This window comes from Candidatus Hydrogenedentota bacterium (assembly GCA_019637335.1).
Classification (GTDB): Bacteria; Hydrogenedentota; Hydrogenedentia; order Hydrogenedentales; family JAEUWI01; genus JAEUWI01.
In genome coordinates, this window is sequence record JAHBVV010000001.1 from 865,073 (window position 1) to 922,743 (window position 57,671).

Annotated in this window: 45 protein-coding genes and 1 tRNA gene (1 of these 46 cut by a window edge); 25 read left to right on the forward strand and 21 right to left on the reverse strand. The window is 63.6% G+C overall.

What is annotated here, in order from left to right; all coding sequences use genetic code 11:
• Positions 1-901: 901 nt before the first annotated feature.
• Both KF886_03185 and KF886_03190 read right to left on the reverse strand, forming a co-directional pair.
• Positions 902-1,129 (reverse strand): addiction module protein, encoded by a 228-nt coding sequence (locus tag KF886_03185; GenBank protein ID MBX3176340.1) that lies wholly within the window; start codon positions 1,127-1,129, stop codon positions 902-904.
• A gap of 227 nt (positions 1,130-1,356) precedes the next feature.
• Positions 1,357-6,006 (reverse strand): 2-oxoacid:acceptor oxidoreductase family protein, encoded by a 4,650-nt coding sequence (locus tag KF886_03190; protein ID MBX3176341.1) that lies wholly within the window; start codon positions 6,004-6,006, stop codon positions 1,357-1,359.
• A gap of 309 nt (positions 6,007-6,315) precedes the next feature.
• On the opposite strand from KF886_03190, the gene KF886_03195 reads away from it, so the two are divergent.
• Positions 6,316-7,989, forward strand: a complete 1,674-nt coding sequence (locus tag KF886_03195) for a PKD domain-containing protein (protein MBX3176342.1) — start codon at positions 6,316-6,318, stop codon at positions 7,987-7,989.
• Here KF886_03195 and KF886_03200 read toward each other — a convergent pair.
• The 4 genes from KF886_03200 to KF886_03215 all read right to left on the reverse strand — a co-directional run bounded on the left by KF886_03200 (position 7,986) and on the right by KF886_03215 (position 11,573).
• Positions 7,986-8,444, reverse strand: coding sequence for a hypothetical protein (locus KF886_03200; GenBank protein ID MBX3176343.1), 459 nt, complete (start codon positions 8,442-8,444; stop codon positions 7,986-7,988). The genes KF886_03195 and KF886_03200 overlap by 4 nt on opposite strands.
• Positions 8,445-8,699: 255 nt before the next feature.
• Positions 8,700-9,089: a Dabb family protein gene (locus KF886_03205; protein ID MBX3176344.1), complete on the reverse strand. Its 390-nt coding sequence runs from the start codon at positions 9,087-9,089 to the stop codon at positions 8,700-8,702.
• A gap of 1 nt (position 9,090) precedes the next feature.
• Positions 9,091-10,245 (reverse strand): exo-alpha-sialidase, encoded by a 1,155-nt coding sequence (locus tag KF886_03210; protein ID MBX3176345.1) that lies wholly within the window; start codon positions 10,243-10,245, stop codon positions 9,091-9,093.
• Between the two features lie 416 nt (positions 10,246-10,661).
• Complete coding sequence (locus tag KF886_03215; protein MBX3176346.1) at positions 10,662-11,573, reverse strand: LysR family transcriptional regulator; 912 nt, start codon at positions 11,571-11,573, stop codon at positions 10,662-10,664.
• 290 nt (positions 11,574-11,863) lie between these two features.
• Between KF886_03215 and aceB the strand changes: the two genes are divergently transcribed.
• From aceB to KF886_03255, 8 genes are all read left to right on the forward strand, one after another.
• The gene (aceB, locus tag KF886_03220) at positions 11,864-13,465 is read left to right on the forward strand and encodes a malate synthase A (protein ID MBX3176347.1); all 1,602 of its coding nucleotides are present in this window, start codon (positions 11,864-11,866) and stop codon (positions 13,463-13,465) included.
• A 39-nt stretch (positions 13,466-13,504) separates the two neighbouring features.
• Positions 13,505-14,818 (forward strand): isocitrate lyase, encoded by a 1,314-nt coding sequence (gene aceA, locus KF886_03225; GenBank protein MBX3176348.1) that lies wholly within the window; start codon positions 13,505-13,507, stop codon positions 14,816-14,818.
• 332 nt (positions 14,819-15,150) lie between these two features.
• The gene (locus KF886_03230; protein ID MBX3176349.1) at positions 15,151-15,768 is read left to right on the forward strand and encodes a hypothetical protein; all 618 of its coding nucleotides are present in this window, start codon (positions 15,151-15,153) and stop codon (positions 15,766-15,768) included.
• Between the two features lie 266 nt (positions 15,769-16,034).
• Positions 16,035-17,096 carry a M42 family metallopeptidase gene (locus KF886_03235; protein ID MBX3176350.1) on the forward strand — a complete coding sequence of 354 codons (1,062 nt, stop codon included), beginning with the start codon at positions 16,035-16,037 and terminating at the stop codon, positions 17,094-17,096.
• 863 nt (positions 17,097-17,959) lie between these two features.
• A complete protein-coding gene (locus KF886_03240; GenBank protein ID MBX3176351.1) occupies positions 17,960-19,132 on the forward strand; it encodes a hypothetical protein in 1,173 nt (390 codons plus the stop codon).
• 533 nt (positions 19,133-19,665) lie between these two features.
• Entirely contained in the window at positions 19,666-20,616 is a 951-nt protein-coding gene (locus KF886_03245) for a hypothetical protein (protein MBX3176352.1), read from the forward strand.
• Positions 20,617-21,311: 695 nt separating this feature from the next.
• On the forward strand, positions 21,312-24,161 hold the full coding sequence (locus KF886_03250) for a hypothetical protein (protein MBX3176353.1): 2,850 nt from the start codon (positions 21,312-21,314) through the stop codon (positions 24,159-24,161).
• 264 nt (positions 24,162-24,425) lie between these two features.
• Complete coding sequence (locus KF886_03255; protein ID MBX3176354.1) at positions 24,426-24,977, forward strand: hypothetical protein; 552 nt, start codon at positions 24,426-24,428, stop codon at positions 24,975-24,977.
• Between the two features lie 786 nt (positions 24,978-25,763).
• On the opposite strand, the gene KF886_03260 is transcribed toward KF886_03255, so the two are convergent.
• The 7 genes from KF886_03260 to KF886_03290 form a co-directional block, all read right to left on the reverse strand.
• Positions 25,764-25,922, reverse strand: coding sequence for a hypothetical protein (locus tag KF886_03260; protein MBX3176355.1), 159 nt, complete (start codon positions 25,920-25,922; stop codon positions 25,764-25,766).
• A complete protein-coding gene (locus tag KF886_03265) occupies positions 25,915-27,063 on the reverse strand; it encodes an IS4 family transposase (GenBank protein ID MBX3176356.1) in 1,149 nt (382 codons plus the stop codon). The genes KF886_03260 and KF886_03265 overlap by 8 nt, the downstream gene beginning before the upstream one ends.
• Positions 27,064-27,436: 373 nt before the next feature.
• Complete coding sequence (locus KF886_03270) at positions 27,437-28,099, reverse strand: hypothetical protein (GenBank protein ID MBX3176357.1); 663 nt, start codon at positions 28,097-28,099, stop codon at positions 27,437-27,439.
• Positions 28,096-28,938 (reverse strand): tetratricopeptide repeat protein, encoded by an 843-nt coding sequence (locus tag KF886_03275; GenBank protein ID MBX3176358.1) that lies wholly within the window; start codon positions 28,936-28,938, stop codon positions 28,096-28,098. Before KF886_03275 ends, KF886_03270 begins: the two co-directional genes overlap by 4 nt.
• Positions 28,939-28,950: 12 nt before the next feature.
• Positions 28,951-30,045, reverse strand: a complete 1,095-nt coding sequence (aroB, locus tag KF886_03280) for a 3-dehydroquinate synthase (GenBank protein MBX3176359.1) — start codon at positions 30,043-30,045, stop codon at positions 28,951-28,953.
• 472 nt (positions 30,046-30,517) lie between these two features.
• Complete coding sequence (locus KF886_03285) at positions 30,518-31,552, reverse strand: Gfo/Idh/MocA family oxidoreductase (GenBank protein ID MBX3176360.1); 1,035 nt, start codon at positions 31,550-31,552, stop codon at positions 30,518-30,520.
• Between the two features lie 143 nt (positions 31,553-31,695).
• Complete coding sequence (locus tag KF886_03290; GenBank protein MBX3176361.1) at positions 31,696-33,744, reverse strand: sulfatase; 2,049 nt, start codon at positions 33,742-33,744, stop codon at positions 31,696-31,698.
• Between the two features lie 768 nt (positions 33,745-34,512).
• On the opposite strand from KF886_03290, the gene KF886_03295 reads away from it, so the two are divergent.
• The 10 genes from KF886_03295 to KF886_03340 all read left to right on the forward strand — a co-directional run bounded on the left by KF886_03295 (position 34,513) and on the right by KF886_03340 (position 42,314).
• A tRNA-Pro gene (locus KF886_03295) sits at positions 34,513-34,590 on the forward strand.
• Between the two features lie 611 nt (positions 34,591-35,201).
• Positions 35,202-35,741, forward strand: coding sequence for a Na+/H+ antiporter subunit E (locus KF886_03300; GenBank protein MBX3176362.1), 540 nt, complete (start codon positions 35,202-35,204; stop codon positions 35,739-35,741).
• Complete coding sequence (locus KF886_03305; GenBank protein ID MBX3176363.1) at positions 35,741-36,013, forward strand: multiple resistance and pH regulation protein F; 273 nt, start codon at positions 35,741-35,743, stop codon at positions 36,011-36,013. The genes KF886_03300 and KF886_03305 overlap by 1 nt, the downstream gene beginning before the upstream one ends.
• Positions 36,014-36,084: 71 nt before the next feature.
• Positions 36,085-36,312 (forward strand): monovalent cation/H(+) antiporter subunit G, encoded by a 228-nt coding sequence (locus KF886_03310; protein MBX3176364.1) that lies wholly within the window; start codon positions 36,085-36,087, stop codon positions 36,310-36,312.
• A 26-nt stretch (positions 36,313-36,338) separates the two neighbouring features.
• On the forward strand, positions 36,339-36,581 hold the full coding sequence (locus tag KF886_03315; protein ID MBX3176365.1) for a DUF4040 domain-containing protein: 243 nt from the start codon (positions 36,339-36,341) through the stop codon (positions 36,579-36,581).
• Positions 36,582-36,584: 3 nt separating this feature from the next.
• Positions 36,585-37,304 carry a sodium:proton antiporter gene (locus tag KF886_03320; protein ID MBX3176366.1) on the forward strand — a complete coding sequence of 240 codons (720 nt, stop codon included), beginning with the start codon at positions 36,585-36,587 and terminating at the stop codon, positions 37,302-37,304.
• Positions 37,301-37,627 carry a cation:proton antiporter subunit C gene (locus KF886_03325; GenBank protein ID MBX3176367.1) on the forward strand — a complete coding sequence of 109 codons (327 nt, stop codon included), beginning with the start codon at positions 37,301-37,303 and terminating at the stop codon, positions 37,625-37,627. The genes KF886_03320 and KF886_03325 overlap by 4 nt, the downstream gene beginning before the upstream one ends.
• Positions 37,624-39,072, forward strand: a complete 1,449-nt coding sequence (locus KF886_03330; protein ID MBX3176368.1) for an oxidoreductase — start codon at positions 37,624-37,626, stop codon at positions 39,070-39,072. The genes KF886_03325 and KF886_03330 overlap by 4 nt, the downstream gene beginning before the upstream one ends.
• Before the next feature lie 27 nt (positions 39,073-39,099).
• Entirely contained in the window at positions 39,100-40,581 is a 1,482-nt protein-coding gene (locus KF886_03335) for a monovalent cation/H+ antiporter subunit D family protein (protein ID MBX3176369.1), read from the forward strand.
• The gene (locus tag KF886_03340) at positions 40,578-42,314 is read left to right on the forward strand and encodes an NADH dehydrogenase (protein ID MBX3176370.1); all 1,737 of its coding nucleotides are present in this window, start codon (positions 40,578-40,580) and stop codon (positions 42,312-42,314) included. Before KF886_03335 ends, KF886_03340 begins: the two co-directional genes overlap by 4 nt.
• A gap of 110 nt (positions 42,315-42,424) precedes the next feature.
• Here the strand turns inward: KF886_03340 and KF886_03345 are convergent, their stop codons facing one another.
• The 3 genes from KF886_03345 to KF886_03355 all read right to left on the reverse strand — a co-directional run bounded on the left by KF886_03345 (position 42,425) and on the right by KF886_03355 (position 47,285).
• Positions 42,425-43,594, reverse strand: coding sequence for a Gfo/Idh/MocA family oxidoreductase (locus KF886_03345; protein MBX3176371.1), 1,170 nt, complete (start codon positions 43,592-43,594; stop codon positions 42,425-42,427).
• Positions 43,595-43,643: 49 nt separating this feature from the next.
• Entirely contained in the window at positions 43,644-44,858 is a 1,215-nt protein-coding gene (locus KF886_03350; protein ID MBX3176372.1) for a hypothetical protein, read from the reverse strand.
• A gap of 138 nt (positions 44,859-44,996) precedes the next feature.
• Positions 44,997-47,285: a hypothetical protein gene (locus tag KF886_03355; GenBank protein ID MBX3176373.1), complete on the reverse strand. Its 2,289-nt coding sequence runs from the start codon at positions 47,283-47,285 to the stop codon at positions 44,997-44,999.
• A gap of 205 nt (positions 47,286-47,490) precedes the next feature.
• On the opposite strand from KF886_03355, the gene KF886_03360 reads away from it, so the two are divergent.
• The 3 genes from KF886_03360 to KF886_03370 all read left to right on the forward strand — a co-directional run bounded on the left by KF886_03360 (position 47,491) and on the right by KF886_03370 (position 50,336).
• A complete protein-coding gene (locus KF886_03360; GenBank protein MBX3176374.1) occupies positions 47,491-48,450 on the forward strand; it encodes a cell envelope integrity protein TolA in 960 nt (319 codons plus the stop codon).
• 40 nt (positions 48,451-48,490) lie between these two features.
• Entirely contained in the window at positions 48,491-48,826 is a 336-nt protein-coding gene (locus KF886_03365) for a hypothetical protein (protein MBX3176375.1), read from the forward strand.
• An 886-nt stretch (positions 48,827-49,712) separates the two neighbouring features.
• On the forward strand, positions 49,713-50,336 hold the full coding sequence (locus tag KF886_03370; protein ID MBX3176376.1) for a MotA/TolQ/ExbB proton channel family protein: 624 nt from the start codon (positions 49,713-49,715) through the stop codon (positions 50,334-50,336).
• A gap of 342 nt (positions 50,337-50,678) precedes the next feature.
• Here KF886_03370 and KF886_03375 read toward each other — a convergent pair whose 3' ends face one another.
• Both KF886_03375 and KF886_03380 read right to left on the reverse strand, forming a co-directional pair.
• Positions 50,679-51,689 (reverse strand): hypothetical protein, encoded by a 1,011-nt coding sequence (locus tag KF886_03375; protein MBX3176377.1) that lies wholly within the window; start codon positions 51,687-51,689, stop codon positions 50,679-50,681.
• Positions 51,690-51,757: 68 nt separating this feature from the next.
• Positions 51,758-52,411: a hypothetical protein gene (locus tag KF886_03380; GenBank protein ID MBX3176378.1), complete on the reverse strand. Its 654-nt coding sequence runs from the start codon at positions 52,409-52,411 to the stop codon at positions 51,758-51,760.
• Positions 52,412-52,491: 80 nt separating this feature from the next.
• Here KF886_03380 and KF886_03385 point away from each other — a divergent pair, with 80 nt between their 5' ends.
• A complete protein-coding gene (locus tag KF886_03385; GenBank protein ID MBX3176379.1) occupies positions 52,492-53,046 on the forward strand; it encodes a hypothetical protein in 555 nt (184 codons plus the stop codon).
• A gap of 7 nt (positions 53,047-53,053) precedes the next feature.
• Here the strand turns inward: KF886_03385 and KF886_03390 are convergent, their stop codons facing one another.
• Entirely contained in the window at positions 53,054-54,697 is a 1,644-nt protein-coding gene (locus tag KF886_03390) for an FHA domain-containing protein (GenBank protein MBX3176380.1), read from the reverse strand.
• 264 nt (positions 54,698-54,961) lie between these two features.
• On the opposite strand from KF886_03390, the gene rsmA reads away from it, so the two are divergent.
• A complete protein-coding gene (gene rsmA, locus KF886_03395; GenBank protein ID MBX3176381.1) occupies positions 54,962-55,837 on the forward strand; it encodes a ribosomal RNA small subunit methyltransferase A in 876 nt (291 codons plus the stop codon).
• 21 nt (positions 55,838-55,858) lie between these two features.
• On the forward strand, positions 55,859-56,920 hold the full coding sequence (locus KF886_03400) for a PAS domain-containing protein (protein ID MBX3176382.1): 1,062 nt from the start codon (positions 55,859-55,861) through the stop codon (positions 56,918-56,920).
• A gap of 23 nt (positions 56,921-56,943) precedes the next feature.
• Here the strand turns inward: KF886_03400 and KF886_03405 are convergent, their stop codons facing one another.
• Positions 56,944-57,441, reverse strand: a complete 498-nt coding sequence (locus KF886_03405; protein MBX3176383.1) for a hypothetical protein — start codon at positions 57,439-57,441, stop codon at positions 56,944-56,946.
• Between the two features lie 20 nt (positions 57,442-57,461).
• Positions 57,462-57,671 carry the 3' end of a hypothetical protein gene (locus tag KF886_03410; GenBank protein MBX3176384.1) on the reverse strand. Its footprint extends 354 nt past the window's final position, so the window shows 210 of its 564 coding nt (coding positions 355-564); its start codon lies beyond the right edge, outside the window — the gene reads right to left on this strand; its stop codon occupies positions 57,462-57,464.

A 57,671-nucleotide genomic window follows, 5' to 3' on the forward strand; every position in this document is an offset into this window, starting at 1 on the left:
CCTCCTGTGGCGTGTCTTCGAGCTGCGCCCCGGCTGTAAAGAAGGACGGGCGTCTCACCTATATCACACAGGTCAAAGGCCTCTCGGGCCGGGCCGCCTTTCGCGAGGGTGCGCACTTTTACGGCCGGTGGTTGCGAGATGCTCCAGTCGGGACATACCGCCGCGTCAGCGGCCTCCTCCGCATTTTTTTTGGGCGCCGTTCTGACATTACCGCGCCCGGATTATTTGGAAGTAAGAATAGTCCCGATTTTTGCAGTTCGCCGGAAACCCACTATGATACGGGCTTTCAGCCCTGGCCGAAATCGTCGTCATTCTTCCTGGGCCTGCGGCCCAGGCTGGTATGATCGGCGCCTTCGGCGCTGAAGAAACGATTTTCAGGGTCGAAGGTCAGTTTCCGAGCAGACCGGGCCCGCAGCCCCGGTAAAGGGAGCCTATAGGCATTGACGGCGAAAGGCCCGCTCCATAGCGCCGGCAATTCATCGGCAATATCAATTGCCGCACCCCGCCATATCGGTAACTCTCCGGGATGTGTTGCTCCGTAGGCATCGCGCCGTGATGGATGCGGCTGACACCAACGAAGTCTCCAGACAACGGCACGTTGACGAAAACATGGCGTGGAGGCTTCAGGGGCGATTACGCGGATCCCGGCGGTTGTCGAATATGGCGTGAACCACGATCCGCTCAAGCTCGACTTCGAAGTAAATTGAGAATGGAAAGCGCTCGACCACACACCGCCTCAGATTACCCTGAACGAGCGGATAGATTTCCGGGGCTTTCCGAATCCGGTCAAGCGAAATCTCAACGCAGTCCAGGAATTCCAATCCCAAGCCCGCTCGCTGCAATTCGTACCAGGCGACGGCAAGCTCCAACTCGCCACCGGCTCGCGCCGTGTACCGAAGGTTCACTTGTATTGCTCGCGGATCGTCTGGTGAACCTGCTTCCAGTCGTGTAGATCGGCCTCTCCCGTCCGATGCGCGTGCAATCGGCGCTCCAGTTCACTTCGATGCCACTCCGGCATCGGAAGAGCGTGGTTGTCGGCAGCGATTGAATCCCAGACGTCCTCGACGAGCAGCAACTTATCGGCGAGATCAAGCTTTCCTATTTCATTTTTCAGTTGTTCGATGGTCATATGGTGAATACCCTCAATTTTAGTCGTTGGGCTGCCCACCATTAGAGCATTCACCCGGCCGCCTGTCAATCGGGCCCAAGGCGTCGCAAGGTAGTGGGTTCAAGATATGCCGATCGGGCATGCCGACGCGATGGATTGCCTACATTGATCTTCGCGCGGCCCGAAGAGAAACACCCGCGCATCTTCCCGATGCGCGGGTGATTGTTAGCGGATTCGCCGTGTGGACGCTATTTCGCGGCGGCTTCTTCTTCGAGCACGGCCATGCCCCGTGTCCAGACGTCGTCGCGGGTGATTTTACCCGCGTCCAGGCGCTTGATGATTTCGCGCTGGGCGATGTAGTCCTTGTTCTCCTGGCCGGCCTTGCTCTGGAGCATGCGCCAGGCCTTGCGGCGCTCGACGTTGAAGAGCACCATCTGGCGGGACAGCTTCATGGGGATGCGCTTGCCGTTGTTGCCTTCGACAATCACGTAGGATCCGAAATCGGGCACATAGCTCCGCGAAGCCGGATCGAGGTAGCGGCGGTTGACCACGTCGTTCTGCTCGATGCAGAGCAGGAGGTTGTCCAGCAGGATCATGCCCTGAATTTCCTCGCCGGTGGCCTTTTTGATGTGCTGGCGGAAGCGCGCCTCGGTGGCCGCCCAGTGGGCCACGGTGTAGTTGTACTTTTCCTTCGTTCCCTTGATGGTGACTTCCATCCAGTCGCGGTCGGGGTTGCGGTTGCCCTTGATGCTGAGGGCGTCGGCGTAGGTTTCGCCCAGGGCCGGGTTGAAGGTGAATTCCGGCAGGCCGCGCGAGTCGCGCACGGACTTCGCCTGCTGGGTGGCCATGTCGTCCGCCACGCCGTGCTCCGGCTGGCAGGTGGTGTAGCAGTGGAAGAAAGCCGTGCCGCGGTAGGTGAGGCCGTCGAGCAGGCTCTTGTAGAACTTGGGCTCGTCGGCCATGGATACCTGGCCCACATACGGGGAGCCGTGGCCGGCGGTGAAGGACTCGGCGATGTTCTTCATTTCCACGAGCTTGCCCTGCGAGGCCTTGCCGAACTGATTCATATCGAAGCCGCCGGTCATGGGGGAGGCGTCGGAGTTCTGGCCGCCGGTGTTGGAGTACACCTGCGTGTCGAGCATGAGGCACTTCACGTTGGGCCGGTTCTGCACGATCACCTTCGAGACGTTCTGGTACCCGATGTCGCCCATGCCGCCGTCGCCACCGACGCACCAGACCTTCGGCAGTTCGGCCACCTCCTGGTCCGTCATGATGGCGTCGGTGAAGTGCGTGAAATTGAAGTAGTCCTGCTCGGAGGTTTTCTCGCCGGCCAGCAGTTGATCCGCGAGGCGCTCCGGCACGATCGAGAAGCGCGCGTTTTCGATCATGAAGCTCTCGCCCATCAGCCAGCTGATGGTGGCGCCGTCCTGGAAGAGGGAATTCATCCAGGGGTACGGATGCGGGTTGTTCGGCGGGGTCGAGCCGTACACGGTGTTGCAGCCCGTGTGCGCGCCCATCGCCATGACCGACATGCCATTGGAGAGCCGCCCGTCGAGGGCCTGGAGGCTGTCGTGGTTGAAGGCGGTCTGACGGAGCACGGCGACAACGGCCTCAACGGCCTGCGCATCGCTGATCGCGCCATGCGCTTCCAGGCGCGCCAGCGTGTCCTCGTCGGTTTCGCCGCCGAGGCCCATCAGGACGTGCGCCACGGAGCGCTTGAACGTTTCGTGCGCCTCGGGATCGTCCTTCTTCCAGGCCGCCAGCAGGGCGACGCCGTTCTTCTCCAGTTCATCGGCCTTTTTGCGCAGGCGGCGGGCCTTGTTGTGGTAGAGCGGCCGCATGTAGGCTTCGGTGATAGACGCCAGCGCGTGCAGGACCGATTTCTCGCCGCACCCCGCGCAGGCGCCGTCGCCGGAAACCAGCGCTTCGTAGTTTTTCCGCACCATCAGGTGGTTGCGGAGGGCGGCCTGGCGGGACTGTTCGGGTGTCTCCGCGTCGTACAGGCCCAGGTACTTGTTCGGCGTCTCGGGCAGCAGGTCGAAGAAGTTCTGTGCGGACGTGATGCCCGAGTTCACTTCCTCGTTGTCCGGCACCATCACGAGCGCGTTGTGGTCGCCGCATTCGGTGACGCACTCGCCGCAGCCCTTGCAGAGGTCAGACACGAAGATCGAGAAGACGCCGCCCGCGCCGGCTTCCTTCTTCTCGCGGCTGGCGAACACCGCGTTTACCTTCGAATAGGCCACCGGCACCTTATTCAGCACGGTTTCCAGCTCGGTGCGCGCCTGCCCGGTTGCGTAGCCCTGCAGATCCACTTCGTCCATGATCAACTCGACATAACTCGGCGCGGTGTCGCTCTTGGACTGCTCCAGCATCTTCGCGCGCACCGTCTTGTCGAGATCGGGCACGGCCGCCAGCAGCTTCTCGCGGCCCGCCGGTTCGGACACATAATTCGTAATCGCCGTTCGCAGTATCGTCTCCAGATCCTGCGCCGTATTCGGCAGCGCGGTATCGGGGCAGGCCGCGATGCACTCCATGCACTGCGTGCAGTTCTCGGGGATCCACTTCGGCGTTTCCCGCCGGGATCCGTACTTCGACGAGGTAGCGCCGGTGCCCGCCGCCATAATGCCCACCGCCGCGAGCGGCGAGGCCGGCTGATCGTAGCCCAGCCCGGCGCGGAATTCGTCATCGAAAGTCTTGAGCTTGTACATCGGCACGCGCTCGGGCTGCGCCTCGGGCGTTCCGCAGCCGCAACGCGCGCCACAGCCGCCCACCGCTTCCAGGGCCACGCCACGCATCGAGGAAGCGTCCATCGCGGCCACATCGCCGTAGTGCACCTGCTGAAGGCGCAAGCCGCCCTGGATCATGACCTGCATGTTCGACTGGACGACGGCTTCGCCGAAGCGCCCAAATTTCTTCTGGTACTGCGCGAGCACGAGTTCCTGGAAAAGCTCCTCGGAGATGCCGAACTGGCTCAACAGCGGGGACACCTTGAAGAAGGCGCCCAGGAAGGCGTTGCCCTGCATGCGGAGCTGGAGGTCGTGCCGGTCCGTCGCTTCCTTGGCGATATCGAAGCCGGGGAGAATGTAGACCTTGATGCGCTTGTCGATGATCTCCTGCCGGTACTTCTTCGGGATGCGCGTCCAGGCCTTTTCCGGGGTCTCATCCGATTCCCACACCAGCGTGCCGCCCTCGGCGATGCCGTCGATGGGGTTGATGTGGGTAAAGGCGCGCGGGTCGCAGCACAGCACCACGTTCACGTGGCGCAGGTCGCAGTTTACGCGGACGCGCTCCGGTGCGGCCACGAGGAAGTACGAGGTGGGCGAGCCCTTCTTTTCCGACCCGTATTTCGGGTTGGCGCTGATGTGGATTACCTCGCCGGGCTGTCCCAGTTCGTCCTTCACGCCGTCGCGATCGGCGACGTGCGTGCCGATTTCACCGACGATCTCGGCGAGGTTCTTGCCCGTGGTGATCATGCCCCAGCCGCCAATCGAGTGGAGGCGCACCGCGACGGCGTTCTCCGGGAGCAGCGAGGGGGTTTCGGCGGAGCGGACGTTGTAGGGGTGGTCGATGCCGAGGGTGAAGAAGGAGGCGCCATCGGCCAGGCGCTTGCCGTCCTGCCGGTTCACGAGCCCCTGGGTGTATTCGTAGGCGCCGATGATATCCTCGGGCCGAAAATCGCGGGAGCCAAGCCCGTAGATGCCGGTGGCGATGTGCGGCATTTCGGAGGGCGCGATTGCGGGAATGCCGGCGTAGGCCAGCCCGTCGTAGTTCTGGAGGGCCTTGCTGAGGGCGGTGCGGATGTCGCGCGCCATGGGGTTGTCGCCCGCGAGCGGCTCGTCCGTGCGCTCCAGAATGATGACCTGCTTCTTGCCCTTCAGGGCCTCGACAATCGCCGCCTCGGGGAAGGGCCGGATCACGTTCAGGTGGATGGAGCCGACCTTGGCGTCACGCGTGGCGCGCAGGTAGTCGCAGGCGGCCTCGATATTCTCCGCCGCCGAACCCAGGGACACATAGACCGTGTCCGCGTCGTCCGTCTTGTATTTCGAGACGAGGCCATAGTGCCGCCCGGTAAGCTTCCCGAATTCGGCGTAGGCGTCTTCCAGGAAGCCGAGGATCGGCTCGATGAAGTTGTTCCGGCGCGCCGCCACGCCGTTCATGTAGTGTTCCTGATTCTGCACGGGGCCGATCATCGCCGGGTGCTGCAGGTCGATCACCTTGGGCACGCGCAGGCGTTTCGGCCCGAAGAGCACGCGCTGCGCCTCGGTCGGGCAGTTGATCAGATCATCCGGGGACCCCAGGAACTCGCGAATCAGGTCGGACTCGTGCTTGAGGAAGGTGCGCTCCAGGTGGGAGGTCAGGAAACCGTCCTGAATGTTAATGCCCGGCGTGAGAGACAGCTCGGTGACCTTGCGTATGATCAGGGCCTGATCCGCCGCCTGCTGGGCGTCCTTGCCGAACAGCATGATCCAGCCCGTGTCGAGGGCCGCGTAGATGTCGTCGTGGCCGCAGTGCACGTTGAGCGCGTGCTTGGTCAGGGCGCGGGCGGCCACCTGCACCACCATGGTCGAGAGTTTGCCGGGGGCGTGGTAGTACTGCTCCAGCGCGTAGACAATGCCCTGCCCGCTGGTGAAGTTCACCGTGCGGCGGCCGGTCACCGAGTAGGCGATGGCGCCGCCCTGGGCCGCGTGCTCGCCCTCGCATTCGATGGCGATCTTCTGGCGCCCGAAGACGTTCAGCTTGCCTTCCGCATACGACTGCTGGTAGAGCTCGCCCATTTCCGTGGAGGCGGTGATCGGGTAGAAGATGCCGCCGTCGGTCACCCGGGTTTCGGTATGGTAGGAAACGAGCTGGTTCCCGTTGGTCGTAATGCGTATGCCGGGATACTTCGGTGTCGACATGAAGTTGGTGCCTTTCTCTCAATGCCCGTTCCGGTGTGGAAACGAACTCATGCGGAATACAGCGTCGAGGGCGCGATGGCCGCCACTGCCCGGGTGAGGCTCCGCGGTAGGGCCGCCTCGGGAGACGGTCCGGGTGCAGGCGCCCTGAATTGACGCCCAACCCACGTGCGGAAGCGTATTCTATCGTATTCCCAAAACCCAACGCCAATCCCGGATGAACCGCCATTCACCACCGCAGGCGCAAGCCGGAATGAACCCGGGGGCCGGATTCTGGAAGATTTCTATCCTCTGGAGCTTGTTTTCGCTATAATGAAACTCATAGACTTGCGCGCTTTTGGACGGGCCTGTGGCCCAATCCGCGGGTCACTAGCTGGAGCCCGTTCTTGCGTCCTGGAGGCTCCTCCTATGCGATCAACACCGTATCGCGCGCTCCCATTCCTGGCCTGCCTGCTTTTTTCCCTCTCCCTGATCGGCTGCCCAACGCCGCCGGCCAAACCCAATGCCGCGTTCACCGCGACGCCCACCTCCGGGACCGCACCACTTACGGTCCAGTTCACGGATAGCTCCGCTTCGGGCGGCAGTCCCATCACGGCCTGGGCGTGGAACTTCGGCGACGGTGGGACGAGTAGCCAGAAGAACCCAACCCACGTTTACGGGGCCGCCGGTAGTTATACCGTCACCCTGACCGTAACCACCGCCAACGGGAGCGACACCGAGACGAAGGGTGGGATGATTACGGTTACGGAGGACGCGGCGTGGGCCCCGAACACGGAAACCTTCAACGTCTCGATAGCGCCCGAGGTGCTCCGGGTTCCGAAGGCGGAGCTTGAGAACGTGATTCTGCAGTGGAACCCCGACGAGCACGCCTACCTGCTGGACAAGACGGAAACCGACCGGCTTGGCCTGACGCTGGACGTGGGCGATCCTCTCTTATTGGACGGAATCGAAATTGGACGGATCACGGTGGTCGATGTGGACGGCACGGAAGTCTACGTCGAAACCGAGATGATCCCGCTCAATGAGGTCTTTCCGGACGGGGAAATCAGCTGGGATTACGGGGTGGAGTTCACGGAAGAGACCGTGAAGAGCATTGAAATCCCGGGTGTTGGGGTGTTTCCGGTCAAGGCGGGCACGCCCATCAATATCACCTTTGAACAGGGCGGGTTCAAGTACGAGCTGAAGGTCACGCTGGATGGCGCGACGGCCGATTACGACTTCACCGTCACCAAGGGCGTTGGCCCGGCGACGAAGGGGCGTCTCACCGCCAAGGGCCAGATTGTCCGGTTCCGGAGCCGGAATCAAACGCGTTTTGACGGGGGCGAGCTGACGGAATTCGGGCATGAATTAAACGGCATGCGCGGAACCGCGGAGCTTAAACTCGTCGTAACGGCCTCCGGGAACGACGCCATCGATTATAAGCTGCCGGTGCCGATTATGAATATCCCCTTCGTGGTGGGCCTCGTACCGGTGAAGCTGAAGATCGGCGCGCAGTTCGTGGTGAACGCCGCGGTGCCGCTCGACGGCAGCGCGCAGGTGGGCACGACCTTCACCTACGACAGCGATCTCGGGCTGGATTTCGACGGGGTCACGGTCCAGGCGGGCGGTCGCGCGGGCGACACCACGTTTGGCGACCCGCTTCACATGACCGGGGCGTCCAGCGCGATTTCCGCCAATTTCGGCATCGGGTTCCCGCGGGTGTCGCTCGACATCGCGGGGGGAACGCTGGTGCCCTGGGCGCAGACGGCGTTCCTGATTGGCGGGTCCTACACGTTCACGCCGGCGTGCCAGACGGCCGACGCCCAGTTTATCGGCGCGGTTGGCTACGACCTGGGCATCCTGGGCTTTGAACTGGCCAGCGGCACGAAGACTCTTTTCACCCAGAAGAAGGAACTGCTCCGCGCCGGCAATTGCCCGCCCTCGAAACTCGCCGACCTGTCGGCCCTGTGGCTGATGGAGGATTTCGCGCCGATCCCGATGAATTAGGCCGGTGAAGCGACCGCCGGCATGCCAGACTGCTCCCGCACCGCCGCCACCAGGGCGGCGGGGTCGCGGGGGGAGACCACGATGACGCGGTTCTCCGCGCGGATGACGACCGCGTGCGCGGGATGGGTGACGAAGGCCCGGTAGTTGCCCAGGGCCTTGTTCCGAAACAGCCCGGCGAAGCAGAAGAGGCCACCATTGCCGAAGAGCCGTATTGAGCGCTTCATGGCGTCCGGGTCGGCGTAGACCTCCGCCACCCGGCCAAGCTCCAGGTGGGATGACCAGCCCAGCCGCCGCACGCGGAGGTTTCCGTCTTCCATAGCGTAGCCGCGAATGGCGAAGAGCGGGCTGGTCACCAGGAGGGCCAGCGGCATGCCGACCATGGACAACGTCCAGGCCAGCATGTCGCGCGGGCCGGTCCAGAGTCCGACGGCGAGCAGGCCGACCATAAGGGCCATGCAAAGCCAGGTCGCCAGGTGAAGCAGGCCACACCAACGTGCGGCGGGATAGTATTCGCGGTCCATGGGGTGTTCCTCCGGCGCCAATACCGCTGGCGCCGGAGATTTATTCAGCGAGGGTGCACTTCGTGACCCCCGCCGGGACATACCCCCGCGTTTGGGGCGCTTGCCGCCGGGAAAACGGGTGTCGGGTTTACGCGGGGGTGTGCGTTCCAGGATCGGGCGTATGTGCGCGGGTGCGTCCCTTGTCCGCGGCTACTGCGCCCAGTAGTCGAATACGCAGACGTCCGTCACCTTGCCGTCGAGCTTCGCGACGAAGGCCTTGTGCGCCTCGTGGACGATGTATGCGTCGAGGTCTTCCTGGCTGTGGAAGGTCAGGGTGTAAGCGTGGGTCAATCCCTTGTCGAGGCCTTCCTTGCTGACGTTCGTGCCCCATTCGAAGTCCTTGATCAGGTCGATTTCCTGTTTGAGGGCGACAAAGGCCTCCGAGATCGCCTTGGCGCTCGCTTCGTCCGCATACTTGAACATCACAATGTGGCGCAATACCTTCACGTCTTCTTCCTTCTCCACGGCGTTTACGCGGACCGCGGCCACCGACAGGCCCAGGGCGACCAGGGCCATTCCGACAACGAGTGTGCGTTTCATCTCAAAACTCCTCCTCGATTACGCGACCGGCATCACAGCCGGCGTACAGTTCTTCCAGCGGCACACGGGTGACCTTGGTGGTCTGGAGACCATTCTCCACCCGCCGGTCGCCGGCACAATACCCAAGCAATACCTGATCCCCGATGAAATCCATGGCGATATAGCAGTACCAGCCGTCCGCCAGGTCTTCGAGCGTCTTCACGACATGCCACGTGCGGCCGTCGTCCTTCGAGAGTGCGGCGCGCAACGGCGTGCGCTTGCCGCGGCGGGACTCGTCCACATCGGTATGGTCGTTCCACACCAGCAGAAGGTCGTCGCGGCCCGGGATCCGCTCCACGGTGGCGGGCGACGTGGGCGACAGGAGGTTCGTGCGCGCGGGTTCGCTCCAGGTCACGCCGCCGTCGGTCGAGATGGAACGGTATTGCGCGCCGTCGCTCGTGCGGCACAGCATCAGCACGCGCCCGTCCTGTAGTTCGAGGACGAGCGGCTCCTGCAGGCCCGATCGCACCGATTCCGGGAGCGACAGCAGGCTGTCGCTCAGGCGCCAGGTCTGGCCGTTGTCGTCGGAGATGGCGCAGAGCGCCTGGCCGGGATGGAACCCCTCCTGACCTTTCAATACGTGGCGCGCCGCCGGAATGAGCAACCGCCCGCTCGCCAGCTGGACGAGCCGGTCGTTGTTCACCACGTAATAACCCAGCGGGTCCGTGATACAGGCCACCGGCGCGGACCAGGTCTTCGCCTCGTCGGTGGAGCGCAGGAACATCGGGATGCATTCGTCCACCTCGACCTTGTTCAGGTACAGCAGCGCGATGGAGCCATCCTGGAGGCGCAGGAGCGACACGGACATAATGTTGCGCCCGCCGGAATACGGGATGATGACCGTATCCTCGGTGTCCCACGTTGCGCCGCCGTCCGACGAGAAACGGCCGGCCAGATGCGCGGTGGCGTGGTCGCCCGCGCCCCCGGTGAAGTGCGTGTAGACAAACAGCACGCGCCCGTCCTTCAGTTCAATGAAATCCCCCTCCGAATTGCGGGGGTTGTCGTCGCTCGGGGAGAGGAGCAGGTTTGCGGGCATCGAAATGGCGTCCGCGGCCGCCGTGATCGGGGTAAGGGGCAGGAAACAGAGCATCAGGCACAGCATGAGAAATCGCATCACAGGGGTTCCTTTCACCCGCGCATACTACCCGATGTACGCCACGCCGCGCCAACGTGCAGGCCAGGGCAATCGCATTTGAACTCGATCTCGGTATATGGGCGTAAACTTGAATCGATTTGGGACCTTGAATCAACGATAGTGAGCGTTTTGGAGCGCCGGCATCAGTGCCGGCAAGGATGCCAGCGCTCCAACACGCGCCCTTTTGAACATTGAAGGTGGTTCATGTGGCGCCCGGCTCGAGTTGGAAGTTCAAATGCGAGTAACACTTTAGCGGTCTGAAGTGCGGACCAGTATATGTTTTTACTAATGGAGCCGGCGTTCAATAGTTGTCTTGCGCCGGTGGCGCAAGTTGCCGGCGGGCCGCCGGCGCTCCATAGTTTTTTGCGCCAGTGGCGCAAGTTGCCGGCGGGCCGCCGTCAGAGTTCGGCTTCCGGGAGCATGAGCTCGATGAAGCGGCGGGCCTGGGGGCTGAGGAATTTTCCTTTGCGGATGACGACGCCGTAGGTGCGGTTGGGGAAGAATTCGCCGGCGGGTATTACGGCGAGCTTTTCTTCGCCGGTGATGCAGATGCTCATGACGACGGAGATGCCGAGGCCGAGCTCGACGTATTTCTTGATCACCTCCCACCCGCCCACTTCCATGGCGACTTCGTAGGGGAGGCCGTGGGACTTGAAGACGGAATCCACGGTGCTCCAGGTGCTGAGGTGGCGCGGCGGCAGGATGAGCGGGTACTTGCTGATCTCTTTCAGGGTCAGATGCTTTTTCCCGGCGAGCGGGTGGTCCGGCGCGGTGATCAGCAGTGGCTCGTAGCTCACGATGGGATGGAAGTCGATATCCTCCGGCGCCTGGAGCATCGGGCCCACGGCGAAATCCACGTGCCCCGCGCGCAACTGCGCGAGCCCCTCGGCCCCGGTGACGTTGTGGAGCTTGAGTTCGATACTCGGGTGGGCCTTCCGGAAGCGCTCGACATACTCGGGCAGGACGTACAGAATCGTGGACCAGCCCGCCGCCAGATCGATCCGGCCCTGCTCGACGTTGCCGCGGCGCGCGGAGAACTCGTTCGAAAGGTTGTCGATACGTTCCACGAGCGGCATGGACAGCTCGAAAAGCAGCTCGCCGTCCGGGGTGAGCTTGATCCGGGGGCCGCGGCGCTCAAAGAGTGTGACGTCCAGTTCCCTTTCGAGGGCCTGGATCTGGAGCGAGACGGAGGGCTGGCTGAGAAACATGCGCTCGGCCGCCTTGGAGATGCTGCCATCGGCGGCGGCGTAGCAGAAGCCCCGGAGTTGCTGCAGGCGGTTTTGCTTGTAGCGGAATTCGTTCTTGGGCATGGCGCCTCCCGGCGGGGGCGGTGCTTGGGAAAAACCTACCGCCCGGTCGTATACTGATCGGTATACCATTATTGCAATTTTTTAATCTCAGCGGCAATAGCATATACGCAGCCAATATTAAACATTGAAACAACTGATTTGTCATACACGTAGATCGAGTGGTAGCCTTAACTTAGACCGGGCCGAGAGCAGCTGGGTCTGGTCGTGCATGGTTTCAAGGCAGTGTTTTTGACACGGAGCGCAAAGCGCTCATTCCATTTTAATCCCTTATCTTGAAAGGACATGCATCCATGGCATCCATCGATGTGCCCGAGGGCCTGGAAATCCTGGGACCCGTATCGGACACGCATGCGACGATCCTGACCCGGGACGCGCTTACCTTCTACGCCACCCTGCACCGCGCCTTTAATCCCCGGCGTCTGGAGCTCCTGGAGAAGCGCAAGGCGCGCCAGGCGGAGCTGGACTTGGGCGCCCTGCCCGATTTCCACCCCGAAACCCAGTCCGTGCGCGACGGCGACTGGCGGGTGGATCCCGTACCGGCCGATTTTCAGGATCGCCGCGTCGAAATCACCGGCCCGGTGGATCGCAAGATGGTGATCAACGCACTTAATTCCGGCGCGAAGACCTACATGGCGGATTTTGAGGACTCGCACGGCCCGACCTGGGAAGCGACGCTGGACGGTCAGGTAAACCTGTACGACGCGATCCGCCGCCAGATCGATTTCACGGCGCCGAACGGCAAGGAATACAAGCTCAACGCGCAGGTGGCGACGCTGATTGTGCGCCCGCGCGGCTGGCACCTTTCCGAGAAGCACGTGCTGGTGGACGGCGAGCGGGCGTCGGGGAGCCTCTTCGATTTCGCGCTGTATTTCTTCCACAACGCGAAGTACCGCGCCGAACAGGGGTCCGGCGTGTACCTGTACCTGCCGAAGATGGAGCACTACCTCGAGGCGCGCCTGTGGAACGACGTGTTCGAGAAGGCGCAGGAGCTGCTCGGCCTGCCGCGGGGCACGGTGAAGGGGACGGTGCTTATCGAGCACATTCTCGCGGCGTTCCAGATGGACGAGATCCTGTACGAGCTTCGCCACCACAGCGGCGGGCTGAACTGTGGCCGCTGGGACTACATTTTCAGCTACATCAAGAAATTCGCCCGGAAAGAGGAGTACCTGGTGCCGGATCGTGCGCTGGTCGGCATGACCACGCCGTTCATGCGCGCCTACTCGCTGGCCTGCATCAAAACCTGCCACAAGCGCGGCGCGTTCGCGATGGGCGGCATGGCGGCGCAGATCCCGATCAAGAACGATCCGGAAGCGAACGACAAGGCGATGGCGAAGGTGCACGCGGACAAGAAGCGCGAGGCCGAGGATGGCCACGACGGCACGTGGGTGGCGCACCCGGCGCTGGTCGCCATTGCGATGGAAGAATTCGACAAGGTGCTGGGCGACAAGCCGAACCAGATCGACAAGCAGCGGGACGATGTGCGGGTGTCGCAGGCGGCGCTGCTGGAGATCCCGGCGGGCGCGATCACGGAGCACGGCATTCGCGAGAACATCAAGGTGGGCGTGCAGTACCTGGAGGCGTGGCTGCGCGGCGTGGGGTGCGTGCCGCTGTACAACCTGATGGAAGACGCGGCGACGGCGGAGATCTCGCGCACACAGCTTTGGCAGTGGGTGCACAACCCGAAGGCGGTGCTGGACGACGGCCGCCCGGTGACCCTCGAGCTGGTGCGCCAGATCGCGGGAGAAGAAATGGACGCGATCCAGGCCGAAGTGGGCGCGGATCGCTTTGAATCGGGCAAGTACCACGAGGCGGCCCGGCTTTTTGACGAGTTTACGGCAAACGGGGAGCTGGCGGAGTTTCTTACGCTGGCGGCCTACGAGCAACTGGACTAACCCCTGGCGTATCGCAAGGACAACAAGGACGACAACGACATGAGCAGTGACAACGGCAAGAACCAGAACCCCCTGATCGATCAGGATGAAGTCCAGGCCATTAAGGCCCTCTGGGAGTCCGACCGCTTTAAGGGCGTCACCCGCCCGTACACCGCCGAGAAGGTGCTCGAGCTGCGCGGCTCGATGAAGATCGAATACACGATCGCCACGAAGATGGCCGAGAAGCTCTGGGGCTACGTGAACGAGCCCGGCGACGGCTACGTGAACGCGCTGGGCGCCCTGACGGGCAACCAGGCGATCCAGCAGGTGGAGGCGGGGCTCCGCGCGATCTACCTGTCCGGCTGGCAGGTGGCGGGCGACGCGAACCTGTCCTGCACGATGTACCCCGACCAGAGCCTGTACCCGTCGAACAGCGTCCCGGCGATCGTGGAGCGCATCAACAACGCCCTCATGCGGCGCGACCAGGTGCAGACGATCAGCGGCGTGAAGAAGCACGATTACTTCCAGCCCATCGTGGCGGACGCGGAAGCCGGTTTCGGCGGCCCGCTGAACGCGTACGAGCTGATGCTGCAGATGATCCAGGCCGGCGCGGCGGGCGTCCACTTTGAGGACCAGCTGGCTTCCGCGAAGAAGTGCGGCCACCTGGGCGGCAAGGTGCTTGTGCCGAGCCGCGAGTTCATCGGCAAACTCAACGCCGCGCGCCTGGCGGCGGATGTCGCGGGCGTGCCGACGGTGCTGGTGGCCCGCACCGACGCGGACGCGGCCGGCCTGCTGACCAGCGACATCGATGATCGCGACCAGCCGTTCTGCACCGGCGAGCGCACGGTGGAAGGCTTCTACGTGACGCGGCCGGGCATCGAGCAGGCGATCGCGCGCGGCCTGAACTACGCGCCCTATGCCGACCTGATCTGGTGCGAGACCAGCACGCCGGACCTGGCCGCCGCGAAGCAGTTCGCCGAGGCCATCCACGCGCAGTATCCCGGGAAGCTCCTGGCGTACAACTGCTCGCCGTCGTTCAACTGGCGGGCGAAGCTGAGCGACGCGGACATCGCGCGCTTCCAGAACGAGATCGGCGCGATGGGCTACAAGTTCCAGTTCATCACGCTGGCGGGCTTCCACAACCTGAACCTGGGCATGTGGAAGCTGGCGAACGGCTACCGCGAGCGCCAGATGTCGGCCTTCGTGGAGATGCAGCAGGAGGAGTTCGCGGAGGAGAAGAAGGGCTTCGGCGCGGTGAAGCACCAGGCCTTCGTGGGCACGGGCTTCTTCGACGCGATCACGAACGCCGTGAGCGATGGCGAGTCCTCCGTCACCGCGCTGAGCGGTTCGACGGAAGCCGAGCAGTTCCACTGAGCCGGCAACGATAGTAGAAAAAACGGGCCGCTTCGGCGGCCCGTTTTTTTTAGGCTGGAGGCTTTAGGCTGGAGGCTTTAGGCTGGAGGCTTTAGGCTGGAGGTGAAGGGTGAAGGGTGAAGGGTGAAGGGTGAAGGGTGAAGGGTGAAGGGTGAAGGGTGAAGGGTGAAGCGTGAAGGGCGAAGGGCGAAGGGCGAAGGGCGAAGGGCGAAGGGGGAAGGGGGAAGGGGTGACAGGCTTTGGGCTGATACGGGGTAAGCCTTTTTCGCTTTACAGCGGCGCGCCTTTCGGGGTACGCTGTTGTGTGCAGCACGGAGTGGAGAGTGTAGCGTATGGGCAGGCAAACGATCACGGTCGAGGAGCTGGATGACATCCGGCGTCAGTGTGCGGCGTTGCAGGCGGACTGGGAGCGCCTGTATCAAATCGCGGCGGCGGCGTCCGACGGCAGCGCGGCTGAACGCGAGTTGGCGCTTATTCAACTGCAGGGCCGCCTGTCGTGCGACTATCCCGTGCTCGCGCACTGGCGCAAGGCCAATTTCGGGCTGGCCTCGGGCATCAACAACCTGGTGGCCCGCGCGGGCAGCATGGCGGCCTTCGCCCGGGACGCGCGCGCGGGCAATGGCCCCCTCCTCCGGGACTGGCAGGCGGTGCAGGAAACGATCACGCGCGTGCGCGGCCTGTTGGAGGCGGCCCGCGACCAGGCGCGCGCGGGGAAGCCGGTGAAACTGCCGAAGGAGGTCGCCGCGGCGGTGGAGCGGGATCCGTGGCCAATCGAGTTGTGGATGCGTAAACTCGCCGTGGCCGGCGCCGTTCTGGCGGGGTGTGGTCTTCTCTTCCTGCTTATGCGGCCGTACCTGCTCGAAACGCGCTTCTTCAAGTGGCTCGACAAGAGCTACAACCGATGGGAATTGCGCAACTATCCGGAATTCCAGCCGCCGCCGAACAGCTGAATACCCAGCCACCATCTCCGGAGCCGCCCCCCCCTCACCCTTTCCGCCCGCGGCGGACGCGCCGCTTGGCCGTGGCGCACTTGGAAGGGGCAGGGACAGCAGGGGCGGCAGGGGCCGCGGAGATCGGCGGGGCGTGGCTCGTAGGCCTTCACCCTTCACCCTTTCCGCCTGCGGCGGACGCGCCGCGCCGTCACCCCAAGACGTGGAATCCTCCCGGGCGGGATCGGTACCATAGCGGCTTGTTTTTCAACCCGGGAGATGTACGCATGCGCAAGGAATCGCTGGATTTTCTGAAGAAGTTGCTGGCCACGCCGAGCCCCTCGGGCTTTGAAGAGAAGATCCAGCGGGTCTGCAAAAGCTACATGGAGCCGTTTACGGACGAAATCTACAAGGACGTCCACGGCAACCAGTACCACGTGCTGAACAAGAAGGCGGACATCCGCATCATGCTGGCGGGGCACGTGGACGAGATCGGCCTGATGGTGAACACCATCGATTCCAAGGGCTTCATCGGCTTCGTGCCGATTGGCGGGGTCGACGGTACGGTGCTGGGCGGACAGCGGGTCACGGTGCATGGCGCGAAGGGCGCGGTGGAGGGCGTGATCGGGCGCAAGGCGATCCACCTGACGCCGGAAGCCGACCGGAACAAGCCGCTGGAAATGCACCAGATGTGGGTCGATATCGGCGCGAAGGACAAGAAGGACGCCGAGAAACACGTGGGTATTGGCGACCCGATCACGATTTCGGTCGGCTACCAGGAACTCCTCAACGACATGGTGGTCGCGCGCGCGCTGGACGATCGCGTGGGCGCGTTTGTGATCCTCGAAGCCGTCCGGCTGCTGGCGAAGAAGAAGATCAACGTGGCGGTGTACGCGGTGACCACGGTCCAGGAGGAGATCGGGCTGCGCGGGGCCATCACCAGCGCCTACGGCTGCGATCCGCATGCGGGCCTGGCGGTGGACGTGGCGTGGGCGACGGACCACCCCAAGGGCGAGGGTGATCGCTACGGCGAGACGGCCATCGGCGAGGGCCCGATCATCAGCCGCGGCCCGAACATCAACCCGGTGGTCCACAAGGGCATCCTCGCGGCCGCGAAGAAGGCGAAGATCCCGATCCAGCACCTGGCGATGCCGCGCGGCACGGGCACCGACGCCAACGCGATGCAGCTGAGCCGCGGCGGCACGGCCACGGGCCTGATCGGCATTCCCAACCGCTACATGCACACGCCTGTGGAACTGGTTTCCCTCAAGGACGTGGAAAACGCGGCAAAGCTCATCGCCGAGTGGATCCTGTCGCTCAAGGCAAACGCGAGCTTTATTCCGCAGTAGCCGGGAGACTGGTTCGAATATACACGCTCGAATACCGCCTTACCTACTTTATATAAGACACGTTGCAGCACGTTTAACCAAGAGGCGACGGGACAGACCCGCCGGTTGGGGTGGTTGTGGTGGAGGACTTCGGTGACCCCGGCCGGGACATACCCCCGCGTGGTGGCTTTTGTGGGTGGGGTTGGGTGTTTGTCTGGACGTTGGGTGTTGTGGGCTGGGTGTAGCGTTTGTGCGGCGGTACGTCCCTTGTGCGCGCTGACGGGATTGCACGGGCAAGCCCCTGGGGGCTTGACCGTGGCACACCTGAGGTGATGAGGGGCGGACGGGGTGACTCTGGGGCGCCGGCCTGTCCTGCGGCGATGCCGCGGCGGGGTATTGACGGGCGGGCGCGCTTGTGTTAGGTTGCGGGTAGGGTAGTTCTCGGGAATGCGGCGGAATGGCGCTTCCGGGTGCTTTTGTGTACTCTTCGTGGGAATACGGATCGGCGCAGGTGCTCCAGATGAATTTGCACATGGGCGCGCATGTGGTGAGCATCGTGGTCGCAATGATGGCGTCGGGTCAGTCAATTCAGGCAGCTTGGATATTGAGATGCGGACGATAGGTCCTGGCGCGGTTTTGCTTGAAACGAATGGCGGATATTAATAGTGGGTACTATCTGGCGATATAGGTTTTCGAGCGCCCTCATAACCGTTGTTGCGTTCACAACTGTGATTTTGACAACGGGAGCGCATTCGCAAGCTTCCGAGGGCGCCCGCCGGTCACACATAATTCGTGCTCCGGTCTCGGCTACTCTGGAATTCGTGGCTCCCCCAAGCGGCGGGACATTAACTTTGGTGAATAAGGCGTCGGGGAACCAATGCTCCGTGTCCATGGAGACGAAAGCGGATCAATCGCCCCAAGAGATTGGGCGATGGCTTGGGGAACTTGTTGCAGAGTATCCCATATCGAAGTTCATGGTCTCTCTCCATATAGGGGATCCGGAAAATTACGTCATGCACTGGCTCAGAGAACCTCGTCTGGAGTTGAGAGGAATCCCCGGCGAGTACGCTCTAGGCGGAACGGAGAACGGCCTCGGAATCCCACCGCCGATTGGGAGCCTGAGCGCAGGGTTTGATTCGGAGTCGCAACGGCATACGTTCCGCTGGCATGAAAAGGAAGGCGAATATACGAAAGTCGCGTTTTCCAGCCACATTGGCTACGGGAAGGTCGTTTCGGGCCCTCGCGTTGTTTCTACCGGCATGCCGTTCCACACACTTCCAGCCGAGCCGCCCGGAAATGGCTCGTACAGATCGGTTTACGTGGTCGGACTAAAAGAAGACGTACCCTCAAATGCGTCGCACATTTATGCTAACAAGTCGGAACAGATTGAATACTTCTATAGGCCGTTTACGAACGGGATTGCCCCGAATTGGACTGCCTGGGAGGTGGCCCAGAGCGAATCGGTTGTGCTTGAGGAATTCGACTATCCAGATATTGAGAAAGAAGCCCGTACAGTACGCTCGTTGTCCGGAGTCGGATGGGAGACGTATGGACGGTGTGTTCAACGGATTCGCTCTACTTCGGGGGGAGCCGCGGGCGGAATGTACCGTTTTTTTATTGCCCAAACACCAGGGCGAGTCTATCGCCCCGCGCTACGTTACCGGATAATGGATGAGGGAATCGATCTTGATGGGCAATGGTCATTCGAAGTCATGGTCGGTACGTTGGATCCGAGCCTTGCGTATGAATATGACTATGCATCACGTGTTCTTGCAGGCGACTACTGGCAAGAACTGAATTCAAAGGGATCGCAGATTGCGGTCTGGAAACATGACCAGAGTACGGTTTCCACCGGCGATTGGATCTTGAGTCAGACCGGAGCGAGCGATAGCGACATTCCACAAAAGGATATCTTGCTTGGCGATGATGAGACAGCGATTTTCTTCTGTATACGTCTACAAGGCTACAAGCCTGACGGAATTGTTATGGACGGTGTGCGGCTGGTTGATGTTACCGATGGATTTCCGAATGCTGAACTTCGTGAAGCGTTTCTATAGAGAAGATGTCTAGAAATAGGGAGAGCCCACTGTTAATGAAAGTTACTCGCCCAGGTTTGCTCGTATCGTGATAGCGGGAGCGCCGCAGGTTTTGGCCAGCCAGCATGAGCATCGACTGCGGGGAGGGCTTTGTTGACCCCGGGGCGACGGCGAGAGTGGATGGCAATGTGATGCGATACGTCGATTAGATTCCGTTCCAGCGCGGCCCATGAGTCTACCGCGAAAAGCCAAAAAGGGGGGGGTAGCAGGCCGGTTGTAGCCTTTCGGAGTACACGCGGGAGGTGAAGCACGGCATGGCCTCACCGGGGTAGGCGCGGCGGGCTATTGACGGGCGGGCGCGCTTGTGTTAGGTTGCGGGCAGGGCGGTTTCCGGGAATGCGGCGGAGTGGTGAGAGAGGGTGTATCGATGGACAGCGTCGGGACGTTCGAAATGTCGGGGCGGGACGCGGGTTTTGTGGTGCGCTTCGGGCGAGAAGTGGCTTGTGGAAAGGCGATAAAGGCGGCTCATTCTTTTTTTCTGGTGAGGTATTCCTATGATTTTCGCGACTACTTTTGCGTTGCTGCTGAGTCTCGGCGCCGATATTGGTAGTGACGGTCCGCCGGGATATGTCCAGGTTTACGTTCGCACGGTTGACGAGAGCGCAGTAGACTCGCCCTTCGAGTACGCTCTGAAGCCGGGTCGGCCCGTGCATGGGACGTTGTGGGGTACAGAACAGCCTATGGGGAGCGGCACAATTACTTTTGACTATGCGCCTCCCGCGGCGTGGAACAAAGTCGAGGGCATTGACTTTGTAGACGTGAAGCATGATTCTATTGAGCAGACGATTTTCGTGCGATCCGAGGGATTCGAATTGAAATCTCTTGTGGTTCCTGGAGCAACCGCACAGGAAGGGCCGGCGGTCTTACCGCTTGAGCGTGTTGAAAGCATCACGGGCCGCGTTGTTGGGCCGGATGGCGAGGGTGTTTCGGATGCCCCCATCCTGATTGGGCGTCTCCCGATTGGAATCGGCGGCTGGGACACGGCCGGAGCGGCCGTTTGCTTCACAGACGGCGCCGGGCAATTTGTGCTAAAGACCTATCCCGCGAATATGCCGTTTCTGATAACTACGCATACGCCTACGTACGCCTGCGGGTATATGTATATCGATAAACCCGACCCTTCAACGATCTACGAGATCCGGCTTTGTGGCTCCGCGAGCCTTGCGGGAACGGTGGTGTTATCTCGGGGAAGTATAAAAAGCGCGGTCGTATGGATAGATGTATTGACATCGAAGGGCGAGCCTTACGTGACCTATATCGCGGACGCCAATCGCGCGACGGGCGAATTCCTGGTGCGGGATTTGCCACCCGGGGAAGCGAGACTCTCCACTTACGTCTTTATCCCGGCGTTTTTCTTTTGGGAGAAGAATTTCTCGCATCATGTTGCGGTCCAGCTTGAATGCGGAAAGACCAAATCGCTGGAAATTTCGGTAGACACCCGTTGATGGGTGGTAGTGGTGGTGGTGGTGTTGGTGGTGGTGTTGGCATGTCGGCCCCGGTGGGATTGCACGGGCAAGCCCTTGCGGGCTTGACCGTGGCACGCGTGGGGCGGTGGGGGCGTGGACGGGGTGACTCGGGCCGGGACGTACCCCCGCGTGGTGGCTTTTGTGGGTGGGGAAGGTGGTGTCCCCGTGTTCCCCGGGCGTTGCCCGGGGCTGGGAGCTGCACTGGCCCTTCGGGCCGAAATACCAGTCGATACGATTTCACCAACAGAGGCCTCTACCGGCATACATTGGCGGTTCCGGATAATTGGGACACGGAGAAACGGCTATGAAAAATCCCGTACGCTCCACCAGATGAGCCTGAATTTACGCTTCCGCGATACAGTGCCGCCATGTGCAAACTTGCGCGCATCGTGCTGTCCGGAGCGCCGAAACGGGGTGGGACACTCAGAATGTCCGGCTTCATAGGGGTGTGAGCCGCTCGTGTGTGGTGTTGATGGAGGTGGTGGGTTCGTGTTGCTCCAGGCACACGAAGGCGCTGGGGCGCCATCGCGTGGCACGCGTGGGGTGGTGGCACGCGTGAGGTGGTTGTGGCGAGGATGGGGTGACGCAGCCCGGTTTTGATACTGTATGGCGACTTCAATGCATGGCCCTATTCCTCCGGCCCGTGTTCCTGATTGATCTATGAGGCGCCTGACGTGAATACCTTGCGGAACCGATTCGTTTTTCTCTCCCTGCTCCTGACCGTTTCTATATTTTCCCAAGTGGGGTTCGCGGGGGTCGCGGTCCTGGAGAATCCGCTCCTTCGCTATGAAGTCACCGAGGCAGGGCGCAGCGCCGCGCTGATCGACGTGGCGAGCGGACGCAATTTGCTGGCCGGGGGCGGGGGATCGCCGGTGTGCACCGTCCAGAAGGGCGGCGCGACGTGGGAGTCTGTTTCGCTTTCGGCGCGCGACGGCCTGTGGCGCGTGGGCTTTGGCGATGCCGGGGTTACGGTGGTGCTTCGTCCCGAGGCGCACGCGACCCATGTGTCGGTGGAGGTCGTGTCCGTGGCGGGCGATGGGGTCGACCAGCTTAACTTCCTCCACCTGCCGCTGGCGGCGCGGGATGTCGGGGACGTGGCCGTGACGGCGCTGGCGTTGAACCTGCAGACCCGCGTGCCCGAGCTGCCGGGGCCCATGGCGGCGCCGCTGGCTTCGTGTTTCCCGCAGTTTGGGTTTGCGGGCGCGCGCGCGGCGTTGATTGCGGCGCCGCATGCGGCCCTGCGCGAGACCCTGCAGCGCGTCATCGAGGCGGAGGGCCTCCCCCACTCCAAGGCCGGCGGGCCGTGGGCGCTGGACGCCCCGATCACCCGCGGCTCCTACCTGATTGACACCGAGGGCGAAATCGGGGAGGACAACGTGGAGGCGTGGATCGCGCTGGCCCGCGCACTGGGCATGAAGCAGATCGATCTGCACACCGGCAAGTCCATGCGCTTTGGCGATCTGCGGCCCAATCCGGACCGCTACCCGAATGGCCTGGACGGCGTGAAGGCCGTGGTGGATAAGATGCGCGCGGCGGGGCTCTCGGCGGGGCTGCACACCTACGCGTTCTACTTCGCCAAGGACGCGCGCTGGGTGACGCCGACGCCGGACCCGCGCCTGGCGGTTGCGGAGGCGTTCACGCTCGACGCCGACATCGACGCGATGGCCGGGACCATCCCGGTGGCGGAGTCCACGGCGGGGGTATCGACGGTGACCGGCTTCCAAGTGCGCAACAGCGTGACGCTGCGGATCGGGGACGAGCTGATCGTCTTTTCCGGCGCGAACGTGGCGGCGCCCTTCGGCTTCACGCAATGCGAGCGGGGCGCGCTGGGGACCACGGCAACGGCCCACGCCCGCGGCGCGCGCGTGGAGCGGCTGAAGGAATGCTTCGGCCTGTTCGCGCCCGACGGCGACAGCACGCTGCTTGCCGAGGTCGCCGCGCGGACGGCGGAGGTCTACAACTACTGCGGTTTCGAGATGATCTACCTCGACGCGCTCGACGGCGCGGATCTCCTGGCGGGCGGGCTGAACGCCTGGCATTACGCGGGCAAGTTCGTGGAGGAATTAAACGCCCGGCTCGACCGGCCCGCGCTTTTCGAGATGAGCATGATGGATCACCACCAGTGGCGTTTCCGGTCGCGCATGGGCGCCTGGGACGTGCCGGCGCGCGGCATGCGGCGGCTTGCGGACATCCACGCGCGGGCGAATGAAGAGGCGGCCCGCGTGTTCATGCCGTCGAATCTGGGCTGGAGCGGCGTTTTCACGTGGCATCCCGTCCAGCCGGAGCGCACCTTCCCCGAGGATATCGAGCACCTGCTCGCGCGCGCGCTGGCGGCGGATTCGAGCCTCTCGCTGCTCGTGGGCTTTACGCCGGAATCGTGGGAGACCTCCGCCAACATTCGACGAATGGGCGGAATCATCCGGCGCTACGAGGACCTTCGGCTTTCGAATGCGATTCCGGCCGCGATTCGGGCGCAATTGCGGGAGTCGGGCGCTCCCTTTGTTATCGAACCGGATTCAACGGTCGCGCGGCCGCGCCACACGATGGCGCATACCGCCTGGTCCCCCGACTCCAGCACGTGGACCGTGGTCAATCCATACGCCGCGCAAGCGCCGCGGGTGCGCGTGGAGATGCTCGCGGGCCTGGCCCCGCGCGACGATGCGCGGGCGCAGGTGCTGGCCAGCGGGGCCATGCTGGATCAGTTCGGCGCGCCGCGGGCCGCCGAGGGCGTCACCGTGACGGTGGAAGCGGGCGAACCCGCGCCCGGTGAAACCGCGCCGGGCATTGCGCTGGCCGCGCGCAACGAAACCGCACCGCGGGCCGCTTCCTGGGGCGGCGTCGGGATGCGCTTCGATCCGCCGCGCAACCTGCACAACCACGGCTTCGGCCTCTGGGTGCGCGGCGATGGATCCGGCGCGGTGCTCTGCCTCCAATTGCAGGCGTCGGAGGCCGCCGCGAACGGGCGCGCGCAGTACTACGTGGACCTCGACTTCACCGGCTGGCGTTACGTCGAGCTCGTCGAGCCGGAATCCGCGCGCCTGGGCGACTTCGGCTGGCCGTTTTCGGCGCGACACGCGGACTGGACGGATGGCGTGCCCTTTATGGACGTGCTGCTGGATTACATCGTGTGGATGAACTACGGCCAGACCGCGCAATTGAACCTCTGGCTCAACAACGTCGCCCCGGGCGCCAGCGCGCGCTGTGAGATCGGGTCCATCGCGGCGCTGCCGGTGCGGGAGCTGACCGCCGATGACCTCGCGCTGGAGCGGAACGGGGCGCGGATCGTGATCCCGGGTGCGCTCCGCAGCGGCGACTACGTGGAACTGGCGCCCGGCGGGGAGGCGGCCATTTACGACGTCCAGGGAGAACTGCGCGCGCGCCACCCGCTGGACGCGACACCCGTGCTCGTACCGGGTGAGAACACGATCCGCCTGGAATCGCACACCCCGCTTCGCGTGCGGGTGACCCACAGCACCCTGGGCGATGCGATCATCGCGCCGCAGGGCAGGTTTCGGGCGGACTGACGCGCGCCGGGTGCGGGAGCCGTCTTCTCTGTTTGAGCTCCTGATCGATCTCTGTGGAGCGCAACAAGTTTTATTCATTTTTGACATCTTAGTTATCAAGATAGAAGAAACTGGATCCTTTCTATCCCATTTCCTGGGCGAAGTGGGCCAATAAACCGTTGTGAAATAGACATTTACAGCATCGTCAAAAAACTGGCGCCATGTATGCGTATTCACTCCTGACGGCTGCGATCCCGGATCGCGGGCCACGCAGGAGGAAATGGGATGAAACGGGGAAGTTTTCGCAGAGCACTACCATTGGCGTTGTTACTGATTGCCGTTCCGGCCCTGATCGCTGAGGCGAGTCCCATCCATCCGCTCACGGCGAATCACACGGACCTGGATCTTGGGCCGCTTTCGTCCTTGCCGCACGCGGCCCCGCAATTGGCGCTGGAGCGCCTGTTTCCGTCTTCGGCGGCCAGCGATTCGGCGCTTGCGTTTCCCCTCTACTCCGTGACCGGCAACCCCGCGCGCGCCCTGGAGCTGCCGGGCGTTTTTACGCGCCCGCCCCACGCCCACGCGCCGGGTCCCGGCCACGAGACGGAGCGTGTGCTTGAAATCCTGCGCGGGCTCGACGGGGAGCATAGCGCCGCGGGTGCACACGCGAAGACGCTTGGCGCGGGCGGCGCGATCGAACTCGGCATCGCCCCGCGTTACGCCGTGTCGAATAGCCTGCCGGATACGTCCAACCCGCTGATTCCGATACCCGAGCCCGCCAGCGTCACCCTCCTCGCGCTGGGAAGCGCCATGCTGATGCGCCGGAAGATTCACGTGTAAACCAGGTCACGATTTCCTATCCTGAGAGCCGGATTCGCCCCGCGACGGAACGCGGGGCGTTTCCATTTGTACTACTATCCGTCATTTTCTTTCTTTCTCAGCAAGTTCATTGGAGAATAAAGCGGTAATACATTCATACAAAACCGATCATGCAGCCGAAATGCGGGTTCGAAATTCGGCCCCATCTATCGTCGATGGCTTTAGAAATTGCCCCGAAGGGGCACGGCAGCTTCGAGCCCCGGGCAACGCCCGGGGTTAACGGAATAGGCTTCCTGTGAGCCCTGAAAGGGCGGCGGAGTTTATGCTCCCGCGCTGAACTGCGCTGCCCTTTCAGGGCGAATAAAAACTGCACCACGCTTCCCCTGGGCGTTGCCCAGGGCTCGAAGCTGCATTGGCCCTTCGGGCCGAAAGAACGGGAATACCGAGTTCATTACATTCATCATCGACGCGCCTTGAACCACCATACAATTCGCGTTCATCCGGTTTGAGCGTACGGGATTATTCACAGGCGTCTCTTCGTGCCCGAATTATCCGGAACCGCCAATGTATGCCGGTTGGAGCCTCTGTTGGCGAAATCGTTTCGACTGGTCTTTCGGCCCGAAGGGCCAGTGCAGCTCCCAGCCCCGGGCAACGCCCGGGGAACACGGGGACACCACCTTCCCCGCCCTGAAAGGGCAGCGCAGTGGTGAGCCAGCCCAGGGTTTCCGAAGTTCAACTGCGCTGCCCTTTCAGGGCGTATAAGAAACCCGCCGATCAAACCCCGGGCGTTGCCCCATAAGCGTTAACTTAAAAAGCTCCTTGCCCCAAGAGCGGTTTCAGCGCTTCGGTTTGGCGATTGCGCTTTCTGGGCGTATCGGAAAGCGCCTCAGTTATTGCGTACCAGTTGCTAAGAGCATCCCGCAGCCCGGCGGGCGGCAGTATGGCGTCTTTAATCTGCTCAAACATGTATTCGGTCTCCCGCCAGCGGCTTCTTCTCGATTCCAAGCAGGTATCCCCAGGGGGAAAAATCCTCACCGGCAGCGATGAGGGTCTCGGTAAGCGATGCGATGAAGAGTTTTCCCTGAAGCCAGGCGCGCGCGCCATCGGGCTCTTTTTTGGGGAGGTGGCCCAGATGGAGGATAGATTTGAGGCGCTTGAACACGAGCTCTATCTGCCATCGGCCCCTATAGAGCTCAAGAACTTGCGCGGCGGGGGCGGCGCGTTGCGGCAATGTCGTCAGGACAATGAAGTATCCTGCCGCTTCGAGCGCCTCGGGGCTGGCTTCGAAATTGCTTTTCTGGGCGGTCCGGAGAATTTTCTTTCGCGCGATTTCCGCCGCTGTCTCACTCTTCTTGACCGCGCATACACGCACTGGAATGGCCTCGTCGTTGTCATCCGCTGGCGGGATGCACCAATGCCATTCGCCTATGTCGCACGTATCCAGCGTCCGCAAGTGCGCCAACATATCGACGGGCGAACCCGCGCCGTTCGCCAGTGGGACATTCGAATAGGGGAGGCGTACGATCGCATCGCCCCCATGAGAAATCACATGCCTGATCCCTGGGCGATTGGCATAGACACGATCTCCAATGAGCACATCCCCCTGGGTTACCTCAAAGCGGCGGAATGTTTCGCCGCTGGACTTTTCAAAGATCCTCACATAGTCACACCGAAGCGTGGCCAGATCTATCGAGTAATGTATGCGCCAGCAGCTTCCCGTTTTGCCTGGCTCGCTGACGGTCGTACCATCCACCAACCGAATCCGGCGACCGGCAAGAAGTCCCTCCGGACATTCGCGACGGCACCACACTCCAAGAAGGGCCTCATTCATAAGGCGAAACCACTCTCCAGATTGCTTCAATCGCTTCCAAATAGCCACCGAGGAAACCGACGTAAGGCCAGCCTTCTCGGCTCGAAGGGCGGTATGCTTCAAAGACCTGCCCTCCACCAGGTAGACAAGTAACGTGCGCAGCAGGCACTCCGCATCGGGAAAGCCCCGCATACGAAGCAACGCTCCCGATTCACGACCCAAGCTCTCCCAGTTCTCCGGCAGAAAGCCCAGGAGCAATTTCCAGTTCGAAAGGTCATCATTTGGAAGCGATTCCATCGTAGCACTCCTTCCAGGATATCGGCCTGGAGGGAGTATAGCGGACGGCCCAAAATCGGGTCAAATTAAGTTAACGCTTATGGGGCGTTGCCCGGGGCTGAAAACTGCGTTGGCCCTTCGGGCCGAAAGAATGCGCTGGCATCCAGTTTTGCTGCCGAGTGTACCGTCTGCGCTACAGACAAGGTCCAGGGAATCTTCTATCAGCTCATAGCATCGCCGCCCTGAAATGAGAACCGGGCAATCGACTCATATCTGCCGTCATCGTTGCCGATATACCTTCAAACCGGATGAGCCACAATTCGCGTTCATTTGTGTTCATTCGCGGTTCAAATTCAACCGGTTGCGACCAGAGGCTACCCTGTGGAATCCGAGGCTATTCCGCGCTGTCGTCGGGCGGGTCGGTTTCGTTTTCCCGGGCGGGGAGATCGGTCTCGACGGGTGGGGCGGGCTCTCGGAGGAGGGGCTCGCTGGGGAAGGCGAATTCGAGTTGCTGGCGGCGGAGGAGGCCGTAGCGCTTGAGCAAGCGGAGGGTTTGCAAGGTCTGGGAGGGGGCGTAGTTGCCGTGGCTTCCGAGCTGCCAGGCGAGGGCGCCGAGCAGGGTTCCGAATTCGATGACGTGGCCGATGCCGAGGGCTTCGAGCAGGCTCAGGGCGCGCGCGCGCGGGGCGGCGGAGGCGGGTAGCTCGGAGATGACCAGGACGGTGGCGAAGGTGGCGGCTCCGAAGACGCCCCGGGCAAGATCGGCGACTTCGGCGGAGGCGACGTGGCCGAGGATCGGGCTGGACTCTATTACGGAGGGGTAGAACTTGTCGGCGTGCCAGGCGCGGACTTCGACGGCGGCGCGATCGATGAGGCGCGCGTCGGGCCCGTGGAGCAGGAAGGGCGGCGCTTCGCCGGTCCCCTCGCCGAGGCGCTCGACGAAGAGCAGGGATCCGGCTTCGCTCGCGCGTACGTCCAGGTGCGGCCAGTGGGTCAACACGCTGAAGCGGTTGATCTCGAAAAACTCCCGCACGAGCTGGATGTTGATCTCGCTCATGGCGCGGGCGCGTCTCCCGCCTCGCCGAGGAGTACGGCGGCGATCCGGCTCCTGGGCTTGATCTCGCGTATCTCCCGACCGAGCGCCCGGGCGTCGGCGAGGCGATCGAGGCGGAGCAGGCACATTCCGCGCTTCTCCAGGACGTCCGTGATGTCGAAATGTTCGCCGAAGGAGTAGTAGTGTGTGCGGTCGGCCATGCGGTTTTCGGCGGCCTGGTAGGCGTCGAGCGCGGCGGCGAAATTGAGGCGGGCGAACTGGAGTTCGCCCCGCAGGTAATACGGCTCGGGCTGGTCGGGATTACTTTCGGCGAGTTTTTCGAGCAACGCGCCGGCCTCGTCGAAGGCCTCCGCCGCCAGGACGGTATTCCCGGCGAGCCGGGCCGCGCGCGCCTGGAGGTAGAGCGTGGCGAAATTGGCGCCGCCGAGGTTCACCGCCTGGGTGGCCAGGGCGCAGGCGCGCGCCCAGTCGCCCTCGGCGAAGGCGCAGGCCGCGAGCCCCTGCATGGCGCGGGGATTCTCGGGTTTCTCCGCCGCCACGGCGTCGAAGGCCTCCGCGGCGCGCTTCGTGTTGCCGCCTTCGAGGAGCGCGAAGGCGAGATCGAGGCGGGGCGGGATCAGGTGGGGGCGCGCCTTGATCACGCGGTAGAAGCATTCCACGGCCTCCTGGAGCGCGCCCTGGCGAACCTTGCATCTCCCGAGCTGGTGGTAGCAGGCGACGTAGTAGGGGTCGAGCTGGAGCGCCTTCTCGAAATATTGCACCGCCTGCGCCACGTCGCCGCGCATGCTGGCGGTCACGCCTTCGTCGTAGTAGCTTTCCGCCGTCTCGCCGCCAAACACCATGGTCCGTTTTCCTTATGCGGGCGCGCGGCTCACGGCGTCGAGCGCCGCGCGCACCTGCGCCTCGGTTATGTCGGTTCGCTGCACCACATGGCCGATGCGATCCGCCACGATAAACTTGAGTGTGCCCGCGCGGACTTTCTTGTCCTTGCGCATCGCCTGGACGACGTCGTCGGCCGGGAGTTCCGGCCAGGCGACCGGCAGTCCGTAGGCCTCGAAGACCGCCCGCTGCCGCGCAACAAAGGCGTCGTCCACAAGCCCCAGCTCGCGGGAGAGGGCGCCGGCGGCCACCATGCCGATGGCGATCGCCTCGCCGTGAAGGAAGGTCTCGTAGCGGGTCACCGCCTCGATGGCGTGGCCGAAGGTATGGCCGTAGTTCAGGTTTGCGCGGGCGCCGTGTTCCTTTTCGTCCCCCGCGACGACCGCGGCCTTGATCTCGCAGGAGCGGAGAATCGGCACGGCGAGGGCTTCGGGGTCCATGGCGAGGATGGCGGCGGCATTTTGCTCCATGAAGGCGAAGAGGTCTTCGTCGGCAATGATGCCGTGCTTGATGGCCTCCGCCAGGCCGGCGCGTAGCTCGCGATCGGGCAGGGTCTGCAGCAGCGCCATGTCCACGAGCACGCCGAGCGGCTGGTGGAACGCGCCAATGGTGTTCTTGCCGAGCGGGTGGTTGACGCCGGTCTTGCCGCCAACGCTCGAGTCCACCTGGGCCACGATGGTCGTGGGGATTTGGATGAACGGAACGCCGCGCATGAAGGAGGCGGCCGCGTAGCCGGCGACATCGCCCACGACGCCGCCGCCGAGCGCGAGCACGAGGCTGGTGCGATCCAGACCGCCGGCGAGGAAGGTCCCGCAGATGGCTTCCACGGCGGCCATGCGCTTGTTCGGTTCGCCGGCGGGCATCGTGTGTACGTCCACCCCGTGACCGGCGTCCTCCAGCAGGGTGCGGACACGATCGGCGTAAAGCGGGCCGACATTGGAGTCGGTCACGATGCCCAGACGGCCCTTCACGCCGGTGCGCGCGACCATTTCCGGGAGGCGGTCGAGGATATCGCTTCCGATCAGGATCGGGTAGGCACGTTCGCCCAGTTCTACGTTGACCGTGCGCAGGGGCACGGCGGGATCGGCGTTGCTCATGGACTATTCCACCCTTCCGGATTCCCGGCGCGGGATTTGTTTTATCGTAACAGTTTGGCCGTCTGAAGTAGTCACCCTCGTCGCAGCCAACGGTGGCGGCTAACCGTGATCGAGCACCGTCATCCCCACGAAAGTGGGGATCCAGAGACCATGCAACGTTAACCTCGCAATCCCTCTGGATTCCCGCTTTCGCGGGAATGACAAATACATTTGGATTCCCGCCTTCGCGGAAATGACGAATACATCTGGATTCCCGCTTTCGCGGGAATGACGAATACATCTGGATTCCCGCCTTCGCGGAATTGACGAATACTTCTGGATTCCCGCTTTCGCGGGAATGACGAATACATCCAGTGTAAGTAAGGCATCTCGTATCGGCGAACGCCTTACTTCAGACGGCTAACGTGTTACGTTTTATCTTGACGAATTCGGCGGCGCGATCGGATCAGTACGCCACTTTCACGGTGCGCTTCGTATCCGCGGCCTTTTCGGCGGCCAGGATCACGGCGAGGCTCTTGAGACCCTCTTCGCCGGAGCAGAAGGGCTCTTCCTGGCCAAGGATGGCGCGCACGAAGGAACCGCCGATGTCGAGGCCCCACGAGTCCTCATAACGGATGGGTGCGGGGGGCAGATCGAACACGATCTCGCAGCGGGGATTGGTCATGCGCGCCACGAGCGGCTTGTCGGCGTGAAGCAGCACTTCGAGCGTGCCCTTCGTGCAGTGGATGATGGTGTAGTTCATCATGCCGCCCTGCAGGGTCCACGAGGCGGCCAGCGTGCCCATGCCGCCATCCTTGAAGGTGAAGGAGGAGACGAAGTTGTCCTCCACGTCGGTGCGCTTCTTCTCCAGGGTGCCGTAGAAGGCGCGGATCTCCTCCACTTCCTTTCCGGTGATAAAGCGGATGGCGTCGGCCTTGTGCACGCCCAGGTCGGCCATGGCTCCGAAGCGCGCGTCCTTCTTCTTGAAGAACCATTTCGCGTCGGGCGCCCAGTGTTCCGGGCCCTCGTGCCCGCACATGCCGGTCACGTGCAGCACCTCGCCGAGAAAACCGCTCTGGATGATCTCGCGCGCCTTCTTGTGGGCGGGGTAGTTGCGCATGCTCTGGTTCACGACGAGGAGCTTACCGGCCTTTTTCGATTCGGCGACCATTTTCTTCGCCTCGGCCAGGCTCATGGCCATGGGCTTTTCCACCATGACGTGCTTGCCGGCGCGGGCGGCCATGATGCTGCACTCGCCGTGGTATTTGTTGGGCATACAGACGGAGACGGCTTCGACCTCCGGATTTTTCAGCAGCTCCCGGTAGTCGGTGTAGATCTGGGCCTCGGGCGCGAAGCGCTCGGCCATGGCCGCGGCGCGCGGGCGGCTCGCATCGCAGAAGGCCACCAGGTCGGCCTGGCCGCAGGTGGCGTAGTCGGGGATGTGGAGGCGTTCGGCGATGGCGCCGCAGCCGATAATTCCTACTTTGACACGTTTGGACACAAAAGGACTCCTTCCAGGAAGTAATTGAACAGGCGCGCGCCGGGCAACTCAATCGGTCGAATTGGGCAGGCGTTCCCGGCGGCGGCAGCGAACCGGTATTGTAGTCGGGCGGGGGCCGGGAAGTAAACCGGCGCGCGGGACGGCTACAGGTAGCCCATGCCTTCGAGGCCCTGTTCGAGGTCGCGGTTGAACTCCGGCGCGGCGCCGTCCTCCCCGCCGAAAAAGGCGGGGAAACTGTCGAGCCAGGCGTCCAGCATGGCGTTGAGGCGATCGGCGGCGTCGGGCTGATCGCCGGCGATATTCCGCGTCTCCCCGGGGTCGTCCGCGAGGTTGTAAAGTTCAAGCGCCTCGCCGCCCAGCGTGCGGATGAGCTTGTAGTCGCCCTGGCGCACCATGATCTTCGGGTTATCGGCGCGGTTGGTCGTGCCCAGGGCGAAGATCGGTATGTCGGTCGGGAGCGCGGCCTCCCCGCGCAGCGCCGGGGCCAGGCTCGTTCCGCGCCACGCCGCCGACGGGTCCGCGCCCATGAGCTCGGCGAGGGTGGGCAGCAGGTGGATCGCGGAGACGGGCGCCGTCTCCACACCGGTAGCGACGCCGGGGCCCGCGACGATGAGCGGGACGCGGATCTGTTCCTCGTAGAGCGATTGGCCATGCCCCCACGCCCCGTGATCCCAGAGTTCCTCGCCGTGGTCGGAGGTGAAGCAGACATAGGTCTCCCCCCCCACGCCGGCGCGTTCCAGCGCATCCATCAGACGCCCAACAAAGGCGTCCACGTAGGTCACTTCGCCCTCGTAGAGCGACCGCACGTAATCACGGTGTTCCTCGTCCACGGCGAAGTTTTGCCCGAGGATGGGGATGCCCCATTCCTCGCCGCCGGCATAGGGATGGAAAAAGGGCCAGGGGCCTTCGGGCACGCGGCGCAGGCAGGCAGGCGGATCGTAGGGCGCGTGGGGATCGATATAGTGCACCCAGAGGTAGAACGGCTGATCGCGGTGGCGCCGGATGAAGGCCTGCGCGTAGCGGTCGAGTGCGATGGTGGTGTTGTGCGGGCGAATATCGGCGAGGGCGGGCAGCCAGGCGCGAACGAGTGCGCCCAGCAGCGGGGTCTGGCGCAGGTAGCCCTCTTCCGCCAGCAGGATCGGGTGGGAGCTGGCGTGCGCCTGGATTCCCGCCATCATGCCGGGGATGCTCGGGAGGAACGCATTGGCGGTGAAGGCGCCGGTCGCGTAACCGGCGGCGGAAAGCTGTTCCGCCAGCGCCGGAAACGAAGCATCCACCTCGTACTGGTTCATCTCCAGCGACCACTGACCGTGACCCGCGTTGGGCGTGAGGGTTTTTGGATACTGCGAGGAGAAGAGGCCCGTCATGGACGGCAGGGTCCAGGGCGCGAGGGCATAGTGCTGGTCGAAGCGCATGCCGCGGGCGGCCAGGCGTTCGAGCGCGGGCGTGGGCACGGGACCGCCATAGGCGCCGCAGTAGTCCGCCCGGAGCGTATCCGCTATGACGAAGACCAGGTTGGGGCGTTCCTCGTCCGCGGGCCGGTGCGGGGCGTAGGGCAGGATCGACGCGGCGAGCGGCGGGGTCATGATTAGAAGCAAGCCCGCCGCGAACGCGGCGCCCGCGCCGCGAATCCAGGCGGCGGCGGAAAGCACGCCGGCGGCGGAGAGCAACATGCCCGCCGGCATCAGGGTCACCCAGCGCGCGCGATCGGGGGCGTACAGGAAGTATTCGCCCGCCGCGATGAGCGCCGCGTTGGCCGCGAGCCAGCACAGGGCCATAAAGCCCGCGAACTGGCGCGACCTCCACCACCCGGAGCGCGGTCCCAGCCAGGCCGCGCCGCCCGCACCCGCGAGCACGCCGATCACCAGGGCGTCGTCCGCCGTGGGTGTGTGCTCCCGGTGTATGCTCAGCAGCGCCCAGACAATCACGCCCGCGAGGGACGGCGCGGCGGCCCTAAGCGCGCCGGGGCTCAAACCGACGCGGCGGAGCAACACGCTCGCAACGGCGGACAGGATCACCAGGGCGGCGGCATAGGCCAGAAAGACCACGGTGATGCCGGCTACGTCATGCGGCAGGATCCCGCTCCACTGCGACGCCCGGTGGGCCTTGAGCAGCTCCAGGAAAATAAAAAACAGCGCCAGCGCGCCCGCAAGCGCCGCCCGATCGCCGCGCCTGGGTGAGTTATTCCGCATCGGGGCCGAACCTCCTTGTGTCCAGTATTCTATCCCGCGCCACCCCGCCGAACGGAAGTGGCGATGCGGACTGCGCCGCGCTCGGAACCGCATTGCGACCGTCGCGCCATGCCCCTTTCAGGCTGGACGCGCAGCCGAACGCCCGCGCGACACCATACGCGGGCGCTCCCCAGGCGCGCAACAATCGCCCGAATTCCCCGGTACAGTCTTTCATGATGCATCGCATCGCTCGTTAAGGATGAAAAGCCGGTTGCTTTGCAACCGGTACACAGCCGGGACGGCTGTGCCACGTTCTTTGCGCGCTTCACCTTGGTTCCAGAGATTACCTTTGAAGGAAGGTGGCACAGGCGTCCCGTTTGTGTATTTTCGGAGCAGGCGCCCGGGATTACGGGGTGGCTGGGGCGCTTCTTCGGCTGGTGCGTCGGCTGCCTGGCCCGCGACGGGACAGCCGCGCCGGTTGTCCGTACTACGGCTTCGTTGAGCGCGCATTCTGACCCGCTCGGGCTGCGCGTACCCGAGGTGGTGGGGCGCCGCAGTCCCTGGGAGGCGTCACTTGTTGCGGATGAAAAGCCGGTTGCTTTGCAACCGGTACACAGCCGGGACGGCTGTGCCACGTTCTTTGCGCGCTCGTCTGTGTGTTTTCGTGGCAGCCTCGCACGCTCAAGCCTTCGCGGCGGAGCCGAGGAGCTTGAACGCCGGAGATCCGCCGCAGGAGGATGGCGCCGTTGGTTATAGCGAAATGCCCTGTGGTATACTTCGCGTTCCGGTCGGGGTGTAGCGCAGTCCGGTTAGCGCACCTGCTTTGGGAGCAGGGGGCCGTCAGTTCGAATCTGACCACCCCGACCATTTAGAGTCAACTTAAGCCAATGACTTACGTTATCGAGCCATTGGCTTTTCTGCTTCATCAACGCCAACACGGCGCGTGTGCCGGCGGAGCTGTGGAATGTCTCCGGGCGCTCCCTGCCGGACGCGGGATGCGGACCTGTGCAAGATTCGCGCGCCGCTTTGCGCAATCCGCTTGCGAATCGGCAGGCCCGTGAAGCAGCGAGAGTTTGACACTGGATTCGAGGGTCTGATACCGTCGAGAGCGTCCGCTGTGGCGCATGTGAATTGTTCTGGAGAGCCGGCATGGCCGTCTCATGGGCCGCTGGGGGAGGCCGGTTGCGCCACAGGCCGTGTTTGGCGTCCCCATCCGTCATACCTGAAACTTTCGGGTTGGGAACAGGGTCGCATTAGGCGATGTTAGCGCCTCTTGTTCGGTTCCAGTGCTCCTTACGATGATGGCCCGTTGTGGATCCTGGCCCCAACGCTTGATGGCCCGGGCGGCAAGACGCCAATCCGATATGACCCCTCTTGGTGTTGCACGTTGTTCCCGCCGTTGCGGTCGCTTGTGACGGCCGCGACGAAGCGTGGCGTTTCGGAGTCAGAAGAATGGGTAGCGCCAATGAATCGTTGCCATGAATAGCAATGCCGTCCCTCCGGTTTCCGGTGGCGGGAACTCGGTGAGCTTTCTATCCTTCGCCCTCGGGTTTCTTGTCTGGGGGACGGTCTGGATGGTTCTCACGGAGTGGAACGCGGGGTCTCTAGTGGTTGGCCTCCCGACGGCGGGCCTGGCGGGGTATCTTTATGCCCGTACGCGAGCCGGCAGGGTTGCGCTTCCCGCGCCAATCCCCCTGGCTCGCTTTCTGCCGTACTTTGTGTGGAAGTCCCTGCTTTCCGGCGTGGACATTGCCGTTCGCGTAATGTCGCCGCGAGTTCGTGTGGCTCCTGGTTTCTTTGTCCATGAGACTGCTTTGGAGCAGGCGGAAGCCCGCGTTTTTTTTGCCAACACGGTCAGTCTGATACCGGGCACGCTCAGCGTAATGTTTGAGGGGGACCGGCTACATGTCCATACCATCGATGTGCGGGAGCCGAACCAGGCGAACCTCCGCCAACTTGAACGGCAGGTAGCGGCGCTTTTCCGCGACGAGGGCCAACATGGGGAGTACTCCGCGTAGTGCAATCGGCAAGTCTGTTAATTGTATTGGTTTTGCTGATAAGCCTGGGGCTTGGTCTCACCCGGATCGCGCTCGGCCCGACGGTCGCCGATAGTCTCCTGGGGGTACAGTTCACTTCGACTATTGGAATCGCGTTACTCCCGCTTATTGGAATCATGTGGGGTGTTCCGGCCCTCGTGGATATCGCGTTGGTTCTCGCGGTTCTCGGGGTCCCGGCGACGCTCGCTTTCCTGCGGTACGACAGAAGACACAACGGCGGGGACGGCACGTGAGCGCGGCTGAATGGGTTTCCATTTCGCTGTGCGCGGTGGGCTCTTTCTTCTTCCTGGCCGGCAGCGTCGGGATGATGCGCCTTCCCGACGTGTTTCTGCGGATCCATGCCTCGGCCAAGGCGGACAATCTCGGTCTGGCGTTTGTGCTTGCGGGGGTGGCGATGGAGGCCGGATCGCTTTCGCTCGGCCTGAAACTGCTTCTGATCTGGGTTTTGCTGATTGTCTCGAGCGCGACCTCGTGCAATCTGATCGCGCAGAAGGCCATAGAAGAGAACAACCTACGGAGAAGACCGAAGTGACTACACTCCAGTTGATTTCGGATCTTATGCTTGCAGGCGGATTAATCGTGCTGGCCTGCGCCTCAATGCTTTGCAGGAACCTCACCCGCTGTGTCGTGCTGTTTATGTCGTTCGGGCTGCTGATGGCGTTCTCCTGGGCCCGGCTGGACGCGCCCGACATCGCCCTGGTCGAAGTCTGTATCGGCTCTGGGCTCACCGGGGCCCTCCTGCTTTCCACCATCAGCTTCCTTGATCGACCCGCGCGGCGGAACGAAGCCGGAGGGAACTGACGGATGCGCGATGAGGAAGTAGATGCGAAATGGCCGGCGCTGGCGCTCATCTGCATACTGCCATTGCTTGGATTGCTGATCGCTTCAGCGGCCGAAGTCGCGCACGCGCCCCGCGGTCTCGCCCGGGAAATCGCCGAGCATCTATCCGGCGCCGGGGTGGACAATCCGGTCACCGCGGTCTTGCTGAACTTTCGTAGCTTCGACACGTTACTGGAGGTTGCTGTTCTCCTGGTCGCGCTGCTCGGGATCGCGGTTGTGACGGGCGAAACGGCCGCTCCGCGCCCGGGCGCGCTGCCGCTCGATGACGTGATATTACGGGGCGTCGTGAGCCTGCTGGCGTCCGCCATCGCCGCCGTGGGCGGCTATCTGCTGTGGGTGGGCGGGCACGCCCCGGGAGGGGCGTTTCAGGCCGGGGCCTTGCTGGCTTCCGTATTCGTCCTGTTGTTGCTTTCCGGCCACGACGTCTGGAATATGTATTCTCCTCGCACGGAGCGCGTGTTCCTTACGGCGGGAATCGCGACGTTCCTGATAGTGGGGCTGTGGGTTTCCGCGGGCGATCGAAACTTCCTTGAATATCCCGGCGCCTGGGCGAAGGAGCTGATACTGGTGATTGAGGCGGCGTGCACCGTGTCCATTGGCGTGATGCTGTTCGGCATGTATCGTGGCGGCTTTCGCTCCGTTACAAGGCGGCGCAACCGCCGATCGGAGGGAATGGAAGGATGACCCATTCGGGCTTGTATGCCGTAACGGGCGTGATTCTTTTCGGCCTGGGGCTCTGGGGAGTGAGCGCGCTGGTAAACCCTATCCGCAAGGTAATCGGGCTGAACGTTATGAGTGTCGGAGTATTCTTGACCCTGGTCGCCTTCGGCTTCCGGGAGCCGCCGGCGCAAACGGATTCGGTGCCGCAGGCCATGGTGCTTACCGGCATTGTAGTATCGGTTAGCGCAACCGCGCTCGCGCTGGCGCTTGTGCGGAGGCAGGGGATCGACCTGCCGCATGCGCCCGACGCATGCGCCCATGGAGAACGAAAGCGCCCGGAACAATGACTGAAGTCTCTTTGCTCGCGCTTCTTGCCACACCGCTTCTGGCGGCCGTGGGGTGCATTCTGTTCGAACGAGGGTCAAGGGTCTTCGGCGTGGGGACGGGACTTGTCGAACTTCTCGCGCTGGCGTGCTTGATCGCGTCACAAATTGACGCGGCCCCCTTTGAATACCGGATAGCGGGCTGGCCGGCGCCCCTGGGAATTCAGTTCTATGTCGACGGCCTGAGCCTGCTGATGCTGGTGATGTCCGTGGCCGTCGGGCTCGGAATCGTGCTGTATGCCGGCGCCTATTTTCGCGGCGGTCACGGCGCGCCGGGGGGAAGCGGCCATTTCTATCCCCTTTTCTTGATCACCTGGAGCGCGCTTAATACCGTATTCGTATCCGGGGACTTGTTCAATTGGTATGTTACGCTTGAACTCTTGACGCTTTCCGCGGTCGGGCTCGTGGGCCTGTCAGGCGACGCCACGGGTACCCGGGCCGCACTGCGCTACCTGTTCGCGGCGCTGATTGCGTCGATGCTTTATTTGCTCGGGATTGGGATTCTTTATGGGCAGTATGGCGTCCTGGACTGGCGGGACATGGCGGCGGCGGCGGCGGCGGACGATGTTCCCACAACGGCCGGGGTGATGCTGATTACGACCGCTCTGGCGATCAAGACGGCGCTATTCCCGCTTCATTTCTGGCTCCCACAGGCGCACTCCGCGGCCCCCGCCCCGGTGAGCGCACTGCTCTCGGGGCTGGTGCTGAAGGCGTCCTTCTTTATTCAGCTTCGCATCTGGTCGCTTATCGTCCCGGGTCTGGACGAGCACGGTAAGGCGGCTCTGCTCCTGGCCTCTCTGGGCGCAATTGCGGTTATCTGGGGCTCGATGCAGGCCCTGCGCCAGAACCGGGCCAAGCTGATACTTGCCTACTCCAGCGTCGCGCAGGTCGGGTATTTCTTTTTCATCTACGCGATGGGGCCGGCGGGCGAAGCGCTGTTCGGGGGCCTGTATCTACTGCTGTCTCACGGCTTCGCCAAAGCGGGCGCATTCCTGGCGGTGGGCGCCCTTATGAAACGCGCCGGAAGCGACCTCGTCGGCGACTGGGGAGGGTTGGCCCGGCGTGAGCCGGTCCTTGTCCTGGCCCTTGCGCTGGCCGGAGTCAATTTGATGGGGCTGCCGCCCAGCGGCGGCTTTATCGGCAAGTTTGTGCTGCTTTCGGCCAGTTTTGAGCAGGGCCAGATCATTTTCGCGATTGTGCTGTTGGCCGGCGGTCTGGCGGCGTCCATCTATGTTTTCAAGATGGTCGGCGCGACGTTGCTCACAAGTGAATCGGAGGATAGCGCGCCCGAACCGGAACTCTCCCCGGCGCTTCGCTGGGTACCGCTCGGGCTTTCGACGGTTTCGATCCTTCTTTGCTTCACGCCCGGTTACTTTCTCCGACTACTGCAATCCGGTCTCGCGATCTAGCCTGGCGAGCCGGCAAGGGCATTCCACATGTTACTCGTCTTGACGATAGCGAGCTCCCTCCTGGGGGGGGCCGCGATTTTCCTCCTGGGAGAACACCGGGGCAGGTCGCGAACGTTCACCAACCTGGCGCTGGCCGTTTTCAAGGTCGCAATTATCCTGGTCATGCTCGTTGGCGCCGCGCGGGGCGAAACCTATGAGCTGCGCGTGAGCTTGTTGCCGGGACTCGATTTCGTGCTGGAGGCCGATGCGCTGGCATTCCTGTTTGCGACCTTGTCCGCGGTGCTCTGGTTCCTTACGACCATCTACGCTATTGGATACCTGGAGCACTCCCCGGGGCGAGCGCGGTTTTTCGGCTTTTTCGCCTGGTGTGTCTGCGCCACGACCGGGGTGGCCTTTGCCGGCAATCTGTTCACGTTTCTCGTTTTCTACGAAATGTTGACCCTGGCCACCTATCCACTTGTCGTCCATCGTGGTACGGAAAAAGCGATACAGGCGGGCAAAATCTATCTGGCGTACACCTTCATCGCGGGCGCGGTTCTTCTATTGGCAATCATATGGCTGCGAAGCATTGTGGGGCCCGTCGAATTCCACGAAGGGGGCGTTCTTAATGACTATGTTGATTCACATCGTCTGGAACTTCAACTGATTTTCGCGTTGCTGATTGCCGGGTTCGGCGTCAAGGCCGCCCTGTTTCCCCTCCATGGCTGGTTGCCTCAGGCCATGGTCGCGCCGGCCCCGGTCAGCGCGCTGCTGCATGCCGTTGCGGTGGTGAAGGCGGGAGGCTTCGGTATCGTCCGGACCGTATACGATGTTTACGGCATATCGACCGCGAACACGCTGGGCTTGCTTGCGCCGCTGTCCATTATCGCGAGCTTTACGATCATCTACGGATCGGCGCGCGCCGTGACACAAGACGACCTCAAGCGACGGCTGGCGTTTTCCACCGTGAGCCAGGTCTCGTATATCGCGCTCGGGGCCTCCATATTCGGCCCGGTGGCGACGGTTGGCGGCATCGTTCACATCGTTCATCAGGCCTTGATGAAGATCACTCTGTTTTTCGCGGCCGGCAATTTCGCCGAGACCCTTCATATTCACAAAGTTTCGGAAATGGCCGGGGTGGGCAGGCGCATGCCCTGGACCATGACGGCGTTCACGGTCGCCGCCCTCGGGATGATCGGGATGCCGCCCTTCGCCGGGTTTGTCACCAAGTGGTATCTGGCGCAAGGCGCCTTGTCGGCTGGCCAGGATTGGGTGATACTCGTCTTAATTACCAGCGCCATCCTGAATGCGGCCTATTTTCTGCCGATACTCTATACCGCGTGGTTCGAGAAACCGCTCGCGCATGCTTCGCACGAAGATCGGGGCGCCCACCGCTTCGAATGTCCGCTGAGCCTGCTTGCCCCGCCGTGTATCACCGCAGCGCTCGCGATCGCCGCGGGACTTTTCGCGGGGATGGAGTGGAGCCCGCTTGACTGGGCCAACTTCGTGATGGAACTGGAGTACGAATGATGGACCTACTTTTTCTGCAAGTCCTGTCGTTTTTGCTGGTTCTTGTGGGGCTGGTTTGGGCCATCTCGCCGCTGCGCCGGTTCGCCTGGCTTGTCAGTCTCGCGATTCCGTTGACGTGTATTGGCTGGACGTTCCTTTCTCCGGGGGAGATCACCCCGGCGCCCTGGTTTCTCATGGGCGCCCATTTCGGATTGGACGCCATCGGCCGCCCCCTCCTTGCGCTGACCGCGTCGATTTGGTTTGCGGCCGGGATTTACAGTCGGGGCTATCTCAAAAGCCAGCCGGATTCACGGTTTTATTGGTTCTTCTTCAGCCTCACGATGGCCGGTAATCTCGGCCTGCTTGCCGCGCTGGATGCGGGCAGCTACCTCACCTGGTACACGATGATGAGCGTTGCCGCCTACGGGCTCATAATCCATGATCGGAAGCCGGCGAGCATCCGGGCAGGCCGCGTTTATATGGCGTTGACCGTTCTTGGCGAGATGCTTATTTTCGCGGGCATCGCGTTTGCCGTCCGCGATAGCGCGTCGCTGCTCTTCGAAGATATTCGCCGCGGGGTTGCCGAGTCTCCCAATAAGACGCTTGTCGGCTTCCTCATCCTAACCGGATTCGGCATCAAGCTCGGTGTTATGCCGCTGCATTTCTGGCTACCCCTCGCCCACCCGGCCGCGCCCACGCCGGCAAGCGCCGTGCTGAGCGGTGTGATGATTAAGACGGGCCTCGTCGGCATGCTTCGGGTCCTGCCCTTCGGGGATGCCGGGTTCGAACTGCTCGGGCCAACCATGATCGTGGCGGGGCTCGGCACGGCATTCCTGGCCGCGATCTTCGGGACGACGCAGTCAAACATAAAGGCGGTTCTTGCCTACTCCAGCGTCAGCCAGATGGGGCTGGTCACGACGGCCGCTGGCGCGGCGCTACTGGAACCGGGGTTGTGGATCGCACTTGCGCCTGCCCTGTTGTGGTTCGTGCTGCACCATGCGGTAGCGAAGGTGGCCCTGTTCATGGGATGCGGTGTGGTCGGTTTTCCCGCTGGCTCGGCGGCGCGCCGCATCGCAATTACCGCGGGCCTGGGCCTGGCCGCGCTGTCCATTGCCGGCCTGCCCTTGACGACAGGCTTCGTCGCTAAGCAAGGGCTGAAGTCCGCGCTCGGCCAGTCCGCCTGGGGGAGTATTTTCGACACCCTCCTGCCCCTCACCGGCATTACCACGACGCTCTTGATGGCGCGTTTCCTCTACCTGGCTCGCCCGAAAAACTCGGATTCGCCCGATCGCCTCCCCTTCAGTATGCTGGCCACCTGGGGCATCCTCACCGCCGGAGCGGGCATAAACTGGATTTGGGCGCAGCCCGCCGGTATTGTTTCAAAGGACTGGCTCAAGTTCACGCCAACCTATGTCTGGACGGGGCTGTGGCCGATACTGGGCGCCGCTCTGCTGGCCGCCGCGCTCCTGCGCCTGTCTCCGGTCCGCAAACGGCTGTCACGCATCGAGGTCCCCCAGGGGGACCTGGTCGTCCCCATATCGTTCGCGGTCCGGGGCGTTTTGCGTGCGCTCGCGCAGGCGGGCCGCTGTTCTCAAGCGTGTTCAGCCTCAATGCGGCAACGTTTGTCGGGCCATATCCGTGATTGGCCCCGTTTACCGGCGTCCAGACTCGCGGCGTGGCTGGAATCGGAATACGCCTTGTTGCCGCTGCTCTGCGCCATCAGCCTCCTGATGGTGGCTATCCTTTTGGCCTGACGGGCCGTCGTCCGGGCGGGCGTTCAGAGGGCGAATCGGCACACGGCGGTGAGTCACCGGAGGGATCCGATCTGCCCTTTTCTTCGGGCGATCGCGGCCGATTCGCCGCGTTACGCCCAGTTCCGAAGGGGGTGAGTACGGTTTTCGAGGGGCATGGGGATCTGCGCGCCGGCGACATGGGATGCAAATACCGCCTGAATCATCTCTTGCACCGCGCGCCCGTCCTGAAGGCTGAGTTCCGGCCGGCGATCCGCCGCGATGGCCTCCAGCAGATCGTCGACGATGTAGCGGTAGCGGTTGTGCCCGCCCGTGTTTTCTGGCGCGGGGGCGCCGGGGAGCGGCAGCCACGCGGCGTCGGGAGCGGCGGCGTCCCACGTGGGGCTGTCGAGCCAGCGCGCTTCGAAGGTGGACCCGATCCGGATGGAAATGATTCCGCGGCTGCCGTGCAGATCGATGCCAAAGCGTCCGCCGGCGCCTTCGGGATGTCGCGCGGAATCGAAGTACCCCGCGCGCCCGCCGGGGAAGGCGAACATCGCGTGTATGGTGTCGCCGAGGATGGGGCCGAGCGGTTCGGTGGCTTCGCGCACATCCCCCGGGCCCGCGGAGGCGCCGCCGGCGGTGATCGAGGCGGCGCAGCGCAAGGGATCGGCCTCCATGAAGAAGCGCATGAGATCGAGTACGTGGCTGCCGAGTACGATAAGGTCCTCCCCGCCGGAGCGGCGATCTTCCTTCCCACGGGTGCGGGCCTCGATCAGCGTGCCGATGAGCCCGTCATCCACGGCCTGTTTTACGTGCTGGAGGATGGCCGAACCGCGCACGTTGAACGCGATGGACCACTTGAGGTTTCGCGCCTCGATCGCGCCGATCATTTCGTCGGCTTCCGCCAGATCGGTGCAGAGGGGCTTCTCCATGAAACCGTGCGCGCCCGCTTCAGCACAGGCGAGCAGGTAGTCCCGGTGGTGGATGGTCCAGCGCGGGCCGACGGCGACGAGGTCGGGCTTTTCTTTTTCGAGCATCTCGCGGTAGTCCGCATAGGTGCGCTCGGCGCCGGATTCCTCGGCATGTTTTGCACGGCCCGCCTCATCGGGGTCGGCCAGCCCGACCACGGCGATATTGTCGCGCCTGGAAAAGGCGAGGTGGAGACCGTGGCCGTAGCCGCCCTGGTTGCTGTCGCCGATGACGCAGGCGCGGAGTCTTTCCCCGGATTGGGCCCGCGCGGCGACGCCCGCCGGCAGGGCGAGCGCGGTTGAAAGCAGGAAAGCGCGTCGGTTCAGGTGCATGTCGGGTTCTCCCTCTGTGCCGGTAACGGTGGCGGTTTCGGCGGGCCGGTCAGGCGCGATGGCCGGCCGCCGCGCGATACATCGCAACGACCTTCTCGCCCGGGATTTCCGCCAGTATATTGTGAATGGCCGCGAAAACAAAGCCGCCGTCCTGGCGCATGTATTCCACCACTTCGGCGACCTCCCGCTGTACCTCCTCCATGGAGCCGAGCGGGAGGGTGCGCTGGGTCTGCACGCCCCCGCCCCAGAGCGCGATGCGCCCGCGGGCCTTGTCCTTCCAGGCACGGTAGCCGCTATCACCGGCGGGCCATTGCACGGGATTGAGGACGTCGAAGCCGCTCTCAATGAAATCGTCGATCAGATCGTATATCGCGCCGCAGGAGTGCATAAAGGTCTTCACGCCGGGCGCATGACGGCGGACGGTATCGGTGATCCGGCGGTAGTAGGGCTTGAACAGCGTCCGGTAGGTTTCGGGCGAGGCGATGCAGTGCGACTGCGTGCCCCAGTCGTCCGAGGCGATGTGGTAGAGGTCGATGTAGGGATGCACCGCGTCGAGGAGTTCCGCGGTCTGTTCGGTGATGATGGTCGTGACGGTCTCGTGCAGTTCCGCGACGAATTCGGGCTCGGTCATGCAGAGGAGCGGAAACTGCGCGATGCCGGTGTAGCTCCCGATGCCAAAGGGGCAGCCCAGGCCCCCGAAGAGAATGGCGCGGTCGGTGGATTCCCGCGCGCGCTGGCAGCGCTCCTTCACCGCGAGCAGGTCGGGCTTCCGGAGCCGGCCCCGATCCAGCGCCCCGGCCACCGCGCCGATGTCGGGCCGGGGAATGGCGCCGCTGAGCGATACGGGCTGCCCGCCGTGCGCCGCTTCGAAAACATGGGCCGCGGGCGGCATCGTCAGGTCTCCCTGCGCGATAACGCCGTCCGCGCGCACGGTAAAGCGCTCGGGCCACCGAACCCGCGCGTCCAGACGCCCATTGAAGTCGAACGGGCGCCACAGATCGTCCTGCGGGTAGACGTTGTTGATGTCGAGGCGCACGGTGGCGACGTCGCAATCGAGCGCGTCGAGCACATCGGGTTCCGGCAGGGCGAGCATCTGCGTGGTGTCGTGGACGCGGGGACGACGTGGCGGCAGGCCCAGGGCGGCGACCAGGTCTGGATACGCAAAACAACTGATTCCTGAAGAATCCATGCCGCCGAGATCGAGAGGAATCCGGTCGGTCTCCTGGAAATTCAGCGCCGCCATCACCCGTTCGCGTCGCGTCACGTCTTGCTTCCTCCCGTGGCCACGCGGTGTGTTGCGGGCCTGGCGCAAGTATAGCGGAGCGGGCGGTCTCCCGGGTAGGCGGCGATGCGCTGAAACGCCGATGGCGCGCCGAAGCGCGCCACCGGGCGGGAAACGCAATTAGCGACCCGGGATAATCTCCGGCCGGGGCGGGCCATCGTAGGGCCGGGCGCCCTTGGGATGGCCGAAGTCATCGGGCACGGACACCAGGTCCCGATCCTTGACCTCGGGCGGCAGGATCATGCCGTAATACCGGCCCATCCAGTAGTCTTCAAGCCAGCCGACGGCCGGGTAGGCGCCGCGACCGCCGCCGCTGCTGTCGTAGCGGATGGCGGAGCGGCTACCCCAGGCGGCCTGGGTCTCGCGGGGCAGGAGACCGCGCGTCCCCTTCGCGTAACTGACGTACCCGTCCTCCGTGTGGAGGTCATCGCGGTGGGAGTTCTTGTAACTGTGGCTTACGGGATCGAGGGGCCAGGAGCGCAGGTGCGCAACGCCCTGATCGACTTCGCAGTCGTTTCCTGTGAGCCCGCCGTACATGAAGTTGAAGTAGGGCACCTTCTGCATGCGCATGACTTCCCAGTGCCGCTCGATGGCACGCAGGTAGATCGAGCGGAGGTACTCGTCTTTCGTGTATCGCAGGAGCGGGTCAAAGCAGCGGAAGGCCAGCTCGTCGTCCCACGGCACGATGTAATCGGGCGGGAAGGTCAGCTTCTCGCGGACCGTATACTTGTGGTAGTTCCAGTCGAGCAGTTGCTGCAGGCCCGCCTCGTAGGCGGGATCGCCGGTCAGGGCGTGCGCCGTGATGGCGTAGGCCTGGGCCTCCATGCCGTTGAGCCCGCGCGCGTAGTAGCCGTAGGGGCGCAGGAGGTAGTCCGGGTCCCATCGGCCCCATCGCGTCGGCTTGCCGTCCATGTCGCGCAGGAGCCAGCCCTCGCCGATGATATGGTTCGTAATGCGGGCCAGGTGCGCCTTCGCACGCTCCTTCTCAGCGCCCTTCGCAGCCAAGTCATGGAAAAGGGCGACGGCGTAGTAGTGCGCGTTGACCTCGTCGCTCGACGTGTCGCCCTTCCAGCTCCACTTGCCGTCTTCGGTCGCATACCACTTCGCGGGCAGTCCGCCGGAGCCGCGCTCGGCGCGTTGCCCCTCATCAACGCCCTCGACCCAGATCGCCCGGGCGAAGAAACCTTCCTTCGGCGTGATCTGCTCCAACCACATCATCGCTTCGGCGGCGTCCACGGCGGCATCGCGCGCGGCCTTATCGCCGGTGACCGCGTACTTGTAGCTCATGGCGGCGAGGTAGTGGGCGGTGTGGCCGCCGTCGTTGTCGCTCACTTCGCGGAGCCAGCCGAGGTCTTTTCCGGCGTAGTAGAGGCGCTGGACGAAGCCGAGCCGCTTGAATCCCCACTCATCGAGCTGGCGCTCGTAGTAGTCGGCTTTTTTCAGCATCGTATACGGCTCGTAGCGGATAATGCCCAGGCCGGCGTTCGTGGCAATGCACACGACGTGGTCCCCGGCGACGATGTCGTTCACGTGGTCGCCCGGGAGCCAGTGATCCGCACCGAAGTACTGGAATTCCCCGTCCACGTGGCGTATGGCGCCGGTGGTGGTTCCGATCCAGAGGTCCTTCGCGAACCCGGGCGCGGCGCAGGTGGTGTTGTTCGACGGGAGGCCGTCCTCGCCCGTGAGCACGGTCATGGCCATGCCCCGGAGCACCGCGAGCCCGCGATCGGTGGTTACAAAGAGGCGGCTGCCGAAACTCAGCATGTCCCGGGTTTCCGAAGAGGGCAGCGTGCCCCAGTCGATCGGATTGCGCCAGAACACAGGCCCGTCCAGCAGGGCGAGTTCGCCCTTCCGCAGCACGTAGAGCGTGCCGCTGTACGACGCGATACGCTGGATCGTGCCGATCTGAATGGGATCCGAGATGACTTGCGTTCCGTCTTCCATGATCAGCGTGGCGTCGGTCGAGAGATAGCCCGTGTCGGGCTTGATATCGACCAGCGTGTTCTCTTCGAGGCGGTAGATGGCGTCGGCCGAGGCGAAGTGGATGTTGCCAAGGTGTAGCGTGGCGTCGACGGCGCGCACATCGCCGAGGCGTACCCACTGGTTGCCGCGCAACTCGTGCAGGCCGTCGTCCGCGGCGACGAAGAGGCGATCGCCAAGCCCCCACACGCCGCGCACCGGTTTGGGAGCGTTTAGCACGGTCGCCAGGCTGCCGGCCCTCAGGGTGTGGAGCGCGTCCGCGGCGACGGCATAGAGGACATCCTCATGCAGCGCCAGCGCGGTGACGGGGGCGTCCGTGAATATCTTCTCGGCGGATTCCTGGAGGTAGACTTCGTCGGCGGCGGGCGTCCAGAGCGGCGCCTCGGGGGAGGCGGAAAACGCTGGAGACGCGGCGGTGGAGACCGCAATGCACAACGCGGCCATAAGGCGGAGGGGCGGGTGAATAGACATGATGTACTCCTTCATGAAAGCGATTCAGTCAAAAGCAGACTAGCATACGCAGCCAGCGGAATGCCCGCCTCGGTCGAATGGAGACCTGTCCCCGCGCGGGCCTCGCGCTGGCGATGTCGCCGGGTTGCCCCTCTTTGCTATACTGGCGGCGGAACCGGCAGCCATGTCCATGACGTACCAGAATCGAATGATGATCGCGGTCTTCCTGTCCGTGCTCCTGCACGCGGCGGGCTTTGGCGTGCTTCAGTATTCCTACACACCCCGCCCCGCCCCGCCGCCTCCGGAATCCGCGCCGATCATCGTCAATCTGCAGCCCGAACCCGAGCCGGAGCAGACGCCATCCCGGCAGCTCGTCGACGTGGCCGTACCGGCGCCGGAGCCGCCCGACTCCACCGATCGCACTGCGGAAACGAATGCCGAGACGATGACCCTGGCGCGGCGCCCCGATGCCGCGCCGGCCCCGGCGCTGGCGCCCGACACTTTCGACGCGCTTCCCGCGCCGCCGTCGCCGCCGGAGGAGCCCGCGCCCGCGCCGGTGGAGCCCCCGCTGGAGCAGGCGCCGCCCGAGGAAGAGCCGGAACCGGCCGAAACACCGGCCCGAAAGCCAACCCCGGAGCGCGCCACACCGCCCGTGGAGGAGATGGATGTTCCGCTCGAAACGGTGGAAATCGACGAACCGGCGGAGGCCGAGGAACCCGCCCCCGAACCGCCCATGCAAGTGGCCCGGGCCATGCCTGCGCCGCCCCAGCGGCCCTCGCCCGGGCGCGCCCGGGAACAGGGCGGCGGCGCGCGCCAGGGCGCGACGAACTTCAGCGCAATCCAGCACGAAATCGCGCCCTACCTCAAGCACGTGCGCCAGCTTGTGGAACGCCAGTGGAACGAAATGATATACACGCGCTACTCGGGCACGTCGCCCGTGCGCGCGGTTATCGACTGCGCGATCAACCCGCAGGGCGAACTGGTTTCCGTGACGATCATCGAACCCGACCGGGACCGGCTCTACAGCGCACTGTGCCGCGACGCCGTGCAACGCGCGGGCCCCTTTGGTCCCTTTACCTTCGAGGTGCCGGAAATCTACCGTAACCAGAACCTCGAAATACGCTGGACCTTTAACTTTCTGTAACAGTTTAGCCGTCTGAAGCAAAGAAGTTTTTCAACCACGAATGAACGCAGGGCAGCCTGTTGGCGCAACTGAATATGGGATCACCACGAAGGGCATGGGGCAGCCGCTGGCCGCAACCAAGGAATTGATCACCACGAAGGGCACGAAGTCCACGAAGGAAAGAGGTTGGAGAAGGATTGATATTCACGCGACGGCGCAGAGGAGAAAAGGCGCAGAGGAGACGATCCAGGGCGCGATGCGCGGTTACGGTGGGCGGGGGATTGGATTTGGAGCCACAAAGAGCGCAAAGATCACAAAGGACACGGGGGAGCCTCTGGCCGCAGCCAGGGAACTGATCACCACGATGGGTACGAAGAGAAACAGAGAAGGGCTTTAACCGCAGAGAGCGCAGAGGATGGCTCTTGTACGCAGATGAAGTAGGTGGTTGAATGAGGGTGCGTTTTTGACCACGAATGGACAGCAATGCAGACGAATGCGCCGGGAGCGGCGGCTGGCCACGATCAGGATTTGTGACCACGGATGACACGGATGACACGGATAGCAATTGGTTCCGGCCGTTGAGGCGTGCCGGCGGCTGCGTGCGATTTTCGACGCAGCCTGTTCGGATTGTTCAGCATCCGGGGTGGAACGGGTGGCGGGCTGCTCGGTCTAATCTTGTTCGAGCGTCGCGGCAATCCGTGTCATCGGTGTAATCCGTGGTCAATAGAAGAATACCGGCCACGATATTCATGGGACGGCCCGGAAATTCTCCTTGGAATTTCCAATTCGTAAATGCTTTTACAACAGATTGTTACGGAGGTATTGCGCGCAAGAACTTGCAGAAAAAACAAGAAAATGACGGATAGCAGTACGAATTCACACGAATAAGAGAGACTATTGACCGGGTTCGAGGACTGAAATGGAACGATAACAGGTCCGCCTTTGATCTCTTGAAGTGGATATTTTTTCCACAGATTTGCACAGAACGCCACAGATAAGAGATAGAGACCGGCAGCGCCAGAGAGCCGGGTTGGTGTCTGCGCGGATCTTTGGAAAAACTCCTTCGTTGCGGCGAAAGGTTGCTCTATGTTCTCCGCGGCCAATCAGGTTTCTTGTTGCCTGGATGCCTGGCCGCGGGTCTGGGAAAAGGCTGCTTGAACTGAATTTCGGTTTCTTATTCGTGTCCATTCGCGGTAAAACTGGTACTCAACTTCATACGGCTAAAGAATTACAACTTTCATTAATCCGAAGCACGCCGCCGACCGCGGCGGCGGGGAAGACCCATGACCGAATTTTACGAACTTATCCAGCAGGGTGGGTGGCTGATGGCGCCGCTGGGCCTGTGTTCCCTGGTGGCGCTTTCGATCGTCATCGAACGCGCCGCCGCGCTCCGCCGCGACAAGGTCATCCCCCCGGAAATCGTCCGCATCCTGCATGAATTTGGAAACGCGGGCGGCGCCACTCCCTCCCACTCCCTGGCGGTCTGCCAGCGCACGCACGGAGCCTTCGCGCGGCTTGCGGAGGAATTGATCCAGTTGCGGCACCTGAGCCACGCGCAGCTCCTGGAGACGATGCACGCCGTCGGGCGCACCCACGTCGCGCGCCTGGAGCGGGGGCTCACCCTGCTCGAGATCATTGCGGGCATCAGCCCCCTCATCGGCCTCCTCGGCACGGTTCTGGGCATGGTGACCGTGTTCGACGCCATCACGCAGGACGGGCTCGGCAACCCGCAGGTGCTGGCGGCGGGCATTTCCCAGGCCCTGGTGACCACGATCGCGGGCCTCTGCGTGGCCATCCCCGCGCTCGCCTTCCACGGCATCTACAGCAAGCGCGTGGACGAATTGGCCATCGAGATGCAGGAGCGCGCGACCGCTTTTCTGGCCAAGCTGCACGCGCCGGGGACCTGAGGCGCGCCCGCGCCGCTCCCGTTTGCTTCCGCGTAACACTTTAGCGGTCTGAAGTGCGGAACAGTATGTGTTTTCACTAGTCGAGCCGGTGTGTATGGAGCGCCGGCGGCCCGCCGGCATTGCACCGAAGATGCAAGAATACGTTGCCGGAGTGCTCCGGCGACACGCGGCTTTTTATGCAACGGCAGCATTTCCAGAATGCTCTCTTGCGCCGGCGGCGCAATCTGCCGGCGGGCCGCCGGCGCTCCATAGTTGCACGTAGCCTTTATTCAGCATATCGCTCGAGTTTGGCCACTGTACTTCGCCACTGTACTTCGCTCGGCTGAAATGTTACCGATTCCGCTATCGCCGGATGAAGTGGATTCCCTCGCCGGTCACCCGGTAGCCGAAATTGGGCACCGGCCACTGCCACACGATCAGGTTAAGCGCCGTCTCCCGGGTGACGCCGTGCATGACCGCCGCATTGACCGGCAGGCGTCCGGCGTCCGCGTCCGCGGTTACGGGGACGCCCAACTGTTCGGATAGTAGCGGGAGGCAGGCCGACAGCGGGCGCATCGCAATGCCAAAGGCGGTTCCGGCGTCCACGCGGGGCAGTCGCACATTGACCACCTGCCGCAGCATTTGGCGCTGGTCGCCGGAGAGCCCCTCCCGGTTTACGCAAGCGTCGCCCCGGTTCCGATTTTCCACCGAACGCACAAGAATGTACGAGTTGGTGCTTTCGACCGCCACGGAACCCGCGGGCACCAGCGCCGACTTGAGGACGGCCTCCACGATAGCCGAAACCGGCGCGTCTGTTATCGCCAGTTCCCCGCACCACGCTTCGTCCAGCAGGTTATCGGCCACGATCGCCGTGTCCAGCGCGGCGCCCAGCAGCGCAAACGCATCGTACAGGCCGGTCCCGGCGCCGATCGCGTAGCTTGCGGTCATGTCCCGGTACCGCGCGTCGATGCTCTCCTGGATCGACAGGGCCGCCAGGGCGTCGTATCCGTTGGGATAAAGGAAAGCGTAGTTCGGCGTGACCTGCACCTGGCAGGACAGCCCGGCGACCAGGCGGCGCAGCCCGCTCGCGTACTCGGCCCGGCTGATCGCCGCCTGCGCAACGCGCCATTCCTCCATCCCCGCGGCCAGGACCACGCCGCCGCCCGCCGTTTCTCCAATATGGCGGACCGCCGGCCCCAAATGCGGGTACAGGGCCGTATCCACACTCAGCGGAGGGAAGCTCCCGGGCGCGCGCGCCGCGTCTGTGCGCGCCGGCCCCTCCAGTGGCGTCTGGCGGGCCGTCTTGCCACAGCCCGCGCAAGCGATCGCCACGATGAGTGCGGCGCAGACGCCGCAAGCTGGCCATTTACACATGGTTATCCACTCCATACCCCGGCGCGCCCGCGCGCCGCCCTCAAGCTGCTTCCAGCGGGCGCGCCGCGCTATCCGTTAATCCCGTGAGGCGCCCGCTGGTTCCGCCGGATATGGGACGCGGGATGGTAGAAGCGCTCCAGCGGTCCCCGGTAACAGCGCGGGCACAGCAGCGAGCCGTCTCCTGTCCTGTTGCGGGTGGTGATCCGGCAACACGCCACGCAGGTAACCGCTCCGCAAAACGGGCACTGCAAACCGAAATCGTCCAATTCCCCCGGAGCCTCGTCGAGGGCGCCATCGTAGGCGCCCAACGGCCAGGGCGGGGGATCGAGCGGCTTGCGGCATTCCTTGCACTGTACCTGAAAATACTGCCCCTCATACAGATTTACCCCGACGAGCCGCATCGCGCCCCGGGCCATGCTGAAGCAGTGCGCGGCATCGCACTCGGGACAGACGAACTCGGCCAGATCCTTGCCGAGCGCCTCGGGCCGTTCCCGAACCACCAGCGCCTTCTCCGCGGCGCTCAGCCGCGCCAGGGAATCCGGGCGCACATCGGCGCGCGCGGTGCAGACGGAGCACGCCATGTTGAAGGAGCCATCACGGTTCCGGAGAACGAGGGTATCCCCGCCGCGCATAAGGCGCAGCATGCGAACCGCCACGGCGATCGTGACGCAGGCGAAGACCGCCGTTCCGGCAATCGCGCACGCCCACTCGAAATCCGTCATAGGTAATCCAACCTGGCCCGAGAAAAACGCGCTTGTCTCGCGCGGAACAATTGCCTATACTCTAGCGCATGAACAACTTGATGATCGTATTATGGCTGGTTTCGCTCGGCCAGATCACGCCCGCCATTCCCGACGGGGCCACCATATTCACTATCACCTACAAGGATGGCGGCCAGGACGTCACGGTGGCCGCCGCCATCCGGGCGCGCGGCGAATTTGCCGACGCCTTCGATCGCCTTGCGCTTCCCGCCCAGCTCGAACTGGTGCGCGACGAGCCGTGGTTCAATTATCCGAGCGCCACCGTGCTCAAGCAGAATGTGCGCGAGGCCGAGCCCGAATCGTCCGCCAAGCGCCGCCTCCGCTATGAGAACTCCGGATTCGAGCGGATCGAAACGGATCAAGGCGTAACCTGGCTTTCCGCGGAGACGGTGGCGCGGGCAACCCGGATGAGGGAACTGGAGGAGGCCCGTGACGCGGAGCGCGCGCGGATCCATTCGACGGCGTCGCTCGCGGCGCTGAGTTCGGGCGGCGGCGGCGATTCGGGGCCGGGGGTCTTTGCGCTGTGGGGCCGGCATGTCGCCGTGCTCGTGTTCGCGGCCATCGGCATCGTCATCACGGTCAAAATCGGCTTCTGAGCGCCGCCTAATCGCGGACCGATGTCACCTCATACGCGCGCACTTCGAGCGCTTTCCCCTTCAGCAACACCTCGCCGATCGGCTTGCCCTCCACCTTATCGGAAATCCGCGACCACGTTTCCTCGCCAACAATGACCTGGCCCGGGCCGGCCAGGCTGCAAAAGCGGCTCGCCGTGTTTACCCGGTCTCCCACGACCGTATACTCCATCCGCATGGGCGACCCGAAATAACCTGCCGTCACTTCGCCGGTGTCGATTCCGATACCAAGCTGGATGACGTGGCGGCCCTCTTTCTTCCGGACCTCGTTCAATTCGGCGTTGAGCTGCTGGATCGCCACCGCCGCCGAAACCGCCGCCAGCGCGTCGTTTTCGAGCGGCACCGGCGCGCCGAACACGGCCATAATCTCGTCGCCCACGTACTTGTCAAGCGTACCCTGGTACTGGAAGATGATTTCCGTCATCGCGGTGAAGTATTCGTTCAGCAGTTGCACCAGGTCCGCCGGCGCGATCCGCTCGGCAGTGTTGGTGAAGCCGCGGATATCGCAGAAGAGCGTACTGACCCGCGCGCGCTGCCCCCCCAGCTCCACCGCTTTTTCCTCGGACATGATCTTATCGACGATCGCCGGGCTCAGGAAGCGCCCGAACTCGATGCGCTTCATCTCCGCCTGCACCACCTTGTCGTGCAGGCGCACGTGGTCAATCGCCATCGCCGACTGCGACGCCAGCGACGCGAACAGCTCGAGATCCTCCTCGTTGAAGGTGACCTGGGGCTTGCGCGTGTCCAGGTAGATCGATCCGAGGATGCGGTCGTCGATTTTCAGCGGCACGCACATCGCGCTCATAATTTCGGACCGGATAATGCTCTCGCGCATGCCGAACTCGCTGTCGTTCTGGCTGTCCAGCATCAACACCGCCTCTCCGTCGATCGCCGCGCGCCCCGCGATGCCCATGCTGGGGGAACTCGCCTCCAGCTCCCGGCCCATCTCCCGCGCCACCTTGACGTTCAGGTTGTTCGTGTCCCCCTCCCGCAGCATGACAAAGCCGCGGTCCGCATTCATGACCTCCATGACCATGTCCAGCACCTGGGCCAGGCGCTCCCGCAGGTCGAAGCCGGACGCCATGATCTGGCTGGCCTTGTGCAGCGCCGCCAGCCGCCGGTAGGCCCGGCTCATCTTGACAATTTCTTCGGGGGTCGCGGACACCTGCTCGCGCGGCTCGCCCATAAACCGGGGCGTGGGCTGCCCGATCAGGGTCATGCTGTTGCCGATTTCGTCCATTTCCTCGCGGATTTTGTCCAGGTTCTTCACGAGGTCGGGATTGATCGTATAGGGGGTCTCGTCCGGATTATCCTTGCCGTACTGGGTGTCGTCCCGGAAGACGAGGTGGCAGCGGCTGCCAAACCAGATCTCGTCCATGTGCGAGAGCACCCGCTCGACGATCCGCTGGCGGTTCACATAGGTCCCGTTGAGGCTCTTGAGGTCGAACAGCACCGACTTGTTGCCGACGCGGCATATTTTTGCGTGGTTCCGGGACACCTCGTCCGCCACCAGGACCACGTCGCTGTCCTCGGAGCGCCCGAAACGGGTTTCGTTGCCCGACAGCGGCACCGTCATCGGCGGCACCCCCGGCTGTTCGATTATCACCTGTGGCATCGACAATCCCTCGTTCCGTGCGAATGATAGCAGGGTCCGCAAATCGGGTCAATGGCTGTTGGACTTGGAAAAGCCTTTGCCGGTACCATAGAGGCGTTTAGTCGCGGGTGGCGGCCCTTCGCAAGACACCAGCAAACCGCACCCATCGCCCCGTTCCCCGCAAGCGCCAAGGTTCCGACCCATTGCCCCCTTCTTATCAGAATCCGCCCTGCGCCCGGCCATTCGGCCCGGCTACTTCCCGCCTGGACGCCCCCGGAGCCGCCCATGAGGCCCGCTGATCCCCCCGCCGATATGAACCTGCGGGAGATGTGCCAGCGCTACGGCATCACGTTCAAGAAGGCGCTCGGCCAGAACCTCCTGCTGGACGACAACATCAACCGGATCCTGATCGACGCGGCGGCCCTGACGAAGGACGACTATGTCGTCGAAGTGGGCGCGGGCCTGGGCGCGCTAACGCGCCGGATACACCCCGCCGCGGGGCAGGTGCTCTCCGTCGAAATCGACAACTCGTTTATGCCGTGCCTTCAGGACCAGTTCGGGCAAATCGGGCACGTGCACCTGTTCCGGGGCGACTTCCTGAACCACCCGGTCGAGAAGCTTGTGGATGAGTTCATACCGGGGGGGACCAGCTACAAGTTCCTCTCGAACCTCCCCTATTACATCACCACCCCGATCCTCTTTCATGTGCTTGAATCGCCGCTGTTTTTCTCGCGCCTCGTCGTGATGATGCAGGAGGAGGTCGGCCAGCGCCTGGTGGCGCCCGTCGGGGCCGAAAACTACGGCGTGCTTTCCGTCGCCGCCCGCTGTTACGCCAGCGTCGATATTGTCCACCGCGTGCCCGCCTCCTGCTTTGTGCCGAAGCCCAAGGTGGATAGTTGCATCGTGCGCTTCCGGTGTGACAAGAAAGAGGCGATGCCCCGGGACGAAAAACTGTTCCTGATGAAGGTCGTTCGGGCGGCCTTCGCGCAGCGGCGCAAGACGTTGCGCAATTCGCTGACGAAATCCGGCGCCTTCGGCGCGCCGCGCGAAGCCGTGCTGGACGCGATGGACGCCGCCGGCATCGACCCGGGCCGCCGCCCGCAGACGCTGGGCCTTGAGGAATTTGGACTGCTGGCGCGCGAGATCCGGCAGCGCCTCTAATACGCGATGGAGATCGGATGAATGGACGGACAGACGGGACACCCCGAAATCCACGAACAGATCCTCTCCAGCCTCGCCAGCGGTGTGCTGGCGGTGGACGCGCACGGCGTCATCCTGACCGCTAACGCGGCCGCCGCGCGCCACCTGGACGTGGATCCGCCCCTCCTGGCCCCGGGAAAGCGCCTCAACGCGCTGGCGGAGCTGTCGCCCCCCATTCTCCGGATTATGGATGAACTGCGATCCGGGCAGCACGTGATTTCGCGCCGGGAAGTGACCGTTCCGGGCGCCGGGGAGCACCGGGTGCTCGGTATTACCGCCTCCCCGCTCCAGGGGCCGGAAGCCTTCAACGGCGCCATCTTCCTCTTCATCGACCTGACCGAACTGCGCCGGTTCCAGCGCACGGCGGACCTCAACAAGCAGCTTGCCCAGATCGGCGAGTTGACCGCCGGCGTGGTTCACGAACTGCGCAACCCGCTCAGCGTCATCGCGGGCATGGCGGAGCTGCTCCTGCGCAAAAGCGAGGAGGGCGACCCGGTCCACACCAAGGCGACGACCATCTATTCGGAAACGCGGCAGATGGAACGGCTCGTGAGCCAGTTCCTGAGCTTCGCACGGCCTTTCGCCCTGGAGCAGTCGGTCTGCGCGCCCGCCGCCGTGCTGGAGCGATCCATCGCGCTCGTCCGCCCCCTGGCGGCCGAACGCGAGGTCACCGTGGATACGGAACACGAGGACGGCCTCCCCGAGATCCACGTGGACGCCGAAAAGATGGCCCAGGCCCTGAGCAATATCCTGCGGAACGCGATCGAAGCCTGCGATTCGGGGTCCCGCGTTCTGGCGCGGATTCACACCCGCGGCGGGCGCGTGTGCTTTCGCGTGGAGGATGAAGGCCCCGGTATTTTTATCGCCGAGGGCGAGGATCTTTTCAGCGCCTTCTTCACCAAGAAGGAGGGCGGCACGGGCCTCGGCCTTTCCATTGTCCACCGCATCGTAACCGCCCACGAGGGCCAGGTGACCTACGGAAACAATACCGGCGCGGGCGCGTGGTTCGAAATCAGCCTTCCCGCCGATTTGCCGGGCGCCTGACCCGCCTCCCCGCGCCTGCCCCGCTATTCTTCCGGCTTTCCGCGCCCCAGCGCCGCCAGGACAAACGCGCCCGCCGCCCGCAGGGTTACGCCGAGGTAGAGGATTTGCCCCACCAGCGGCACGAGAAAGGCCAGCTCGGTCACGGCCGCGGCGCGCACCCATGCGGAGTGGTCCAGGGGCGCGTCCGGCGCCCCCGCGAGGCGATCGGCGGTGAGCCGGTAGGCCCCGATGCGGCCCCAGAGGTGCACGGCGCAAATCCCGCCGAACAGGAGAATCGCGAGCAGCCCGAGGGGCTTGATTTGGAGCATCACCAGCACCGCGAACAGGCCGACCGCGGTGTTGATCGCGCCGATGATCCCGGCCCGAACCGGGTGGCCGGTGTAGACGCGGTATATGCGCTCAGAGAATTCCGGGCGCGCGCAGGCGAACCAGAGATTCCAGGCTACTACGGCGGCCTTCAACACCAGGATCGCGCATGTCCCCGCGATTACCGCCAGCGCCGTTGCTACGAGCTTTTCCATTCCTATGCGTTCCCTTCTGGCTAGTGTCTCGGCCTGCCCAGGTATTCCCGGGCATTTACAATGCACGCGGCGGCCAGGCCCAGGGCGAGCAGGGGGCCCGCCCAGGAGAGTGGACCTACCGGAATCCGCTCGATCAGAGCGAGGCCTGAAGTCCCGACGGCGCCCAGGCCGTTCAGGAGTGCTTCCGCGTCAAATCCCATGGGCGGCAACCGCCACGCCAGCGCGTCCCA

Coding starts and splice junctions, on each gene's coding strand:
- KF886_03185 (MBX3176340.1), bottom strand. CDS start 1,129: ATGACCATCGAACAACTGAAAAATGAAATAGGAAAGCTTGATCTCGCC.
- KF886_03190 (MBX3176341.1), bottom strand. CDS start 6,006: ATGTCGACACCGAAGTATCCCGGCATACGCATTACGACCAACGGGAAC.
- KF886_03195 (MBX3176342.1), top strand. CDS start 6,316: ATGAAACTCATAGACTTGCGCGCTTTTGGACGGGCCTGTGGCCCAATC.
- KF886_03200 (MBX3176343.1), bottom strand. CDS start 8,444: ATGGCCCTTATGGTCGGCCTGCTCGCCGTCGGACTCTGGACCGGCCCG.
- KF886_03205 (MBX3176344.1), bottom strand. CDS start 9,089: ATGAAACGCACACTCGTTGTCGGAATGGCCCTGGTCGCCCTGGGCCTG.
- KF886_03215 (MBX3176346.1), bottom strand. CDS start 11,573: ATGCCCAAGAACGAATTCCGCTACAAGCAAAACCGCCTGCAGCAACTC.
- aceB (MBX3176347.1), top strand. CDS start 11,864: ATGGCATCCATCGATGTGCCCGAGGGCCTGGAAATCCTGGGACCCGTA.
- aceA (MBX3176348.1), top strand. CDS start 13,505: ATGAGCAGTGACAACGGCAAGAACCAGAACCCCCTGATCGATCAGGAT.
- KF886_03230 (MBX3176349.1), top strand. CDS start 15,151: ATGGGCAGGCAAACGATCACGGTCGAGGAGCTGGATGACATCCGGCGT.
- KF886_03235 (MBX3176350.1), top strand. CDS start 16,035: ATGCGCAAGGAATCGCTGGATTTTCTGAAGAAGTTGCTGGCCACGCCG.
- KF886_03245 (MBX3176352.1), top strand. CDS start 19,666: ATGATTTTCGCGACTACTTTTGCGTTGCTGCTGAGTCTCGGCGCCGAT.
- KF886_03255 (MBX3176354.1), top strand. CDS start 24,426: ATGAAACGGGGAAGTTTTCGCAGAGCACTACCATTGGCGTTGTTACTG.
- KF886_03260 (MBX3176355.1), bottom strand. CDS start 25,922: ATGTTTGAGCAGATTAAAGACGCCATACTGCCGCCCGCCGGGCTGCGG.
- KF886_03265 (MBX3176356.1), bottom strand. CDS start 27,063: ATGGAATCGCTTCCAAATGATGACCTTTCGAACTGGAAATTGCTCCTG.
- KF886_03270 (MBX3176357.1), bottom strand. CDS start 28,099: ATGAGCGAGATCAACATCCAGCTCGTGCGGGAGTTTTTCGAGATCAAC.
- KF886_03275 (MBX3176358.1), bottom strand. CDS start 28,938: ATGGTGTTTGGCGGCGAGACGGCGGAAAGCTACTACGACGAAGGCGTG.
- KF886_03290 (MBX3176361.1), bottom strand. CDS start 33,744: ATGCGGAATAACTCACCCAGGCGCGGCGATCGGGCGGCGCTTGCGGGC.
- KF886_03300 (MBX3176362.1), top strand. CDS start 35,202: ATGAATAGCAATGCCGTCCCTCCGGTTTCCGGTGGCGGGAACTCGGTG.
- KF886_03310 (MBX3176364.1), top strand. CDS start 36,085: ATGATGCGCCTTCCCGACGTGTTTCTGCGGATCCATGCCTCGGCCAAG.
- KF886_03315 (MBX3176365.1), top strand. CDS start 36,339: ATGCTTGCAGGCGGATTAATCGTGCTGGCCTGCGCCTCAATGCTTTGC.
- KF886_03320 (MBX3176366.1), top strand. CDS start 36,585: ATGCGCGATGAGGAAGTAGATGCGAAATGGCCGGCGCTGGCGCTCATC.
- KF886_03325 (MBX3176367.1), top strand. CDS start 37,301: ATGACCCATTCGGGCTTGTATGCCGTAACGGGCGTGATTCTTTTCGGC.
- KF886_03330 (MBX3176368.1), top strand. CDS start 37,624: ATGACTGAAGTCTCTTTGCTCGCGCTTCTTGCCACACCGCTTCTGGCG.
- KF886_03335 (MBX3176369.1), top strand. CDS start 39,100: ATGTTACTCGTCTTGACGATAGCGAGCTCCCTCCTGGGGGGGGCCGCG.
- KF886_03340 (MBX3176370.1), top strand. CDS start 40,578: ATGATGGACCTACTTTTTCTGCAAGTCCTGTCGTTTTTGCTGGTTCTT.
- KF886_03345 (MBX3176371.1), bottom strand. CDS start 43,594: ATGCACCTGAACCGACGCGCTTTCCTGCTTTCAACCGCGCTCGCCCTG.
- KF886_03360 (MBX3176374.1), top strand. CDS start 47,491: ATGTCCATGACGTACCAGAATCGAATGATGATCGCGGTCTTCCTGTCC.
- KF886_03365 (MBX3176375.1), top strand. CDS start 48,491: ATGAACGCAGGGCAGCCTGTTGGCGCAACTGAATATGGGATCACCACG.
- KF886_03370 (MBX3176376.1), top strand. CDS start 49,713: ATGACCGAATTTTACGAACTTATCCAGCAGGGTGGGTGGCTGATGGCG.
- KF886_03375 (MBX3176377.1), bottom strand. CDS start 51,689: ATGTGTAAATGGCCAGCTTGCGGCGTCTGCGCCGCACTCATCGTGGCG.
- KF886_03380 (MBX3176378.1), bottom strand. CDS start 52,411: ATGACGGATTTCGAGTGGGCGTGCGCGATTGCCGGAACGGCGGTCTTC.
- KF886_03385 (MBX3176379.1), top strand. CDS start 52,492: ATGATCGTATTATGGCTGGTTTCGCTCGGCCAGATCACGCCCGCCATT.
- KF886_03390 (MBX3176380.1), bottom strand. CDS start 54,697: ATGCCACAGGTGATAATCGAACAGCCGGGGGTGCCGCCGATGACGGTG.
- rsmA (MBX3176381.1), top strand. CDS start 54,962: ATGAGGCCCGCTGATCCCCCCGCCGATATGAACCTGCGGGAGATGTGC.
- KF886_03400 (MBX3176382.1), top strand. CDS start 55,859: ATGGACGGACAGACGGGACACCCCGAAATCCACGAACAGATCCTCTCC.
- KF886_03405 (MBX3176383.1), bottom strand. CDS start 57,441: ATGGAAAAGCTCGTAGCAACGGCGCTGGCGGTAATCGCGGGGACATGC.